Below are 57,671 nucleotides of genomic sequence, written 5' to 3' on the forward strand. Positions count from 1 at the left end.
CGAAGGTAAAAGATATTAAGGGTGAAATCTCTGCCTACGAGGAGGCACTGTGGCTGTTGAAATACCTGGGGGCATCGACACTGTATGAAGATAATGCCGAAAGGGACGGTTATAAGATCGTGGAATGGTCACTGGAAGCCCATATACGTGATACGAACCAGCTCGAGGATGCAAGAAATGCAATCGGAGAATTTTGCAGAAAGAGGGGGATTGACCCGGATAAGGCAGTGATATCTGATTTTTCGGCAGAAGATCTGACAAAGATAATTGTCGATGCGGTTGCGGGGGGAAAGCATTAGGATACCAGTAACTGTTCTGAATTCATGAATAGTTTTACGAATCATACATAAAAACAGGGGGCGCCTATGGCAGATATTTTAATTGTCGAGGATGACAAAAGCATCAATGAATTAATCAGGCGTACAATCGAAATGACAGGACACAGAGGGTTTTCCGCCTTTCAGGGGCGGGAAGCCCTGAGGTCCGTGGAGCAAAAAGCACCGGATCTGATTTTGCTGGATATGAATCTGCCGGATATGAGCGGCTTCGATTTATTGAAGCAGTTCAGGGAGATTCCGGTCATCTGCGTGACTGCAAGGGGCGAGATTTCCGACAGAGTAAAGGGGCTGAACGGCGGGGCCGAAGACTACATTGTAAAACCATTTGCAATGGAAGAACTTACGGCACGTATACATGCAGCATTGCGCCGTTCTCATAAGGAGCAGACACTGTACCGGATCGGGGATGTGGAAGTGGATACGGCGAAGGCTGTTGTTACGAAAAATGCAGAAACGGTAGAGTTGACTTCCCGTGAGTATGAACTGCTGAAGGTACTTCTTGACAACAGAAATATTGCGCTTTCCAGAGACAGGCTTCTGGATCTGGCATGGGGAATGGATTTTTACGGGGATGACAGAACTGTTGACGTCCATATCCGGCGCCTGCGCCAGAAACTGGGGCTGGAGAGGGAGATAAAAACGATATTTAAATATGGGTACCGATTGGAGATTTAAGATGCAGCTATGGAAAAAGAATTTTCTTGTTACATTTCTGTTTTTCCTGATTATGATAGAGGGAAGCCTGCTTGCCCTCCATGCTGTTCTGTACCGCAGTGAACTTAAGGACTGGATCAGCCGGGCTGTATCGGGGGAACAGGGCATCGCCTACATGCTGTCTGGCTATCAGGAAACTGACAGGGGAAAGCTGGAGGAAAAGATAGAAGATGCGGCCAAAAGATATCTGGCCACAGGGGTTAAAATCAGTGTGTCAATTGATGAAGAAAAGGTGGTTGACTATATTCCTTTAGATGCCGCAGACAGCGCCAGACTGCAGGTGGTTACCTGGCGAAGGACACCATATATCCTGATCCGGGACAGCATTGTAATGTCCGGTGGTGCAGTTCTGCACATCTCTTATATGGAAAGTATGGCTTCTTTCAATGATGCACAGAAGCAGCGTATCATACAGATAATGCTTCTTAGTGTCCTGATTGCAGCAGTCATAGGGATTATGCTGTACCTGACAATGAAGCGGATTAACCGGCCGGTTAGCCAGATTGCCCATGAACTGCGCACGCCGCTGACCGGAATTCAGGGATACGCAGAATATCTGATGATGGGGAATCTCAGCGAAGAAGATCGTTTTTTTGCTGCACAGCAGATTGTAGAGAGCTCGCTCAATATGGGGAATATCGTGGAGAAGCTTCTGATTATGGGTGGTATGAGGGAAGGACGCGTACAGATGCAGAAGGTAAGGCTTAAGGAACTGCTTGACCAGATAAAACTGCTGTACCCGGATCTGGAAGTGGACTGCCGGATAGAAACGGTACAGGGGGACCCGACTTTAATACGCTGTATGCTGGAAAATCTGGTACATAATGCGGTGAATGCAGGCGAACATGTAAAGCTTACGGCAGATAAACAGGATATCATCATCTGGAATGACGGAGAGCCAATCAGCGAAAAGAAGTTAAGGCAGATGAACCGGGTTAAGGGGTTCCGCCCGGAATATGCGGACAGGCATGGGTTTGGAATCGGGCTGTGCCATGAGATAGCAGGCGTGCATGGCTGGAGACTGGTCTACAGGTCCTCAAAGGAAGAGGGGACAACTACTTCGGTCATCCTGTGAGGGAAGGGAATCGTGGGAAATTTTTATCTGTCCTTGACATTAGGAGTGTTACAGGATAAACTAAATGTGGAATTAAATAAGACAGGGGTGCTGGTGCAAACCGGCTGAGAGTAAGGTAAACAGACCTTTAACCCGTATACCTGATCTGGATAATGCCAGCGTAGGAAAGTAGATATACAGAGTATACTTATAGAATAAAGAAGTTCTATAAGACATATGAAGCATGCGAACCTCGCCAGACATATCTGACGGGGTTTTCTTTTCGTTTTCAGGATACCTAATTCCAAGATGTGCCATAAGGTATGTCAGAAAAATTCAAAATCAGGAGGAAAAAAGTATGAATGCAAGTGTAGCAATCCAGACACTGCCGGAGGCGGCAAATGATGAGGAACTGATCCGTATCGTCGATGAGGTGATTGACTATATTAAAAGCACCGGCCTGAACTATTATGTAGGACCGTTTGAAACAGCAATCGAGGGAGATTATGATGAACTGATGGATATTGTAAAAGAGTGCCAGCATATTGCAATCCGCGCGGGCGCACCATCAGTAGCGGCTTATATCAAAGTATCCTACAAGCCGGAAGGAGACGTGCTTACTATTGAAAAGAAAGTCACAAAACATCATGCATAAAGCGGGCAGGAACTGGTCAGCCGGCTTCTGGCCGGCATTTGCCATTCTGGTGATTTTAGCCCTCTGGCAGACAGCCAGCGGGACCGGCCTGATCTCAAAGTTTATGCTGCCCTCACCGATAGATGTCGTGAAATCTTTTGTATCTGATTTCCCGGTACTGATGAGCAATGCGAAGGTAACGCTTATAGAAGCATTTGTAGGTCTTGCAATGGGTGTTTTGATCGGGTTCTTGATGGCCGTCTTAATGGACCGGTTTGAAAAGGTTTATCAGGCGTTTTATCCACTGATTGTCCTGACACAGACGGTTCCGACAGTGGCAATTGCACCGCTTTTAGTTTTGTGGTTCGGATATGAGATGCTGCCGAAGGTAATTCTGATTGTCATCGTGACGTTTTTTCCGATCACCGTCAGCCTGTTGGATGGATTCCGTGCGGCGGACAGGGATACGATCAATCTGATGCGTTCAATGGGGGCGTCGAAGATGCAGACATTCTGGTTTGTGAAGTTTCCGGGTTCCTTAAGCCAGTTCTTTGCAAGCCTCAGGATTTCTGCATCCTATGCAGTAGTCGGAGCGGTGATTTCTGAATGGCTGGGAGGATTTAACGGACTGGGAGTATATATGATCAGGGTAAAGAAAGGATTTTCGTTTGATAAGATGTTTGCAGTCATCTTTCTGATATCGGCAATCAGTCTTGTTCTGATGAAGCTGGTCAATTTGCTTCAGAAAAAATGCATGCCCTGGGAAGAAACAAAATAGAGGAGAAATGGTTTATGAAAAAGAGAATTTTAGCGGTTTTACTCGCTGCGGCGCTGACTGCCAGTATGGCCGGATGCAGCGGAAAATCGGAAGATACAAAGAAATCGGATCAGGATTCAGATAAAGACCTTACTAAGCTTACCTTTGTGCTTGACTGGACTCCGAATACGAATCACACGGGTATCTATGTGGCTCAGGAAAAAGGTTACTTTGCTGATGCAGGACTTGACGTGGAGATCGTGCAGCCTCCGGAGGACGGGGCGGAAGTTCTGGTTGCGTCAGGAAAAGCACAGTTCGGTGTTTCCTTTCAGGACAGCCTGATGCCTGCTTTTACCGGAGATGATGCACTTCCGGTCGAAGTCGTTGCGGCGGTTTTACAGCACAACACATCCGGAATTATTTCCCGCAAAGGGGAAGGTATGGACCGTCCAAAGGGATTGGAGGGCAAGAAATATGCCACATGGAATCTGGAACTGGAAAAGGCTACTCTGCAAAATGTTGTTGAAGCGGACGGCGGAGACTTCAGCAAAGTGGAACTGATTCCCAGCACCGTGACGGATGAGGTGTCAGCACTTCAGAGCAAGTCTGTGGATGCAATCTGGATTTTCTATGGATGGGCGGGGATTGCGACAGAAGTTGCAGGTCTGGATACCGACTATTTTGCATTTAAAGACATCAACAGTGCCTTTGATTTTTATACACCGGTCATCATTGGAAACCGTGAATGGATGAAAGAAAATGCGGATACAACGAAGGCATTTTTATCTGCGGCAAAGAAAGGCTATGAATTTGCAATCGAGAACCCGAAAGACGCCGCCGACATCCTGTGCAAGGCAGCGCCGGAGCTTGATCCTGACCTCGTACAGGCAAGTCAGGAATACATGAAAGACCAGTATAAAGCAGAAGTCAGCCAGTGGGGATATATTGAACCTGCAAGGTGGAATGCTTACTACAACTGGATCAATGAGAACGGCCTGTCCGAAGAGGAAATCCCTGAAAACACAGGTTTCAATAACGATTATCTGGAGTAGAAAATGGCAGAACTGATAGTAACAGATGTGACAATGTCCTATGAAGGGCAGAACATTATTGAGGATATTTCCATAGAACTGCATGAGAACGAGCTGGTCTGCCTGTTGGGAGCTAGCGGCGGAGGGAAGACGACCCTGTTTAATGTGATTTCCGGTCTGAATATACCGGATAAGGGGAGGATATTGCTTGACGGGCAGGATGTCACAGGACAGCCGGGCCATATCAGCTATATGCTGCAGAAGGACCTGCTGCTTCCCTACCGTACGATCGAAGATAATGCGGCACTGCCGCTTCTGATCAAAGGGGAGAAAAAGAAAGCGGCAAGAGAGAAAGTGAGCCCTTATTTTGAAGAATTCGGGCTGGAAGGAACGCAGAAGAAATATCCGCATCAGCTTTCAGGAGGAATGAGACAGAGGGCAGCTCTTCTTCGGACTTATATGTTTTCGAAAGATGTCGCCCTGCTTGATGAACCGTTCAGCGCACTGGATACTCTGACGAAAAGCGATATGCACAGGTGGTATCTGGATGTCATGGATAAGATCCGGATGTCCACATTGTTTATCACTCATGATATTGACGAGGCAGTCCTGCTGTCGGACCGGATCTATCTTCTGACAGGGGTCCCGGGAAAAATTACAGAAGAAATCATGATAAAGGAACCAAAACCCCGGAGGAGGGATTTCAATCTCTCGGAGGAATTTCTGGAATACAAACGGATGATTATAGAAAAATTGTAATGAAAAACAACAGGTAAATGAAAGCGAAAACAGAATGGACAGGGGACAGACCTGTCAGAAAAAGATACGCGCGGGTATCTGCCGGCAGAAAAGTCAGGCAGATACCCGCTATTTTTGTATTTACATTTGTATGACGTTTGTTTCGCTAGATGTCTGTTTTCGTTGGAAGACTTTTGTGTTTTAAAATTACAGGATTCTATGATATAATTAAAACTAATTAAATGAATTCTTTTATGAAAACGAACCGAATGAGAAAAGGAGTATGAAATATGAGTACAAAAGGCTATAAATGCCCGTGTTGTGGTGGAAACCTGGTGTTCAGCAGTGATACCCAGAAGCTTGAATGCCCTTCCTGTGGCAATAAAGTCAGTGTGAATGCAATCCGGCAATATGCAGAGATTGTAGAATCAACTGATGGCCGGGGAGATACATATGAATGGGAGGAGGGCTCCTCGGAAAACCCGATACAATGGAAGGTAAAAGAAGACGGTACGAAAGTCTATACCTGTCCTTCCTGCGGCGGAGAAGTGGAGGCTGATGAGACTACGGTATCTACAACCTGCCCATATTGTGACAGCCCTGTGATTCTTCCGGAACAGGTGTCAGGAGAGTTCAAGCCAGACCTGATTATCCCTTTTATGTTGGATGAGGGGGCCGCAAAAGAGGCGTATAAGAAGTTCTGTAAAGGGAAGAAGCTTTTACCTAAGGCTTTTCGCTCTGAGAATAGAATTAAAGAAATCAAAGGGATTTATGTCCCATTCTGGCTGTTCAGCTGTCAGGCAGAGGGGACAATGGTTTTTGATGCACAGAAAAGAAAAAAATGGAAAGATGATAGTTATGAATATACACGAAATGACTATTACCTGTTGTCAAGAGAAGGGGAGATGAGCTTCGAACACGTACCGGTAGACGGCTCCACTGAAATAGACGACGCATATATGGAATCCATAGAACCTTTTGATGCAGGAAAGGCAGTAAAGTTTCAGGAGGGGTATCTGTCAGGCTATGAAGCTATGAAATTTGACCTGTCTAAGGAAGCGTGCCGGGGCCGGGCTGAGGAAAGGATAAAAAGCACATTTGAAGATGCCCTGATGAAGTCTGTCAACAAAAAGGAATATAGTGCCATTACACAGAAAAGCTGCAGTATTACTTGCAGAAAAGGAAAAATAAAGTATGCATTGCTTCCGGTATGGCTGCTGAATATAAAGTACAAGGATCAGATATACCGTTTTGCAATAAATGGACAGACAGGGAAACTGGCAGGAGAACTCCCAGTTGATAAAGGCCTGTTCTGGAAATATGCACTGGGTGTGTTTGCGGGAAGCAGTGCAATTATATACATACTCATGATACTTTTCTTACTATAAGTGCCGGAACAGGAAATGCATCAGAAAATATGGAGACTATATATGATGGAAGAGGGACAGAAAATGAAAAGAATACGATTTTTTGCGGCAGCATTGATTTGCCTGTTTCTGGTAAATATAATACCGGTATCAGCCAGTGATGTAGTTGATCTGCCGAAAGTGATTGACAATGCGGAACTTCTAACGGATGAAGAAGAAGCAGAATTAACTGGGCTAATTAACACGATTGTTACACAATATCAGATAGATGTCGTACTGGTAACGGAAACTCAAAGGCAGGAGGCGGATGTCCAGGCCGAAGCTGATATGTTGTTTGACAGTAATGGGTACGGGATTGGGGAAAAGAAGGATGGAGTGCTGTTTTTAGTGGATATGGGCGCTGGTGAGTGGTCCATTTCAACGCATGGAGATGTGATTAATTTGTTATCTGACTATGACATGAATGCGTTGGGGCAAAATGCGGCACAGAGTTATTTTTCCAATGGACAGTTCGGTGCCGGATTTAAAAGCTATCTTGAAGCACTAACCCAAAAATTCGAAGAGAAATTGAATCCTCCAGCAGACAGTCAAAATGCAGTGGAGGGAAGTCCTGATACAGATGCAGGGAGACAAACTGCGGGCAATCAGCCGTCAAACAGCGGCTTGCCGGCAGACAAGCAGTCTAATGTGCAGGTGGAAGAGGCAGAGGCACCTAAAACACCTGCTGCTTACATAGTTCCTGCCCTTATATTAGGGCTGATTATATCCGCCGTCTATATGGTTGTGATGCGGCTAGGAATGAAGACGGCATATAAACAACAAAATGCCGATGTATACAGGCGTAAGGATGTTTCTGCGCAGATTCGCAGGAATGATGTGCTTTTAACGAGTGATGTAAAAAAAGTTCCTGTAAAACAACAGAGGCAGGAACCGCCAGAGAATTATAATCAGTCCCGGTATCAGGAACCGTCTGAACGTTATGATGAGAGAAGACGTAAAGAACCGCCGAGACGTCAGGAACCACCGAAACGCCAGAATACGTCAAAGTACAGTGAGACCCACACTACGGTCCATACGAGCAGGAACGGTGAAAAGCATGGGGGTGCGAGCGGTCGTTTTACTCAGGAGAAGCCAAAACAAAGCAAGGCTGATACAACGGTCCATACAAGCAGGAGCGGTGAAAAACATGGCGGAGGCAGCGGTAAGTTCTAAATCGGGGAGAATGCATACATAGAAGAAGTAAGAGTGTTCCGGTTTACGGGATATTCCGTGAACCGGAACCTAAAATTTGAATCAGGAGGCAGGAGGATATGGGATTATTAAAGGCAGGAATCGGAGCGGCGTCGGGTGTACTGGCAGACCAATGGAGGGAATATTTTTATTGCAGGTCTATGGAAGCGGGCGTTATTGTCACAAAGGGGGTAAAGCGCACATCCAAGAGGAGTTCCAATAAGTACGGAGAAGAAAATATTATCAGCAGTGGCTCGATTATAGCGGTCAATGAAGGACAGTGTATGATCATTGTGGATCAGGGTGAGATTGTTGCATTTTCTTCAGAACCCGGCGAATTTGTATGGGATAATTCTTCAGAACCCACTATTTTCTGGGGCGGCTTTGATCAGGGAGTCGCAGATACTTTCGAGAAATTCTTGAGCCGTTTCACGATGGGCGGGGATACCGGGAGTGACCAGAGGGTTTATTTTTTCAATACAAAGGAACTTTTAGGCAATAAATACGGTACTCCGAACCCGGTGCCGTTCAGGGTGACAGATCAGAATATAGGGCTGGATATGGACATTGCAATCCGTTGTTTCGGGGAATATTCGTTCCGCCTGAGTAATCCGATTCTGTTCTATAAAAATGTCTGCGGAAATGTGGAAAAAGAATTTACTGCAAAGGACATGGAAAGCCAGTTAAAAAGTGAACTGCTGAATGCCCTTCAGCCTGCTTTTGCACGGATTTCAGAGATGGGGATCCGCTACAGTGCGCTGCCCGGCCACACAATGGAACTTACAGATGCCCTGAAGGATATTCTTTCAGGTAAATGGAATGATACAAGAGGGATTGAAATGGTATCCATTGCGATCAGCAGTATCCGTGCATCTGAAAAAGACGAGGCATACATTAAGGAACTGCAGAGGTCTGCTGTATTCAGAGACCCGACTATGGCAGCCGCATATCTGACAGGCGCGCAGGGAGCCGCTATGCAGTCGGCAGCCGAGAACAAAGAAGCAGGGCCTGCTATGGCATTTATGGGGATGGGAATGGCCAATCAAATGGGTGGAATGAATTCCCAGAACCTTTACCAGATGGGAGAGCGGGAAAAAGAGAGCCGGCAGTATAACGGCCAGCAGCAGAACCGGCAGAATGAACAGCCTGCAGCAGACGGCTGGAACTGCAGCTGCGGAGCCATTGGGAATAAAGGAAAATTCTGTTCAGAGTGCGGAGCTCCAAAACCAGTACAGGAAACAGGGTGGAGCTGTAGCTGCGGAACAATAAACAAAGGAAAATTCTGCACGGAGTGCGGTGCAAAAAAGCCTGAGGGGGTTCCCCAGTACCGTTGTGATAAGTGTGGCTGGGAACCTGAGGATATGACGCACCCGCCTAAATTCTGCCCAGAATGCGGAGATCCGTTTGATGATGGAGATATTGTTTCAAAGTAAGGGTAAGAATCAAGAAAAAATCGGGACGCAACCGTCAGGCTGCATCAAAGTGTGCAGGCTTCTCATAAGCGGAAAAGAGCGGTGAGACAGCCTGCATATTTTATATTGCAAAGACTTTTTTATTTAAGCAGCACGGCATAAACATAATTATAATTAATTTCAACCGCAAGACGGTCTCCAGCATCTTCACTCAACTTATTCACAGAACCAAATATCCAGTTTTTTCTGGTCTGTTGTGAGAAATAACCTGGCACCATCTCAATATGAGTAAGTTCATCTAATGTGAGCTCACGCCCGTTTTCCGCATTAAAGGTTATGTTTCCTGTAAGTGTACAAAGATAATCGCCTAGTTTCTCATCTGGTACCTTTTGGTCTGTAATCTGATATAATTTTCTGTTCCAGACGAGCTGTCTGACATCATTTTTATTTATTTCCGGCAAATCACTTTCAGAGATGTCGGAGCCGGTTTGTTTTGTAAATACTATTTTAACATCCCCATCCTTTACATAGTCTGATAATACGGCCCGATGGAGGGCATGGTCCGCATCTACGATCAGACAGGTAGAATCTTCACGGTCTTTGTATTTATAAACATTTAAATAAGGAACATAATAGGCGGCGTGATTAGATTCATCAGCCAGACTTTTTAAGCTGCCAACGATATTCAAATCCATGTCCTTCATTTTAGTTATTCGGTAATCTTCGGTGACGGCAGCGTATTTCGAGATGAAGCCGATCCAGTCACCGCTGTTATTTTTATCGACAGTGTCGTTTAGTATCGTATAAGACTGTTCTTTATAAATGAACTTTGCAGCATCCTCCTGATCCAGATAACATTCCGCTTTTCCCTGTTCTTTCAGGATATGTGTTCTGGCTGAACATCCCGTTGTAAGCAGTGTTAGGGATAAGAGAGGCAGTAAAATAATAAGAATCCTTTTCATAAATATCCGTTTCATATGTATCTGTTCCTCCATTTGATATCATTTATTCTTAGCACAGACGTGGATTGAAAAGCACGGTGCTCTCTTTTATATTCCAAGTATAGGGTTTAATTATCAGGATTCTATCAGGATTCAAAAAACAAAAAGAAGCTGCTGCGGCAGCTTCTTATCTTTATCTTTCTTTCGTTTTTACGATGACTCCATTTTTAGTTCCAACGATGATTTTCTCGCATATCGGACTGAAAAATCCGGTTTCCAGAATGCCGGTTATTTCTTTCAGTTTATGTGCCATGATTCGATAATCCATATCAGCGTTTCCAGCCAGGTCAAGAATATAATTCCCATTGTCAGTGGTAAATATTTCGCCGTCCCGCGTTCGAAGCTCCGGGATAAATCCAAGGTCCTTTATTTCTTTTTCGGTAAAATGGTATCCGAAAGGCGCAGTTTCTACAGGAAGTGGGACGTGGCTTAAGTGGGGCATGAGTTTTCGCTCATCCATGATCCAGATGACCCGCTTTGCTCTGGTGGCAATCACCTTTTCGCGGAACAGGGCACCTCCGCCTCCTTTGACTGCCTGATATGCAGGATCTATCGCATCGACTCCGTCTATTGCCAGATCGATTTCTCTGACTTTTTCTATATCAACGAGTGGAACCCCATTTTGCCGGGCCAGATCTTCCGTGGCACGGGAGGTTGCCGTAGCATGGATCTGAAGGCCCGCGGCGGCCAGCTCGCCGAGATGCTGAACCAGATAGTAAACAGTGGAGCCGGTGCCCAGTCCGAGCATCATGCCGCTTCTGATTTCTTCCGCCGCCTTCAGGGCAGCGGCCTTCTTTAATTCTTCGGTCATTTTTTACCAGCCCCCTTTTCGTTTTTATTCCATCCACTGGTGCCCTGTGCGTGCCAGAAATTCATTGGACTCTTTCGGACCGTGTGTTCCCGGGGCATAGGGATAAACCTTTAGCCCTTTTTTTGTAAAAAGTTGTTTCAGCTGTTCGATATAATTCCAGCTGATTTCGATCTGATCCCACTGTGAGAACCATGAACGCTCGCTGTTTATGCATGCGGTGAGAAGCCGCTCATAAGCCTCCGGGGTGTTCAACTGATGTACAAGATCGCAGTTCTGGCAGAAATCCATTTTTGTCGGGATGATATCATCGGTATCGCCGGGGCGTTTGATATTGAACTGGAGGTAAACGCCTTCTGTCGGCTGGATTTTGATGATCAGGACATTTGGCTCCACTTCCGGCATAGAACGGCGAAAAACGATAGAAACTTCCATCTGCCGCGTGCCTGTCTTTTTCCCTGTCCGAATATAAAATGGCGTCCCTCTCCAGCGTTCATTGTCAATGTAGAGCCGCAGTCCGGCAAAGGTTTCTGTGTTGGAGTCAGGGGATACCAGAGGTTCTTCACGGTAACCTTCATACTGGCCCAGCACAAGTGTATCTCCGATGTCTGCCTGCCCCACAGGACTGAGGGATTTTAGTACTTCCACCTGTGCGGTATGCATATGGGTACTGTTGAATACTTCCGGCTGCTCCATTGCAACGATTGAGAGGATCTGGAAAAGGTGGTTCTGTACCATATCCTTCAGTGCGCCGCTGGCATCATAGTAACCGCCTCTTGTCTCCACACCCACGTCTTCCAGAGCAGAGATTTGCACGGACTCGATGTAGCGGGAATTCCAGATGTCGGTAAAGATCGGGTTGGTAAATCTTATTGCCTGAATATTGCGGACCATTTCTTTCCCCAGATAATGATCGATGCGGTAGATCTGCTCCGGGCCGAAATGACTCTCCAGTTCTTCGTTTAATTTTTTCGCGGCCTCAAGGTTTTCGCCGAACGGTTTTTCTATGATGACCTTCCCCTGACATGCCCCTTCCACCGTTTTTAGTCCGTCTGCAATCACGGAAAAGAATCTGGGGGCTACGGCAAGATAGAAGATATGTGAGCCGATGTCATCCTTTGAAAAATATTCATCAAGACGCCGGTAATCTTTCGGGTTCGACAAATCCATGCGGAAATAATCGATCTGACCGGAAAATGCGTTGAAGGTCTCTGCGGAATAAGGGAGTCTGGAAAATTTCTTTACCCAGTCATTTGCCAGAGCCCGGTAAGAGCCGCTGTCGTAATCCCTGCGTCCAATAATGACGATACGGCTGTTTTCCGGCAGCTTGCCCGTGTTGAACATGGTATAGAGGGCTGGCAGCAGTTTCCGGAAGGTCAGGTCTCCGGTCCCGCCGAAAATGGTGATATTTGTATGGATTTTCATAGTGATTCCCTCCATTCATGGTGAAATGCCCCATCCCTGTCTGTTCGTTCGAAGGTGTGGGCGCCGAAGCAGTCCCGCTGTGCCTGAATCAGGTTTGCACCGCTTGCTTTTGAGCGGAACTCATCCAGATAGGATACTGCATTTGCAAAAGCAGGAACCGGCAGGCCATTTAATATGGCCGTGGAAACGACACGCCGAAGACTGTTCTGGTTCTGATTGATCCGTGCGAGGAAGAATTTATCGAGGATCAGGTTTGGAAGTCCTTTGTCTCTATGGTATGCTTCCGTGATATCGTTTAAAAATGCAGCCTGAATGATACACCCCGCCCGGAAAATGGATGCGATCCTGCCGAGATCCAGATTCCATTCAAATTGTGCGGATGCATCCTTCATAAGGGCAAAGCCTTGGGCATAGGCAATGATTTTCCCAGAGTAGAGGGCTTCGCGCACCATCGAAGCAAACGCTTTTTTATCACCTGAATAAGGAATGTTTTCTGCATTTTGTGCCGGAAGGGTATCCGGGATCAGCCCAGAGGCTGCTTTTCTCTGTTCCAATTGATTTGACATTACGCGTGCGTTGCAGGCGGCCGTGATCATGGAGATGTCGACTCCCTGATGGAGGGATTCGATGCTTGCCCATCGCCCGGTCCCTTTTTGTTTTGCACTGTCCAGAATGTGGTCAATTAAGTACCCCGGGGCAAGATCATCTTTCTCACGGAAAATATCCGCGGTAATCTCGATCAGATAACTCTTCAGTTCGCCTTCGTTCCACTCATGGAATGTTGCAGCTAGTTCCTCATTTGTGAAACCTCCTGCGTATTTTAACATTAGATAAGCTTCTGCGATCAGCTGCATATCTGCATATTCAATCCCATTGTGGACCATTTTTACATAGTGGCCGGCACCTTTTGGACCAATGTAGGTACAGCATGGCTCGTTCATCGCCTTTGCTGCGATTGATTCCAGAATTGAGCTTACTTCCTCATAAGCCTCCCGGCTGCCTCCCGGCATGATGGACGGCCCGCGCCGTGCCCCTTCTTCACCGCCTGATACGCCGACACCGAGATAGCGGATGCCCTTTTCCTCAAGCTTTGCAAAGCGGCGGTTGGTATCCTCAAAGTAAGAATTTCCTCCGTCCATGACGATATCTCCGGCCTCCAGCAATGGGGTGAGCTGGTCAATCACGGCATCCACGGGCCGGCCGGCCTGAATCATCAGAAAGATTTTCCGCGGTTTCTTCAGGGCTGCAAGGAGGTCTTCCAGGCTGTAGAATGCCCCGAGATTTTCGTGGGGGTGTTCTTTCATCACCTGTTCCGTTACTTCCGGGCTGCGGTTATAGCCGGCTACTTTAAAACCATGATCTGCCATATTCAGTGCAAGGCTGCGTCCCATGACGGATAATCCGATTAATCCTATATCAAATGTCTGTTTCATATTCTATATTCTCCTTTTCAATTTGTTTTCTCGTTATAATGGTTCTGAACAGTTATGCCTCGTTTAATACAATGCTTACTGCTTCGGGGGCAGGAATTCTGGAACACTCGGGTCCGATCATCCCACTGTCCGGATCGACGGGGAAACAAACGAGTCCGCCTTCTGTGCGGTTTGCAGCCAGAAGGTACGCCCCGTTTTCTGTCAGTACAAAATCTCTCGGGTGAATCCCGCCGCTTCCGGTCTGCTGGATCAGCTGTACCTGACCTTCCTGAACCTGAAAAACAGAAATAATTTCTGTAAAACGGGTGGATACATACAGATGGCGCTCATCCGGTGAAAAACGGATTGCCGCGCTTGCAGGAGACTGTAAAGACTGCTTTGTCTGTTCCTGCGTCAAGAGAGGGGTTACAGAGAGCATCGTCATCCGGATTCCACTCTCAACACGATAAACGTACAGCTCGTTGCTTAATTCACTGACGACAAAAAGATACCGGTGCTCCTTCGAGAATATCCCGTGTCTTGGGCCGGTTCCCGACTGGAAAAATATACTTCCGGCAGGACAGTAGTCCCGGCTGCGGTCAAAAATCCGGATCTCATCCTTAAGGAGGCAGGGAACCAGCATATAATGTTCATGGAACAGAATCTGATGGCATCCCGCACCAGGGGCAATGTCAATTCTTTTGTACAAAATAAGGCCGCCGTCCGTTTTTTTATAGATCAGGACAATACCCTGATGATAATTGGCCGAATAAATAAAATCTCCGTCCTGAGTAACAAAGCAGGCTGTCGTTTCCTCTTCGTAAATCGCGCCTGCCAGAGAGGGCTCACCTCTCCCAATATCCAACAGACTCATCCCGGCCTCATCCCCTGACTTCACCGAGGCGGCCAGCAGATTGTTGTAAAGTGACAAATACTTACAGTCCGGCAGTCTGTAGAACAATTCCGGCCCAGAGAGAATCCCGGTGTCTTTATTAAGCGTAAAACGGTAAATTCCTTCACTCAGCGGTGAGGAATAAGTCCCCAGATAACCAGTAACCATATTTATATCAGAATGTTTCATGAAATCTCCTTTCTGGCATATATTGTAAACAAAAATATTACAGTTCTTAACTGTAATTATAGGTGTTACAGTTAAAACTGTCAAGTGTTATTTAGTAGAAAATTTCAAAGGGGTCTGACCCCTTTGAAAATGTGCACTTTCGCCTTAATTTCCTTTTTTCGTGAGAGTCTTCTTAATCTGTACTTTTATAAAATAGCTTTCCAAAAAATATAAGTTTCAATACCGTTTTATTCATGTATTTTCTTTTCTTGACTTTTTAATCTTACAGGCGTAAGATAATATAAATATTACAAATGTAAGAAATTGGGATTGTTTATGAAAAGAAAGGGGCAGACTGAATATGAAGAAAATGAGATATGTAATATCAGCATTATGCATTTCAATACTGCTTATCTCTATTTTAGTATATGCAGGCAGAATATCTGGAAGGACAAAAGGGGACAGGAATGAGAACACTGGCGGCTCTGAGTCTTCTGAGTCATATGTACAGGAAGAACCGGACGAATACGAACCGGAATTGATTACCATAAGCAGCGAGGAGGAAAAAAGAATAAGAGAACATATACTGGAAGCAGTGGAGCCATGCTGGAATATTTATGAACAGGCAGATAAAGGGAATGCAGATAATGTAGTTCTGCCGGACCAGATTATGGAAAAACTTGCCCGCCGTCTGGCAGATAATGGATATACAGTATCCTGCGGAGGAAACATTTGTAATATGCAGAATGAAGAATTGCTGGATGTGGTGTTAAAAAACGCTTCAGCCGGAGAAGAAGCCGAAGCAGAATTTTTCCACATTACAAAAAGTGGCGTTTTTGAATGGAGACGGCTTGAGTTCAAGAAAGGAGAGATGGTTATGACCTGTGCAGGTGCTGGCTGGTCCCGGGGGGAGGAACCTCAGAAACTCCGTATTTCTTATATGGAAAAACAAAAAGTTTATGACTGGCAGTACACAGAAAAAGGCTGGCTCATCATAGAAGCATCCAAGTCTAAAAACCACGAGATGGACATGCACAGCATGTTCCGGGTGCTTCCACTTCCGCAGGAATGCCGGGAATACTGCAGCAGATATATCGTGCCTGTAAGCTACATGGGGAACAACCTCTTCCTGACAGACTGGGATGAGGCAAGTATAGATAAAGTTGTATTTAATGACGTTTTTGAGTTTTTATATACAATGGAAACAGGAAAAAAGTATGAGGAACAGGAATATCCGGATGGTGTGCCAAAAGAACTGTATGAATCAATCATAACATCTTACTTCCCCATATCAGCATCTAAGCTAGAGCAATTTCCGGGATATTCAGAAGAAAAGCAGACCTACAGCTGGGAAGCAATGGGCTGTGGAACCGTCATTCCTCAGCCCCAGCCGTTTCCCGAAGTAGTAAAAGTCACAGAACAGGAAGACGGTACCGTAATCCTGACTGTTGATGCCGGATTACTGCAGGCAGGCACAGACCGTGCATTCACACACGAAGTCAGAATAAAGCCCGATGATGAAGGAAATATGCAGTATATTGGGAACCACGTACTGGAGTCAGAAGAGAATAAAATGCCGGGATATATGCCCCGAATGAGCTATCAATAACGCATTAGGACATTTGTTCAGGAAAAGATTTCCGTTAAGACAAAATCATTAATTTAAGAATATTCTGAAAACGGAGCGCAAAGGGGTCTGACCCCTTTGCGCTTTTTTGCGGTTTTTTCTGAAAAAAAGATTGTATCTTTTGCGTTAATTCGCTAAAATGTATGTAGTATCGATCCTTCGCGGCAGTTGCCAAGTGGGAATAAATATGAGAGAGAGGTTACTTTATGGATGGTTCAATGTTTATCGGAACATGGTGGTCGCTGGTACCGCCGCTGCTGGCCATTATTCTGGCTTTTGTTACTAAAGAAGTATACAGTTCCCTGTTTATTGGTGTTGCAGTGGGGGCGCTGCTGTATACGGGATTCCAGCCGTGGGATTCTTTTGTGGCATTCTTTGAGATCATGAAGAACAGCATGAATCTGAATATTTTGATTTTTGATGTGCTGCTCGGAATGATTATTGTACTGATGTCCAAATCGGGAGGGTCTGCCGCATATGGAAACTGGGCGGGCAGCAAGATTAAGACGAAGAAGAGTGCGCTTCTTGCAACGACGGGACTTGGTGTGCTGATTTTTGTGGATGATTATTTTAACTGCCTGACTGTTGGGTCTGTTATGAGGCCGGTTACTGACAGGTATAAGGTGTCCAGGGCGAAGCTTGCATATATTATTGATGCGACGGCGGCCCCGGTCTGTATCATCGCACCTATTTCCAGCTGGGCTGCAGCAGTAAATTCCTATGTGCCTGAAGATGCAGGCATTACAGGATTCCAGTTGTTTTTGAGGACAATTCCTTATAATCTGTATGCACTGCTTACTCTGGCGATGGTATTGTATATCATCATTACCGGTTTTGATTTCGGACTGATGAAGAAGCATGAAGATAATGCGGCAAGGGGAGATTTATTTACGACCGGTGCGGAAGAATTCGAGCAGATAAAAGAAGAGACATCTTCTTCCAAAGGCCGGGTGATCGACCTTGTCCTGCCAGTAGCTGTTTTGATTGTTTCAGCAATTGGTGCCATGATTTATACAGGGTTTCTTGGAGGCGCAACAGATATAGTGACAGCTTTTTCTGGCTGTGATGCCGAGACAAGCCTGATCTTTGCGACGATGATCACAATCCTGTTTATGCTTGTTTTATACCTTCCGAGAAAGGTCATTACATTCAAAGGCTTTATGAACAGTTTTGTAGAAGGGTTTAAACTGATGATACCTGCGGTAGCGATTCTGATCTTTGCATGGTCCCTGAAGGGAATGGGCGATGCACTTCAGATTGCCGACTTTGTAAGAGGAATTGTGGGTGCAAATGCATCTGCAAGTATTTTAATTCCGGCAATCATGTTTGCAGTTGCTATCTTCCTGGCTTTTTCAACAGGAACATCCTGGGGAACTTTTGCAATCCTCGTGCCGATTGTAGTAGCAATGTTCTCAGGCGGAGAGAATCTGGAAATGATGGTTATTGCAGTTTCAGCGGTACTGGCCGGAGCAGTCTGCGGCGATCATGTATCCCCGATATCTGATACGACGGTCATGTCATCGGCCGGAGCACAGAGCAATCATATCAACCATGTATCCACACAGATGCAGTATGCAGTCATAGTTGCTATCGTGTGTGTAGTCGGCTATATCATCGCCGGATTCGTGAAAGTATGGTGGATTACACTTGGCCTGAGCATGGCAATTCTCCTGATCGTGCTTACCTTTATGAGAAAATATACGGGGAATAAAACAGAAACGGTGAAAGCAGATGATTAAGATTGACGTACCTTACATAGACCAGAGTGTAAAATATCCGACCGGATGCGAGAGTGTATCGGCAGTCATGCTCCTTCAATATTTGGGCGTATCAGTTACAGTCGATGAGTTCATAGAAAAATATCTGGAACTGAGTGGATTTGAGGAAAAAAACGGAGAACTTTACGGTCCGAACCCATATGAATGCTTCTGCGGAAGTCCGTACGACGAAGAATCCTTCGGCTGTTATGCACCTGTTATATGCAGGGCGCTTCAGAAAGCGGCCGGGGATGACTATGAGATTATTGATGAGACAGGCACGCCGGTAAGGCAGCTTCTGGAAAACTATGTAGATCAGGGAATGCCTGTCATTTTCTGGGCATGCATCAACATGCGTGAACCAATCACAGGACCATGCTGGAAGCTACATGACTGTGATGAGACTTTCACGTGGATATCTAACGAGCACTGCATGCTTCTGGTCGGTTATGATGAGGAAGGATATTATTTCAACGATCCATATGAAAATAACGGAGTAATCCGCTATCCGAAAGACGTAGTGGAAGACCGGCATTCGGCACAGCATTCACAGGCCGTTGGGGTTAGAAGAAAGTAAATATCTGTGTATCTTTATTACTTGGACCCGCTAATCCGGGTCCACTTTTTTGATCCGAAGAAATTCGGACTTGTTTATTTTCTGAATATATCAACTGCATGGCTTGTAATGCCGGTTAAATCTTCGCGTTCGCAAGTAGCAAAATGGTATTTCAAAAATAGTTCAAAGTTGTAATTATCCATCATATCTAAAACTTCACGCATAAAAAGGGCACACCCGTCAGCCGCTACATAATGCAGGCGGGTAATGTCAAACGTGGACATTAGATAATCGATGTCCTCTTTCCGGACAAGTTCAAACAAATCCTTCGGTTTGGATCTTGCGGCAAACGTCACAGGGTCAAGCAGGCCATTTTCAATATATTCTGTAACACTGATATTTCCGCGTTTGAATCCTTCGTCTAGGAGACAGCCATCGGAAATAACATAAGCCGCAAAAACCACACCTCCCGGTTTAGTTACACGGATTGCTTCACGAAGTGCCTGTTGTTTATCTTCTGTATTATAAAGGTGATACAGAGGACCTAAGAGCAGGGTAATATCATATTTGTCATCCTGAAAAGCAGATAAATCCATTGCATTTCCCTGGGTGATAGTGATGTGTTCGTCTGGTCGTGTATTTTGACGGAAAATCTCAATATTATGTTCTACCAATTCAACGGCCTCAACGGCATATCCCTGTTGTGCCAGTGCGTGGGAATACCGGCCTGTTCCGGCGCCAATTTCAAGTATATGGCTGTCTGGTTCCAGATACATCTGTATGTAACGCATAGTAGTGAGAAACTCAACTGATCCATGTTTTGATAAAAGTCGTCCGTCCTCATCATAATGAGTATAAAAATCGATTAAATGCTGGTTTGCTTCCATATTGCACCTTTCCATAATTCGTTTTTGAATATCAAAATGATAAATCCCAATCAGGTTTTTCTTGTTTTATAAAAGCCGACAATGTATTTCCTACCATTTTCTCAGTATTGATTCTGTCCAGTGATATTTTTTTCGTTGCTGTTAAGACGGCTATGCCATGTGTATAAAGAAATAAATCCAGAAAAATGACTTTAGCCCGTTCAGGTTCTATCCCGGTCATTTTCGAGAAAATCCCGGCTTTATTTTCATTGCCAGCCTCCTTATAAAAATCTTTTGGGTCAGTCATGTCCAAATCCATATCGTTTATAAACAGAAGCTTAAATAAATGTGTTTCTTCCCGGGCAAAGGCAATGTATGAGAGGGGCAGGGTTAAATAAGGGCTGACAACTTCAGAATTTCTATAATGTGTGACGTACTGTTCGTAGTATTCATATGCAAAGACAAGAAATTCTTTTTTTAATTCATCCATGTTTTCATAACAAGTAAAAATCGGGCGGGTTGAACATTGTAATCTGCCGGCGATACTTCGGGCATTAACAGTTTCAAATCCAGATTCTCTTGTAAGGTCCAGAACCGTATTCATAATCATTTCTGCCGTTATTTTGGGTTTAGGCGGCATGCAGTCCACCTCCTTTTCAAAATCATAGTAAAACATATGTTGTATAACAATTGTTGCATATAAAAAGAACATTGTCAATAGTAATATTAAACGTAAATACAAAAAAGCAGGGCAGAATAGCTTTACGCCATACTGCCCTGCAAATTTTAAAATTTTATACCGGCCACGGGTCTGTCAGCATCCTTATTTTGTGTACCAGATGATAGTTCTAAAGAAGATGAATTCCATTTTCAAGTGCACAGTTTACAATATCCTCGGGCCATATGGAAGACTGGACCTCCCCTATATGTGCCTTTCTTAAATAGTACATACAGATTCTTGACTGTCCGATTCCGCCGCCCACTGTATAAGGCAGTTCCCCATTCAGCAGGGCCTTCTGGAACATCAGTTCCGCGCGGTCCTCGCATCCGGCAGCCTTCAGCTGTCTTCTGAGAGCATCCTCGTCAACCCTGATTCCCATAGATGTCAGTTCCAGTCCGATATCCAGAACCGGATAATACACGATGATATCCCCGTTTAATTCCCAGTCATCATAGTCAGGTGCACGTCCGTCATGCTTCTCTCCCGATGCCAGCGTCTTTCCGATCTGAGAAATAAAGACGGCTCCCTTTGCCTTGGCAACCCGGTGCTCCCGTTCCTTAGGAGTCAGATTCGGGAACATATCCTCCAGTTCCTGAGAGGTAATGAAGAAAATCTCATCAGGAAGCCACGGCTCGATATAATTATACCGTCTTGATATGTATTCCTCTGTCTCTTTCAGGGCACTGTAAACCTTGCGGACCGTATACTCCAGAGTCTCCATGTTCCGTTCTTCCTTAGAAATGATCTTCTCCCAGTCCCACTGGTCAACATAAAGAGAATGGATATTATCCGTATCCTCATCCCTGCGGATCGCACTCATGTCTGTATAGAGCCCTTCCCCTGAATGGAAATCATAATTCTTTAGTGCATAACGTTTCCACTTTGCCAGAGAATGTACAATCTCAGCCGGAGCATCATCCTGCTCACGTATTCCGAAAGACACCGGTCTTTCCGTCCCGTTCAGATTATCATTCATACCAGATTCCGGGCGTACAAAAAAGGGCGCCGAAACACGGGTTAAATGCAGTGACTTTGCAAGTGACCGCTCAAAATGGTCCTTGATCTCTTTAATCGCGACCTCCGTCTCACGGATTGTAAGAGGAGAGGAGTATCCCTGGGGGATCGTTAAATGTTCCATAATAAAAACTCCTTTATCTTTTCTAATCTAAATACAAGTATAGTGTGCTGTAAACTCAGATATTCCTATTCTACATTCTCAAAGTAAAGAAGTCAATGTTAAGGTTGAACAAGGTTTAGACTGGTGGGGGGGGAGACGCAAAATAAAGGGATAGCCGCCAGCCTCCCATCCGTCCACAAGACTAAAATTCTTTCGCAGATCTGTATTGAAAGAATGTGAAGTGTGCAGGAACTGGCTCCGGATTTGGCGAGGTGGCATATAAAGCAAGGAATGTCCCGGTGAAGTTCTGGTACTGCATTGCTTCTGTTGAGAGAAGCTGTGTCCTCCCGCTTCCCAAACGATATTCTTTACCATCAGACAGGACTGAGAAATGATATCCGGTTCTGGAGGCGAACATTTGTATTGTAAAAGTATCAGCATGCATTATCATTTTCTCACCGGTCCATTCGATGTCACCGACCTTCTTTCTTAAGAAACAGACTGTTTTCCCGTTTTCTGATGTGACAGCCACATCGTAATGATGTTCCGGTGTCTGGTAAACGGTAAATCCTGCTTCGTCTGATTCGCTTGGAGTAAATGTCATTCTAATTTCAACACTACAGTTAAAATGACGCTGCCGGATGCCTAGCCAGACGGGTGATTTCTCTTCGTTTAAGGTATTGGCAGTTCCAACGAGAATCACACCTTTTCCATTTGCGGCGGGAAAATGATAATTCTGCATGCGTGGATTGCGCAGGAAATTCCACTGCATGTCTAAGGTATCCGAAGAAAAATCATCTGTAAAATCTGGAATATCTTCCTGTACCACATTTGAAAAAACACCTTGCAGAGAGGTACTCTCACCAATACAGCCATTCTGATTCACAACCGGCCACTCCTCTTCATCCCATGTGACCGGTACCAGCATAGTTTCACGGCCAAGGTGGTGCAGTTTACCAAGAGAAGTCCGGAAGCCGTGTACGATCAGCCACCATGTACCGTCGTGAGCCTGAAACAGATCACCATGCCCCGTACCCTGAATACATCCACTTTGTATGATCTGGTAATTCTGTGACAGGACAGGGTTATGTGGACAGGGTTCATACGGTCCCCGTATATTGCGGGAGCGTGCAATTGAAACCTGATGTCCATATTCAGTCCCCCCTTCTGCAATCATCAGATAGTACCAGCCGTTGACCAGATAAGTATGAGGACCTTCGGGAAAGGTCCTGCCCGTTCCATGCCAGATGATCCTGAGTGGCTCTCTCAGTTTCCCAGTATCCAGATCTATGCAGGCCTGTCCGATTCCCTGTCCCTCTTTGTCCCATGCCACACAGCTAAAATACACAGAACCGTCTGCATCAAAAAATAGCGAGGGATCTACACCACCGATAGAATTTCCGAGGTGGTCTGTGATCCATACAGGCTCGCTGTACGGACCTTCTGGACGGGACGCAGTTACATAAAAGTGGTTCCCGTACTTTGAGCACCTGTTGGAAGTGATCATATAAAACTTGTGGTTAAACAAACGGAGTGTAGGGGCATAGATACCATCTGAGGTCACGGCATCCTCCAAAGATAGCTGGGAATCGCTGGCCAGACAATAGGAAATCTGTTTCCAGTTGATCAGGTCACAGCTGTGAAAAAGTGGGACGCCGGGATAATACTCAAAGCTGCTGAAAGCGGCATAGTAATGGCTGCCGTCCCGGCAGATGCTTGGATCGGAATAAAATCCTGGAATGACGGGGTTGGTGAAGGTATTTGGTATTGATGTATTTTTCATAATTGTCTCCTTTTATCTAGTGGGAATTACAGAGGGATTTTATTCAATATTATAACAACAAAGAAATGTTATAGCTAAAGATATTTTATTGAATACTTATGATTTTTTGACGATTGTTTTCAGTAAAATAAAAAATAGAAAAGCAGTAATTGAATCAGGAGCTAAAGTATGCTAGGATGAAATCATTACATTCAGAAGCAGATAATGAGGGAGATGATAGCATGACCGGAGAATTGCCGGAGGCTCTGAAGACATTCCGTCAGGAGTTTGATATCCGCGTATTTATAGACCGCAATAAAGGAGAATGGCATATGCCTATGGAATGGCATATCCAGCTTGAATTGTTCATCTGTATCAAAGGCCGGGGGAAATATTATATAGGAGATAAAGTGTATGCTTTTGAGAAAGGTGATATTTTTGTAATCAATGACAGTGAACTGCATAAGAGCGCAATATACGAGAATGAGTATTTTGACGCTTTCATCGTTATGTTTTCTGCGGAAAAAATGTTTAAGAACCAGATACCTTCGAGTGATTTGGATTTGCTGGATATATTTTACAGAAGGCCGGGCACCTTCAGCCATTTGTACAGGCCGGGGCCTGAAAAGCAGAAAGAATATCAGGGGATGTGCGATCTTATGCTGAAGGAGTATGAAGAAAGGCGGGAGGGGTACAAGGATGCCCTGCGTGCCCTGCTTACCTGGATGCTGCTGGAATTACACCGTGAATATTTCAGAAATGAACAGCAGAACGTGTGCTACACGGTGGGAGAAAAACTGAAGCATAAGAAGATTATATCTGAGGTACTGAATTATATTGAGCAGCATTACAGAGAAGATATGAATCTGGGTGAACTTGCAGAAATGCTCTATGTGAACCAGTCCTATCTGAGCAGAGAGTTTAAAAAAGATACGGGATATTCGATGATTAAATTTATTACGAATAAGAGAATACGAGAGGCAAGAAGTTTACTGTGTGATACAGATATGCTGATTACTGACATTGCAACTTCCGTCGGGTACAATAATATCACTCATTTTAATGCAATGTTCAAAAAGGAGATCGGAATAAGTCCAAAAGAGTTTAGAAAGCAAATGAATACAGCTAAGTAATAAAAAGAAGGCTATCGCATACGAAAAAGTTATTTGAGGTATGGATAGTTTTCTTTTTTTACATAACAACGTCAAAAATGATGAAAAATCCGGCAAAAGACTTAAAGGATATTTCAGGGAATCTTATTATACTGGGATTATCAGTTAAGCGGGAAGAGAGTCTCTATTCCAGAAGGGAGGAAAGCAGCATGATTATCAAAAAGAAAAGAAGGAGGCAGGAGTCTTGAAAACTGGGAAGATTAGAAATATGGGAAGATTTACGGTGACAAGAAAAAGACGCAGACTTCTTTTTGTATTAAGTATTCTGGTTCCGATCTGTATCTGGTTTTTTGTTTTTATGATACTGCCCATATTTTCAGTTGTATTTTACAGCTTTACGAATGCCAATATGGCTTTTAGTGACTGGAAATTTGTAGGCTTTGAACAGTACATAAAAATGTTCACTGAAGATACTTTGTTTCCGATCGCTGTGTGGAACACTGTAAAATCAGTCTTAATTATTGTTCCATTGACGGTAGTATTGTCCGTTACGCTGGCGTTAGGGATTAATTCCATTAAGAGTAAGCTGAATAAGTTTTTCACATTTGTCTATTTCCTGCCGTCTATTATTTCGATGGTGGCCATCTGTATGGTATGGAAATGGCTTTATCACCAGCAATACGGCATTATCAATGCAGTGTTGGGATTCTTCGGTTTCCTGCCGCAGCAGTTTCTTAACTCGGGCGGACAAGCCCTTTTCTGTCTGTGTGTCATTCAGGTATGGGCGCTGATCGGCTATTATGCAGTTATTCTGGTGGCAGCGATACGGGGGATAGATCTCTCCCTCTATGAAGCCGCAGAAGTAGACGGTGCAAACGGGTGGAGGAAAACATTCCATATTACGCTCCCTTTGATCCGGCAGAATGTTTTCTTTGTCTGCATTATGGCAACAACACAGGCATTCATGATTTTTACACCGGTAAAAGTACTGACGGACGGCATGCCCGGTACAAGCACTTATGTGCTGATGCTGCACATTATGAACAGAGGCATCAATAATAATGATATCGCTTATGCATCTGCGATGTCTCTGGTGCTGATGGGCATCATTCTTGTATTCAGTCTGTTCCAGCGTCTGATAACGAGAGAAAAGAAAGAATTGGCTTAAGGGGGAGAGAAATGACGAAAAAGGTGAAAAAACTAAAACTTGGAAAAATAATCGTGCTGCTCCTGCTGAGTCTGGGGGCGGTCACTATGATTTTCCCGTTTATCTGGATGCTTCTGTCCTCCCTGAAAGGGCAGATGGAACTTCTCAGAATGCCGCCTACATTCTGGCCGGAGCGCTTCAGATGGGAAAATTACAAAAAGGTCCTGGAAGCTATCCCGTTTTTTAAATATTTTGCAAACAGCCTTATTACCGCGCTGGTCAATACATTCGCCGGAATCATGACGAGTGCCCTCGCCGGGTATGTATTTGCAAAGTACAAATTTAAGGCAAAAGAATTCATATTCTGGGTGATGATTGCATGTATGATGATACCATATGACACGCTGATTATCCCTCTTTACAAAATAATGGTCAGGTTGCACTGGACAAATACATATCTGGTTCTGACAATTCCGTTTTTTGTAAATATTTTTGGTCTGTTTATGATGCGTCAGTTTATGGAATCCATACCGGATGACTATATAGAGGCGGCGGAAATCGATGGCTGCGGCCAGTATAAGACATTTTTCAAGGTGGTTCTTCCTATGGTAAAGCCGGCTGCGGCTGCTTTGTTCATCTTTATTTTCATGGGGAGCTACAACTCCTTTCTGTGGCCCTTGATCAACGTAAACAGCAGGGAGTTGTTTACGCTTCCAATAGGTATGGCATCACTGACTACGGACAAGAAGAGTGAATTCGAGCTTCTCATGGCAGCATCCACAATGGCGGTAGTGCCTGTATTTGGTGTATTCTGCGTGGCCCAGAAACATTTTGTGGCAGGACTGACAATGGGAGGTGTAAAAGGCTAAGGGGATTAAAAGCAAAGAAGTAATGTACAGAGGCAATTCAAAATGAAAGAGAGGAAAAGATCATGAAAAAGAGAGAAAGAGTAATTGCGATACTTATGGCAGCTGCACTGGCGGGTGGAAGTTTATCGGGATGCGGAGGAAAAGGTGACGATACGAAGGCGGATTCTTCAAAAGACAGGGATAAAATTGAAATATCCTTCTGGACGCAGGACTCCACAACATACATGGGATGGTTTAAAGAGGCAGTAGACAAGTTTAATGCACAGAGTGATACCGTAAAGGTAAATGCAGAGTATTTTCCTAATTTTTCGGATAAACTGACACAGGCTTTTGCGGCTGACCAACAGCCAGATGCGGCTTTTACATGGCAGAGTATTACACCTTGGGCAAAAGCCGGGAAACTGGCCCCGGTTTCAGGGGAATGCCTGACAAAGGAGGAGATGGAGAACCAGTTTTATGAAGGTGCATTGAAAAACAAAATATATGAGGATGAATATTATTGTGTCCCTGCTGAAATCAATGTAGAAAGCCCCAGCTTATTTGTTAATATGGACCTTTTAGAGAAGACGGGGAAGGAACTGCCGGCTTCCTGGGTGGAAAACAATGGCCCGGCTTCCTGGGAAGAGCTGGCTGAGTTCGCAAAAGAAGTCACGGTAAAAGAGGGGGATACGGTAACACAGTCGGGGCTCGCATATGCTTATTCATCATGGGAAGCGATGTTTGCCTCTCTGATCTGGCAGTATGGCGGTGATTATAGGGATGAGGAGAACAGTACGGTCCATTTCGATACAGAAGAAGGGAAGAAAGCGGCAGAATTCATGCTCAAATACTGCAAAGGTGAAGAAGCCGTATCCGACAGCGGTACATCCCGGTATGACCTATTTACACAGGGATCTGCAGTTATGTGTATAGGGGCCCCGTGGTATGCAAGCAGCTTCGATACAGATGCAGAAGGACTGAATTACCAGGTATTTAACATGCCGTCTTTCGTGGAAGGATCTGATCCCTACTGCGTTGCAACAGGCGGCTGGGGATATATAGTATCAGGCAAAACCGATGAAAAAGTGCAGAAAGCAGCATGGGAGTTTGTAAAATATATGACAACGACAGAGATGACCGAAAGCTGGGCTTTGGGTACGGGGGCATTGTCGGCAGATCAGAATGCATTCAAAGATCTGGAATACGATCCGGAGAAGGGATCTGTTGAAAAGTGTATAGCAATTACTCAGGATATCCTTCCTTACGGACAGGAAGATGGTGCCTACACGCTGGATGCATCTCAGTTATTATATACCATCTGCAGGCAGCAGCTGCGCCAGATGGTAGAAGACGGAGACATTGATGCAGCCCTTAAGACGATGGAAAAAGAAGGGAACGCAATGATTGAAACCAATTTGAACAGATAGAAGGGTACAGATAGAATCAGGGGTGAGAGAAGAGCAGGCGTTCCCCTTAGGCGGGGCCTGTTATGAAAAGAGTCTTCTCCTCCCCGCAGCTTGGGAGGTTATTGACTATGAAAATGGCATTAATTGGCGGGGGCGGGGTCAGGACAGTATTTTTTTGCCAGTCTCTAGCCAAATACGCGGAAAAAGCAGGAATTGAGGAACTGCGCCTGATGGATACGGATGAGGAAAAGCTCCAGATTTTCGGAAATATAGCCAGATATGCTGTCAGGAAAACCAGTTCTTTAAATATAATCCTGACAGATTCCATCGAGGAGGCAGTGGCGGATGCGGACTATGTTGTGACGGCAATCCGGGTTGGCGGTGATGAGGGCCGTGTCAGGGATGAAAGGACTGCCTTGGATCTTGGTGTCATAGGGCAGGAGACAACCGGGGCAGGCGGATTTTCCTATGCAGTCAGGACAATTCCGGTTATGAAAGAGTATATGCGGATTATAAAAGAAAAAAGTAACTATGCGACAGTGTTTAATTTTACGAATCCGGCAGGATTGGTTACACAGGCCCTTTACGACGCGGGATATGATAATGTGATAGGGATCTGTGATAATGCGGCCGGGGTAAAAATTGAACTGGCAAAGTCACTCCATGTGAATGCCGGTGATTTGTTCATCCGCCTGTACGGACTCAATCACCTGACCTGGGCGGACCAGATTAAATTATACGGGACAGATATTTTTGAAGACCTGATGAAAAATGAAGATTTCATACAGCATTACCATGATTTTTTGTATTATGACAGGGACTTAATACGCCATCTGAATGCACTGCCTAATGGTTATCTTTATTACTATTATCATCGGGAACGTGCGCTTCATAATATCCTCAATGCACCGATGACGCGAGGCGAGACGATCCTCAGACTGAATAGAGAGATGCTGGAGCGTCTGCGTATGGTAAATGTGGTAAAAAATCCGGAAAAGGCTTACCAGGTTTATGAGGAGGCAATGAATGCCCGGAATCAAGCATATATGTCGGTGGAGCTGGGCGGGAAGTCTGTGAAAAAAGTGCCTCTGAATCTTGAAAAACTGGGGATTAAAGGGATTCATCCGGGTTTGGAAGAGGTTGAAGTGCTCGAGGGTTATGCGGGGGTTGCCCTGAACTACATCGAAGCCCAGAAAAATAATCATCCGATAGACCTTGCAGTCAATGTCCCTAATAAAGGCGCGATTGATTTTATGAAGGATGATGATATCGTGGAGATTACCTGCCAGGTAGACGCAGGCGGCGTAAGGCCGGTAAAAATCATGGATGTGCCCGAAGCAAACCGAATCATGATGCAGCAAGTAAAGCTATATGAGAGACGGACTGTACAGGCGGTACAGGAAAAATCACTCGAACTGGCTTATATGGCACTTATGGAACATCCTTTGGTAGGTTCTTATTCACTGGCAAAGCAGCTGGTGAAAGCGTATCAGAAGGTACATAAAGAGTATTTGGGAGACTGGAAGTAAAAACTTGAGAGAGTTACTGTTCATGATTTAGGACAGATATGGGTGAAATAATGAGAGAAAAATATGATTTAGTAGTATTCGGCGATATTTGCTGTGACTTGATATTTTCCGGTATAGAAAGTCTTCCTAGTCCGGGGGAAGAAGTATGGGCAGACCAGATGAAAGTTACAGTCGGGGGAGCTTTTAATGTGGCGGCAGCAGCGTCCAGACTGAATCTGAAAACAGGGATTCCCTGCATATACGGGACAGATATTATGAGCAGCTTCATTCATGAGGCCGCACTGGAAGAAGGTGTCGATACCAGGCTTTTCCTGCATATCCCGCAGCCTTATCTGCAGGCTTCTGTTGTCCTGAATTTTGGAAATGACAGATCGTTTGTGTCTTATGCTGCCAAAGAAAAGGAGCATGAACTGGAACAGCATATTGAGAATATTGCCGATGAGGTCCCGATGGAAGTTGCGGTATTTAGTATGACAGATAAGGAGAATTATCTGGATCTTATGAAAAAACTCCGTCGACATGGAACAAAAGTAATTCTGGACTGCAGTTGGGACGAAAGGCTTCTGACCTCGGAGATTTTATTAAAGCAGATAGAAAACTGTGATTATTTCCTGCCAAACCTAATGGAAGCAAGGCGGATTACCGGTGAGCCCGAGCCCGAGGCTGTGATTAAAAAACTGTCCGGGCATACGGCAAACACAGTAGTGAAGCTCGGCTGCGACGGTGTGATTGCAGCCGGCGGAGGCAGGATGTTAAGGTATCCTTCCGTTGATCTGGGAAAGGTAGTGGACACAACGGGTGCAGGAGATAATTTCGCCGCAGGGTTTGCATACGGTCTGGTTCAGAAGAAATCCCTGGAGGAATGTATCCTTTACGGGCAGCTCTGTGGTTCTAAATCCACGGTGGCATTGGGAGGGTTTACAGCATCTCTCTATGAAAGTGAACTGATGGATCTGGTCCATAAAAAAGCCATTTGACATGCAAGGAGGAGGGAATTCGTGTGAAAGCTTTAAATACTGTTGACAAAGTTTACACATGGCTGAAACATGGCTGTTACCAGAGAAGCCTCCATTTTCACAATACGCCCTTAAACCGGAGGGGGCTATATGATAAGCATCTCGAATTTGTGAAGGAGCATTATGAGGTTTGGACCCCGAAAGACGCCCTTGCGTACCTGAAGACAGGTTTACGCGGGAAAAAACCATCTGTCATAATCGGTGCGTTTGACGGGTATCGGAATAATTATGAGGTACTTTTCAGGCTGTTGGAGGAAAAAGGGATGCATGGCTGGTTTCTTTTGGTGACAGATTTTATCAATACCCCAGCGGCAGAACAGGAACAAGTGCTCACCCCATACCGCATGCAGTGGGTGCCGGATGAATATACGGATAAAAGATATGCCATGAACTGGGAAGAGGCGGCCCAAATCAGTGTGAATCATACCATCGTAAACCATACATCGAGACACTATCTTTTACAAGGGGAGATAAGTGAAGAAGAACTGCAGTATGAAATACGGCATTCAGATCAGATGATAAAAGAAAAGACCGGGATAAAACCAGAAATATTCAGCTGGCTGGGCGGTGGGTGGATGGAGAAAAACCCCCGTGCGGCCCAAATCCTTCGGGAAAATGGCTACCATTTCCTGTTGGGATACCGGCTGGAATATTTTGATGAAACAGATACTTCCAGTGATAAATGGGAGAAGGCAGTTCCTGAACACATAGGATTACAGGAACTGGATCGTGAAGTCCGTCATTATGAGCAGGCAGTTTCAAACATTGGCTGGTATAGCGCAGTGCCTGCGATCCTCCCCTTTTACCAAACGGGACATCTGGTTACGGATGGGGAAAGAGAAGAAGATATGGCAATCGCATCGCATTTTGCGGCAGTTGCGGAGTATCTTAACAGGGAACGGTCAATGGAGGAAGAGATGGCTGTAAACAAGGCGCTGGAAGTAATTTCATTCGGAGAGTTTAGCGAACAAGGGTTTGACTTGTGAGCGGGCGGGGGGACGCGAAATAAAGGGACAGCCGCCAGCCTCCTGAGTGTACATATGCCGTTTCGATATGCGGACACGGGCCTAAGAAATTCTAGGAAGCCGCCAGCCGGCAAAGCGGGGCAGGGTCTGACACATCACGGGAAATCTGGTGATTTCCCGCGCTGGGTCAGACGATTTTGTGATTCGGTGATCACAAAATCACCCCGCTTTGCCGGCTGCCACCTTCCAAGAACTTCTAAGGCCCGCTTTAGCACTTCGAAACGGCATATGTACACTCAGGAGGCTTGCAGCCGTCCCTTCATTTCGCTGGTCCATCCGCAAGTCTGAATTTGCACTTGAAAAATGTAAAAAAGAGGATTATAATATTTTCAGAACATAGTTCTATAATACCGAACAACAAAAGAGCGATAATGACAGAGGAGGTATCACCTATATGAGACTTATTACATACAGGGCCGCGGGAGCGCCTGAGGACAGGCTGGGGCTTCTTGATTCCAAGGGGGAGTGGGTTGCTCCGCAGGAGGTCCTGAACCTGCCGTATTCTGACATGAATGAACTGATTGTATCTATGACAGAAGAGGAGAGGCAGCAGTTAAGCCGGCGGGCGGAGGACGAAAGTTTATTTATTGTGCCGGCAGATGAGATTGTCCTGCGTGCGCCCATTCCATATCCAAAGCAGGATGTCATCTGTCTCGGCGTGAATTATCTGGAGCATGCCAGAGAGGCAGCCAGATTTGAGAAGGACTCTTTTGACATTCAGTCCTCTTATCCGGTTTATTTTTCAAAAAGGGTGAACGAGGCAGCCGGACACCGGCAGGGCATTCCTGCATATGAGGATATTGTTGACAGTCTGGATTACGAGGCAGAGCTGGCAGTCATCATTGGGAAAGATGCCAGAAATGTAAGAGAGGAAGATGCACTGGACTATATTTTCGGCTATACAATTCTGAATGACATGAGTGCAAGAAACCTGCAGACCAGACACACACAGTGGTACTTCGGAAAAAGCCTGGATGGTTTTACCCCTATGGGCCCAGCTATTGTGACAAAGGATGAGATTATGTATCCGCCGAAATTAAAGATCCAGACTCTGGTTAACGGGGAACTGAGGCAGTCTAGCAGCACGGACCTGCTCATCTTTGATATCGGTTATGTGATTCATGAACTGAGTCAGGGTATGACTCTGAAAGCTGGGACGATTATTTCCACGGGAACACCAAAGGGAGTCGGGATGGGATTCACACCGCCCAGATTTTTACATAAAGGGGACGTCATTGAGTGTAAGATTGAAAAACTGGGAACGCTTGTGAATCAGATAGATTAGTGCTCCATCCAGTAAGTATCATTACTCACTGGATGGAACACTAGAGCGATCAATAGAAAGGAGTCACGGATGAAACAGGGAGTGACAATACAGTCTGTGGAACGGGCTTTGAAGATTCTGGAATACCTTTCAGGAGGCGTTTCGGAAATTGGCATTACAGATATAGCATCCTACATGGGACTCGGGAAAAGTACCATTTACGGTCTTGTGAATACGCTTGTCCAGGAGGGGTATCTGGAACAGAACCCGGACAATAAGCGGTACCGGCTGGGGCTTAAGTTATTTGAACTTGGCTGCATTGTGCAGGAACGTATGGATATCCGGGAGATTGCAAGACCATATTTAAAGGAGTTGTCAGAGCATTTTAAAATGACGGTGCACATGGGACTTTATAAAGACGAGGAAGTCGTTTATATCGACAAAATGGACGCCCCTGATACAAGGGTCGTGTATTCACAGGTGGGAAAACGGGCGCCGATGTACTGCACGGGCATCGGCAAGGCAGTGCTGGCAGAACTAAAGCCGGAGGATATAGGAAGGATTCTGGACAGCCAGAAGCTCGAAGCTCTTACGCCGAACACCATGACAGACAAGGAAGAGATACGAAAGGAGCTGGAATGTATCAGAAAGAAGGGATATTCCACGGATAATGAAGAGGTAGAGCTCGGATTGAAATGTGTGGCAGCCGCGATCCATGATTATCAGGGGAAACCTGTGGCAGCTATCAGTATTTCGAGTTCAGCGGTAAAGATGACGGAAGAGAAAGCAGCAGAGGCAGCTGAAGAAATCAAGAAGGCAACACGTGCGATATCCGGAAAGCTGGGATACCGCGGATAGAATGTATGGAAAATATCAGAGTCTGTATCCAGTCAGGCTCTTTTATATAAGCAAAAACAAGAACGGTGTTCGGCAATAACGAACAATGAAAAGAAAGGAGAACTTTATGATACTCACAGTTACACTGAATACCTCAATTGACAAGCGGTATCTGGTGGAAAAAATGAATGCCGGCCAGGTAAACCGGGTCAGCAGCTGCCGGTACAGTGCAGGCGGAAAAGGGCTGAATGTTTCAAGGGCAGCGGTTATTGCAGGAGAAAGCGTAATTGCCACGGGATTTGCAGGAGGGCATAATGGGGCCCTTCTCGAGGAACTGGCAGAAAAAGATGGCATCCGTACGGAATTTGTCCATGTAGGGGGAGAGACGCGAAGCTGCATTAACATCATGGATGCAGAAACCGGTATCCAGACAGAATTTTTAGAAGCCGGGGAAGCTGTCCCACAGGAAAAGATTGCAGAGTTAGAGCAGCGGTACAGGGATCTTCTCGCCCAGGCAGAAGTGGTTACTATATCGGGAAGCACACCTAAAGGCATGGATGACGAGATTTATGTCAGACTGATACAGGCAGCACGGGACTGTGGTATCCCGGTCCTGCTGGATACAAGCGGCAAACTGCTTCAAAAAAGCATCTGTGCAAGGCCAGCCCTGATTAAGCCAAATCAGGATGAGATCAGACAGCTTACAGGAAAGGGGGAATTATCGGAAGAAGAATTAAAAGAAACAGCGCTTTACCTGAGAAGGAAAGGAATTACCTATGTGGTTGTCTCACTCGGGAAAAAAGGCTCGCTTATGGCAGCGCCATCCGGGATCTATAAGGCGGCAGTTCCTAAAGTTGAAGTTAAAAATACGGTAGGGTGCGGTGATTCCATGCTTGCAGGATTTGCCATTGGAATAAAGAACCGTTTCGAAGATGAAAAGCTCCTGCGGTATGCCAGTGCCATAGCGGCGGCAAATGCCATGCAGGAGAAGACCGGCTTTTTTGAAAAAAAGGATTTTGAAGAAATTTATGAAAAAATTCAGATTACGTCCATCAGGAACGTAGCCAGATAAGGAAAGGGAAAGACATGGAGAAAGTAAAAGTTGCGATTATCGGACCGGGGAATATCGGTTCCGACTTAATGTACAAAGTTATGAGAAGCAGGAATCTGGAGATGTCCTGCATGGTAGGAATCGTTGAATCTGAGGGAATCAAAAGGGCAAAGCGGCTCGGATTTGAGACTACGACCAAGGGGATAGAGACAATCTTAGACAGAGATGACATTAAGATTGTGTTTGATGCGACGGGTGCTAAGGCACATAAAATGCACGCGCCGCTGCTTAAGGCGGCGGGCAAGGTTGCCATCGATATGACCCCGGCGGCGGTGGGACCATATGTTGTGCCATGTGTGAATCTGGAAAGCCTGTCAGATGAGATGAATCTTAACATGGTAACCTGCGGGGGGCAGGCGACAGTCCCGATTGCATATGCAATCAACCGTGTGGCAGACAGCGAATACACAGAGATCATATCCTGTATTTCCTCCAAAAGCGCAGGTCCCGGTACCCGTGCCAATATCGATGAATTTACAGAAACGACGGCAAAGGCACTGGAAACAGTCGGAGGAGCAGACAAAGGCAAGGCAATTATTATCCTGAATCCGGCAGAACCGCCGCTCATGATGACAAACACAATCCATTCGATTGTAAAGAACCCGGATGAAAAGGCAATTACCGGGTCCGTAAACAAGATGGTGAAGGAAATACAAAAATACGTGCCGGGATATAAGCTCAGGACCCCTCCGATCATGGACGGGAACAGAGTGACTGTCATTGTAGAGGTAGAAGGTGCGGGAGACTTCCTTCCGAAATATTCAGGAAATCTGGATATCATCAATTCAGCCGCCATTGAGGCAGCAGAAAAAATAGCAGAAGAAAGGTTTTTACAAGGAGGAAACAGGCATGAAAAGTAGAATACATTTCATTGACACGACGATGCGTGACGGAAGCCATGCGATGAGCCACAGCTTTACGAAAGAACAGGTGAGCCTGATTGCGCAGGGGCTGGATGATGCAGGTGCAGATATCATCGAAGTGAGTCACGGGGACGGAATCGCAGGCTCCTCGATCAATTACGGGTTTTCTAAAACAAGGGACATTGAACTGATTGAAGCCGCATCCAAGGTGGTAAAACGGGCAAAACTGGGCGCGCTCCTGATCCCCGGAATCGGGACGATATCAGATTTGCAGGAGGCTTATGATCATGGTGTGCGTGCGGTCAGGATTGCAACCCATGTCACAGAGGCAGACGTTTCCCTGCAGCATATAAAAGCGGCAAAGGACAGAGGCATGTTTACGGCCGGCTTCCTGATGATGGTACATATGGCAGAGCCGGAGAAGATTCTGGAACAGGCGAGGATATTCGAGGATGCAGGAGTCGACTATGTCAATCTGGCAGACTCGGCCGGACACCTCCTGCCGGATGATGTGCGCCGGCGGGTCAGCCTGCTGTCAGAAAAGCTCAGTATCCCGGTTGGGTTCCATGCGCATAATAACTTAGGGCTTGCCGTTGCGAATTCGCTTGCGGCGGCAGAAGAGGGGGCGTCATATATTGACGGCACCTTAAGAGGGCTCGGCGCAGGAGCCGGCAACTGTCAGATTGAAGTGCTGTCCGCAGTGCTGGAGCGTATGGAATGTGCGACCGGGATTGATCTGGATAAGATTCTTAAGGTGGCGGAAGAAGCCGTGGAACCCATTATGCCCAGGGCGCAGGTCATCGACACTGCATCCCTTATGCTGGGATACGCAGGGGTATATTCCAGCTTCCTGCTCCATGCCAGACGTGCTGCAGAAAAGTTTGATTTGAATATAAAAGATATTCTGGTTGAATTAGGAAGGCGCGGCATGGTAGGCGGTCAGGAAGATATGATTGTGGATGTGGCGTACCAGCTTTCCCGTTCACAACATAAGGCCGATTAAAGAGCCCGGTGCCGGTATGCCTTGCGGTAAGCTGAAGGAGACATACCGGTATATTCTTTAAAAATCCGGTTAAAGTGCGGAATCTGGTTGAAACCGCAGGAAATGGCAATATCTATAATCAGTTCATCCGTATCTTCCAACAGTTGTTTCGCATTGTCAATCCGGACCTGGTTGATGAAGGCAGACAGGCACATTCCAGTGTCTGCCTTGAAAATACGGCTTAAATAACTGGGATTCGCATATACATAAGCCGCCAGATATGAAAGTGGCAGCGGATCGGCGTAATTTTGCCGGATGAGGTGCTTGACTTGTGCGATCATGACTTCACGGGTGGAAAAACTTTTCGTGAACAGCTGACTCTCGGGTTTCAGCACAAAGCCTGTCTGGGCAAAGTACAGTATGAGGGCAAGGAAGGTATGCCGGTAAATCATAGGGGATACTGGGAGCGTGTCCTGTAAAATCTGGCTGCACAGTTTGAGCAGCGCCCGTATGGCGTCATAATTCTTGCGTGGGAGAGAGAAATGCTGAAAGGTTATCCGCCCGCTGAAAAACTGTTTCAGGAGCTGCTGGCCCTTATCCGCGGCCCCTGAAGTATCTACATCATCCATAGAAAACGAAAAAAGCGTAAACCGGCATGGCTTGCCCTCCCCATAAGACAAGGTGATATCTTCCGCATCATACAGCAGGAAGCAGTCCCGGTGCTGGAAATCCGAAATCAGGTTTTGGTGCAGGTAACTGCCGCTTCCCTGTTCAGCCAGCGCGATGCACCATGTGGAGGGTAAGGCCTTCAGCTTATAGGTATCGGTAAATTCAATGGTCCCGAAGGGATTGTTTTCTTTTGTAGTAATCATAGTATTCTCCTATCAGTCAGATTATAACTTCACAGTCCGTTTCTAAACTCCGGCGCATCTGTTTTGCTTTTAAACAGATGCGTTAAAATTATGATTAATAATACAAAGAAAAATATAAAATTATGCAACATTAACTATAGAAAGTAAAAATAAGTGAAAAACTGGTAAATATATATTAAGAATAAAACATAACATAATGCTAGTATGAAAATATGAAAAAGAAAGATCCATAGGAGGACGAAAGATGAAAAAAAGAGTGATTGCATTACTATTGGCAGCAGCGATGACAACCTCATTACTGGCAGGATGCGGAGGCAGTAAGGACTGGGAGGACGGTGACGGGAAGATCGACGGTGACCTGACCTTCTGGACACAGGACACGGAAGCATGGAAGTCTTATTTTGGACCGGCAATTGAGGCCTTCCAGAAAGAATATCCGGATGTAAATATTCAGGTGGAATATTTCCCGGAGTTCTCCGACAAGCTTAACCAGGCGTTTTCAGCGGGTGAGCAGGCCGACGTCATGCAGACCTGGCAGAGCATTACAGACTGGGCAAAGGCAGGCGTCATTGATGAGATCCCGGATGATGTCATGACAAAAGAGTATATGGAGGAGAACTATTACGAGAGTGCACTGATCAATAAGCAGGTTGAAGGTAAGTACTACTGTATCCCGTCAGAGATCAATGCAGAGTCCCCAAGCTTATACGTCAATATGGACATCTTAAAGGAAGAGGGTGTGGAGCTTCCGCAGAGCTGGATAGACAACAACGGACCGTCAAGCTTTGACGAACTGCTGGAAATAGCAGAGAAGCTGACCCAGAAGGATGAGAACGGACAGGTGGTCCGCTCAGGACTGGCATATGTGTATGCACAGTGGGAAGCAAATTTCCTTTCTTTAATCATGCAGTATGGCGGAGATTATAAGGATGAGGCAAATAATAAAGTGAAGTTCCAGACTCCGGAGGCGAAGAAGGCAGCGGAGACACTGCTCAAATATACACAGGGACCGGATGCAGTCAGCGATGAAGGGACTCCGCGTTATGAATCATTTGTCCAGGGGACTGCGGCAATGTGTGTAGGTGCACCGTGGTATTCAGGCAGTTTTGCAATAGACATACCGGATGTCAACTGGCAGGTATTCAATATGCCGGCATGGGTAGAAGGAGCGGACCCTGTCAGCATCGGTACCGGCGGATGGGGATATATCGTATCCGATAAGTGTGAAAATAAAGAAGCGGCATGGGAATTTGTAAAATTCATGACCACGGCAGAACAGACAGGGGACTGGGCTTATAAGACAGGCTGCCTTCCGGCCAGGGTTGATTCTTTGACAGACCTTCAGTATGACCCAAATGTAGGTTCAGTTGATAAGGCAATTACAATTGCACAGGATGTTCTTCCATATGCAGTCGAAGAAGGTGCATACATGGGCACACCTTCCACACTGACTTATACAATCGTAAGAGAAAAGTTAAGACAGCTGCTGGTTGACGGAGATATTGATGCTGCATTGAAGGGAATGGAAGAAGAAGGCAACGCAATGATAGAAGAAAACCTGAACAGGTAAAAGGAGAAAGACACATCGGTGATTTATGAAGAAAAAGATAGATTTGTTACAGGGAAATGTAAGTGAAACATTTTTACAGTATCTGATTCCAAGTGTATCGGCTACCATGATGATATCCTTCAACTACTTTATCGATACCTTGTGTATCGGTCAGAAGCTGGGAGAGCAGGGCCTTGCGGCCCTGAATCTCTCCTGGCCGGTGACGACAGTCCTGTATTCCGTCGGACTGCTTCTCGGAACCGGGGGAGGAGCCATGTTTTCCGCATATGTGGCAAATGGAAAGAAGGAAAAAGCAAAAAGTGTTTTTACAGAAGCCGCAGTCACGCTGCTGCTCATTGCGGCAGCCATAACGATTCTGGGAATGGTGTTTTTAAAACCTATCGTCACAGTGCTTGGAGGCGCGGGAGAGCTAAGGCAGGGCGTAACGGATTATGTAAAATGGGTACTGATCTTTTCCGTCTCTTACATGGGGGAATGTTTCTTTACCAGTTTTCTGCGCAATGACAATGCACCTAAGCTGGCAATGGCAGGGACATTATTATCCTGCTCCCTGAATATCATTTTAGATATTGTATTTATCTATGTACTGGACGGTGGTATGGCAGGGGCTTCTCTTGCTACTTCACTTGCTGTTACATCGACTGTAGTCTTAGGGATCTTCTCAACCTTCCGAAAGAAGTCCAATCTGAAAGTCAGTTTTACAGATGCCAGCGTGCGGGATGTCCTCTGTATCATGAAGGTAGGCATGTCCACCTTCCTGACAGAAATCGACGGAGGTATTGTAACATTCGTTTACAACACCGTGCTGATCAGGATTGCAGGAAGTGCCGCAACAACAGTGATCGCTGTCTATGGGATCGTGGTGAATATCAACACGATTGTACTGGCGGCGATCAACGGTATTTCGAATGCAATGCAGCCGCTTGTGAGTGCAAACAGCGGTGCGGGGAAGTTCTCACGGGCAAAACGATTCACACATCTTGCAGTAAAGTGGGCATTTGGAATGTCCGTTGTGTTTGTGGCAGTGATTGAATGGCAGGCAGAAGTTTTTGTAAAGATTTTCCTGGAGCCGGATGCGGCATTTCTTGTACAGGCGGCAGGAGCCATAAGAATCGTAGCAGTTTCTTACCTGTTGGCGGCTGTTAACATGATACTGATATCTTACTTCCAATCCATACAGGCTTCAAAAGAAGCAATCTATTTTTCGTTTATGCGTACACTTTTCCTTCCGGTTATCTTTGTAATCGGGGGAGCCTTCTACCTGAACGTGAAGGGAGTATGGATGGCCTCCCTTTTCATAGAAGGGACGACGGTGGTGGTCATGCTTTTTGCATACCGCCGTTATCAGAAAAAACGTATGGAAGAGAATCTGGGACAGCTCAATTTCTATGAATTTACTGAAGAAGTGGATGGAATAGAAGAGCTGATTGAACAGCTCGGGGCCGACAATCTGGAGAATTACCGCAGGGTGCTTGCATACTGCGGAAGCAGAAACCGTGATGAGGAAGGGATTCCCATGATTATCGGACTGGATGACCTGACAGCGCCGGATCAGGAGGCATTTGAAGTATCTGCGCAGGAGGACGAACTGAGTTTTTATCAGGCAGTCGGCGCACTGCTGTTCACAGACCTTCTTGACCAGCAGATGGTAAAAGAGGGAGGAACCGGAAGAGGGGCGATCATTCCGGCTATGGAAGCAGCGGCAGAACGGTTTTTCCAGTACAAAAAGCCGGCAGGCGCAGAAACGGGCGGCAGTATCTCATATACCGAAGCACTAGGAAGAATGGAGAGGGAGCATGAGCAGCAATTTTGATATACATACTTTTGCAAAGACGGTTGCAAAGGATAAACGGACCTTTGAAATGTTCCGTTATCTGGTAAATAACGCATATATCCGGGTCGTAAATTACCACAACACGAATGAACGGGATGCGAAAAGGCTGGAGCATGAGATTCAATACTTCAGCGAACATTTTGTACCGGTAAAGTTAAGTGACCTGGATACCTTTTTTGAAACAAGAAAATGGCCGTATGATAAGCCGGGACTGATTCCCGCCATATTTGAGGGATACCGCAGCCATTACGATATTATGAAGCCCATTCTGGATAAATACCATTTCACAGGATGGTTCTACATCCCCGGATTTTTCCCGGATGTAGCCAGGGAAGACCAGCTTGGATTTTGTAAAAACCACCACCTGAGGACAACCGGGCAGTATATGTATGAGGATGGGAGAATCGCTTTAAGCTGGGAAGAAATCAGAGAATTATCGAAAAACCATGAGATCTGCTGTCACACCGGCAGCCATTTTGAGATAACGAAGAAAACTTCAGATGAGGATATGCACAGGGAGATCGTGGAGGCAAAGCGCCGTATGGAAAGCAAGATACAGAAACCGGTGGATGTCTTCTGCTGGCTGGCAGGCGAGGAGTATAACTACAATATCCGGGCGCATAAGCATCTGGAGGAAGCCGGATATAAATATGTACTCAGCAATTTGAAAATCGAAAAAATCAGGTAATCGGGTGCCTGGATATATATACCATATTGAAGGAGGACGCGGATGAAAAACATTCAGGACATGTTTAAGGAGATTGAAAGACAGGGGATGGAACCCTATAAGGCCCTTATGAAATACTGTGACAGCCGGGTGACAGCGGATGAGGGGATTCCGGCTGTGATTGGTTTGGATGACCTGACTGCATCGTGGAACACCACTTATAAAGGAGCACGGCAGGATGAAGAGTTCCGCTTTCTGATGGCGGCAGGCGCGATGGTTTTTGCCAGCCTGTACGAGCAGAAGAGTGCGGAAGAACTGGGGGAATATCCGGGAATTGCGCCGGCCATGAGCGCGATGGCGGAGATGTTCTTCCATGCCGGCGAAGACGGCAGGATAGTCCCTTACCGGGAAGTGGTGAAGCAATTTGTAGTGAATCAGGATGGGCAGGAGGGAGGAAAACCAGATGGAGAACTTTAAAATGGAAGAATTTCTGCAGACAATCTCAAAAGATAAGAGATGCCTTGAAATGTTCCGCTATCTGATAAACAGCTCTTACATACGTGTTGTCAATTACCACAACACCAATCCCGTCAACGCTGAGAGGTTTGAGGCAGAGATTAAGTATTACAGCGAACATTTCGTACCGGTAACTTTAAAAGATCTGGACCGGTTTTTCGAAACAAGAAAATGGCCGTACGAAAAGCCAGGATTGATTCCGGCAATCTTTGAAGGTTTCCGCAATCACTACGATGTGATGCTGCCGATTCTGGACAAATATCATTTTACCGGGTGGTTCTATTTCCCAAGCTTCTTTATGGATATCCCGCTGGAAGAACAGCTGCCTTTCAGCGAGGCGCATGAGCTGAATATTACGGATGAGAGTCTGTATCCGGATAAAAGAATTGCGATGAACTGGGATGAGGTCAGGGAGATCGCCTCCCGGCATGAGGTTTGCTGCCATACCGGGAACCATTTCCAGATTACGAAAGAAACGCCGGATGAGGATATGTACAGGGAGATCGTAATTGCCAAGCGGCATTTAGAAGAAAAGACCGGCCGGGAGGTTGAAGTGTTCTGCTGGCTGTACGGCGAGGAATACAACTACAACAAAAAAGCCCATAAATATCTGAAAGAGGCGGGATACAAGTATGTAGTGAGCAACCTGAAGATGGAGAAGATCAGGTAGGAGGAAGAAACGTGAGAAGAAGTGAATCAATCTTAAAACGTCCGGATTTCAGCTTTAACAGGGGCGTATACAAATCAATGGGATTTTCTGATAAGGATCTGGAAAAACCGATTATCGGAATTGCTAATACATGGAGCGAGCTTGTACCGGGAAGTTATAACCTGAGGGCAGTTGCAGACAGTGTAAAACGGGGAATCTACGCCGCAGGAGGTACTCCGGTTGAATTTGGGGTTATCGGGGCGTGTGACGGCACAGCCCAGGGGAACGAAGGGATGCGTTTTATCCTCCCTTCCCGTGACCTGATTGCTAATGATGTGGAAGTGATGGTACAGGCGCACCAGCTGGATGGAATTGTACTGCTTGGCTCCTGTGATAAGATCGTTCCGGGACTCCTCATGGCAGCTGCAAGACTGAAACTTCCGGCAATCCTGCTTCCGGGCGGGCCGATGCAGGGGGGCCCCGTTTTTGACGAAAGGGCATCCGATCTCACAACGCTTTCCGAGGGCTGCGGGATGGTCAGGGCCGGGAAACTTGAGGAAGAAGAACTGTACCGCATGGAAAATACATGTGGACCGGGCTGCGGGTCCTGTTCCTTCTACGGGACGGCTAATACTATGTGTGCTCTCTCAGAGGGACTAGGAATCACACTCCCGTATGGGGCACTGATACCGGCGGTTTATGCGGACCGGACCAGAATTGCATTCGAGACAGGGGAGAAAATTGTAGACCTTGTGCTTCAGGACATTACGGCGGACCAGATCATCAATGAAAAGTCTCTGGAAAATGCAATCCGGTTATTAAATGCAACGGGCGGTTCCACCAACGGAGTGCTCCATCTCCTTGCTGTAGCAAGAGAGGCAGGCATCGATAGTAAGGTGATGACGGAGAAGTTCAAAGAGATCGGCATGACAACACCGCTGGTCGCAAAAGTCAACCCGTCATCTAAATATAATATGGAAGATTTCCACAATTCAGGCGGTATCCCACAGGTTATGAAGGAGCTGGAACCTCTTTTAAATCTGGATGTCATGACAGTGACAGGGAAAACAGTCGGGGATAACCTGAAAAACCACAGGGAAGGCAGGGTGAACAGGGAGATTATCAGGACACTTGAGGAACCGTTCAGTAAGTTCGGCGGAATTGCGATCCTGGAAGGAAACCTGTCACCAGAGGGCTGCATCACAAAACCCTCCGCTATCAAACCGCAGATGCATGTATTTACGGGTACGGCAAGAGTCTTTGACAGTGAAGAGACTGCAGAGGAAGCGATTCTGGGAGGGGAAATCCAGCCGGGCAATGTAGTCGTTATACGCTACGAGGGTCCCAAAGGCGGGCCGGGAATGCGTGAGATGTATAAGGCAATGAAGTACCTTTATGGCATGGGGCTTGCAGAATCCACGGCACTGATCACAGACGGAAGATTTTCCGGTACGAATAACGGATGCTTTGTCGGGCATATATCACCGGAGGCGGCAGAAGGCGGACCCATCGCCTTTATACAGGACGGCGATGAAATTACGGTAGATATCCCCGCCCAGCGTATTACACTTCACGTCACGGATGAGACACTTAAGGAGCGGAAGGCAGGGTTTATCCCGCCGAAGCCGAAATATACATCGGGATATCTGGGATTGTATTCAAAGCTGGCGGCTTCAGCGAGCCGCGGAGCCGTCGTGGAACTGACAGATTAATATCCACGGGGCATAGAAAGGAGTAAGGCATGTCATTTGACTATAGAGGAAAAACAGTTGGTGTAACAGGGGCCGCAAGTGTAAAGGGAATAGGATTTGCCATTGCAAAGAAGTTTCTGGAAAGCGGTGCCAATGTATTTATCTGTGATTTAAAAGAAGACGCTTTGCAGGAAGCAGAACGGGAACTGAAACAGTACGGCAATGTAAAGTCTTATGTGATGGATGTATCCAGAGAGGAATCCGTGAAGGAAGGGTTCAGGCTTGCATTGGAAGATTTCGGCTATATTGATATTTTCGTAAGTAATGCGGGAATCTATCCGCAGGCATTCGTCTGTGATATGGAGGCAGGCCAGTGGGATACGGTGATGAATGTCAATCTGAAATCCGTATTCCTATGTGCAAGAGAATGCAGCAGGTGCATGAAGGAAAAGGGCGGCGTTCTGATCAATGCGGCATCCTATGCGGCACTGCTGGGGTCAGCAGGAAGCGGTGCATATGCGGCAAGCAAGGCAGCAGTTTACAGCCTGACGAAATCATTGGCGGCAGAACTGGCACCGGCCGGAATCAGAGTAAACGGGTTTATTCCCGGCGTCATTGAGACTGGAATGACGAGAGGTGTGATTGACAGCAAAAAAGATGAACTGGAGGGTGCAATCGCCCTTCATAAATTAGGAAAGCCGGAGGATGTGGCGAATGCAGTATCATTCCTGGCATCGGAAGAGGCTTCCTACCTGACAGGGACATTCATCGAAATCAGCGGGGGCAAACTCTGTGTGCAGAACCCGGATTTTGCATGGAAACAGACGGACCTGGCTAAATAATACAGCGCGTATACGGAGGGCTTAAAACATTGGAAAGACTTCATATTGATATCAATGCATTGGAATCGATGCACCGCTTTGGGGATATCCTTGCGGATGCCATTGAAAGCATCAAAAGCGACAAGGCTGAATTTCAGGTAATCCGGGATGCAAAAGACTGTATCGGGCGGCACTGGTACGGACTGAGGTGCAGGGTTACATGCAGACGTTCGGGAATTGGATTCTACCTGCATATCGGGCTGATCTATTTCCCGTCTACCCGGCCGGGTCTGATGATAGAGCTGGATGAGCAGAATAACCGTCACAGCTATGGCAGTGTATTGGAAAACATAACCGAACGCCCGGAATTCGAAATCAACCGGGCGGAACCGGAGTATTTTAAACTGTTTATGCCTGACAGTGTTTTCGCAGATATGTCCGGCAGGCCAAGAGGGGAACAGGCAGTGATTCTTCGAAGGTTTGTAGCAGGCGGTGCAGAAGCAATCGTAGATGCCGCATACGAAAAGGGGTTCCGGCTTGATTACCGGAATATGGCAGATTCACTGAATCTGGTGAATGCTTTTGATCAGGCACTGAATGAAGTGGAAAGCCACATCAGCAGTGTGAGAGTAAATTATGCAGATAAAGATAACTTCGGACAGTATGCAGAAGGGTTCCGGTACTATCTGGAAAATGACAAAGGATTATCGCTCTATGCCTATTTTGGAGCCATATACAGTTATAAGAAGCAGCCGGCCGGTATCTTTGCGGAGATTGACAAGTTCAGCAACCAGAAAGAATTCGACAGGGTGTATCACAACATGGAGGCATCCCCGGTGTATGAGCTGGGAGTCGGGGAACCGGGCTTCATAAAGCTCTTTATGAAGGCAGAAATGGCAGAAGCGGTCAACCGGGCGGAATATAAAGAGCAGATGGAACTTTTGAAGAATTTTTTAAAGACATGTAACGAGGCGTTTGTAACAGCATGGGAAAGAGGAGGTAACAAATAATGGCCAAGAGAAAGAAAATTGTACTGATAGGTGCGGGAAGCGCCGTATTTACAAAGGGGCTGATCGCAGATTTTATCCAGTCTGAATTCGGGGAATGGGAGATTGCCCTCTGCGATATTAACCCGCAGATACTGGAATCCATAACGAGGCTTGCGAAGAAGATGGTGGAGCAGAAAAAGTCCGATATTATCATCAGTTCATCCACAGACAGGACAGACCTGTTGCCGGGAGCCGATTTTGTCGTGACGACGATCGCGGTCGGAGGCAGGCGTGCATGGGAACAGGATGTTAAGATTCCGAGAAAATATAACATTTACCAGCCGGTAGGCGATTCCATTATGCCGGGGGGAATCTCCAGGGCACAGAGGATGATTCCTGTGATGGTTGAGATTGCAAAAGACATTGAGCGGCTCTGCCCGGATGCATATTTCTTCAACTACTCCAACCCGATGACCGCTATCGTGACTGCGGTAAGAAGGGCAACAAATGTGAAGATAATCGGGCTTTGCCACGGTGTTATCTACGGGGAAAAATATCTGGCGAAAATGCTCGGTGTGGATGTAAAGAGGCTGACTACAATCGGTGCAGGCTTAAACCATCTGACATGGCTGTACGATATCCGTGTGGACGGGAAAGACGTGCATCAGGAACTGTTGGATGTCGTGGAGAGGCAGAAGGAAGAACACGAAAAGAACCCACATGTGCGCAATTTCTTCAATCCACTTCTGGAAGACAAGGAAATACCGAACCATATGGACAATCCGCTTTCATGGGAATTCTTCGAACGCTACGGGGCGATTCCGGCAGTTGTGGACCGCCATGCGGTTGAATTCTTCCCGGAGCGTTTCCCGGAAGGAAAATACTATGGTGCAACTCTCGGCATCGATGCATTTCCTATTGACGATGTGATTGCAAGAGGCGAGGGAATCTATAAAGCAATGCTGGAGCAGGGAGAGACGGAAGGTGAAGTAGAAGCCGAATTGTTCCAGCGTGCCGATGGGGAACACGAACAGCTTGCGGAAATCATTAAATCCTTACTGCTGGATGAACGGAAGGTATTCTCCGTGAATATTCCAAATGAGGGCGCCGTTGCCGGTATTCCTGACGATGCCGTACTGGAGATTCCGGGTGTTGCCACTGCAAGGGGATTCTCCTCCATGCATGTGAACGGATTCGAGGGACCAGTCAAGGATATTATCATCAAGCGGCTTGCATCCGTGGACCTTACAGTGGAAGCAGCATTAACGGGGGACAGGCAGCTCTGGGCCGACGCTATGATGCTCGACGGTGCTGTGACCGATTATGAGACAGCAGAAAATCTGGTCAATGACTTTATAAAAGAACATAAAGACTATCTGCCGCAGTACAAATAGATTTAAAACGCCTGATATCAAGCAGAAAATTTAAGAGGGACACCTTATGAACAAAAAAGTATTGATTATCTCCTTTTCCTTCGAACAGGAGGAAGAAGCATTTCGCGTGCTGGAAGATGCAGGACTGGAACCGGTCCTGCTGGCGGAAAAAGACAGGATCGGGTATACACAGGAAGACCTTCTGGACTACTGGGATACCCTAGAGGAAAAACCGGACGGGATTCTGATGGGGGCGGATATTCCATTAGGGAAAGAATTCGCTGAGAAGGCAGAAGGGCTGGAAGCAATCTCACTGAACTGTGCGGGTGCAGACCACCTCGATCTTCCGGCATTTGAAAAGAAAGGTATCAGAATCTGCAATGTACCGAGACAGAACTTCAATGCGGTGGCAGATCTGGTCTGGGGACTGATTCTGGCAGTTATGCGCCGGATTCCTGAGGCCGACAGGAATATCCGCAGAGGGAAATGGTGTGACGGGGTTGCAAGAGGGTATGCCGTATCCGGGAAAACCCTCGGAATCATCAGCTTCGGGGCAATCGGACAGGCAGTGGCAAAGAGGGCGGCGGGATTTGACATGAGGGTGCTTGTAAACAGCACAAGCCAGAATCCTGAGTCAGCCGAAAAATATGGCGCGGTTTATGTGGACAGGGATACCCTGTTTCAGGAGGCCGACATTCTTGTTCCGGCAAGCCCGCTGACACCGGAGACATACCATATTATTAACGCGGATGCGATCGGCAGGATGAAGAAAGACGCTGTCATTGTGAACGCGGCAAGGGGCGGGATCATTGACACGCAGGCACTGTACGAAGCGTTGAAAAACCGGCGCATTGCAGGAGCGGCACTGGATGTTTTCGAAGAAGAGCCGCTGTATGAGAGTGCATTCTTTCAACTTGACAATGTGGTGCTGACACCCCATATAGGAGGGCTGGCAGACAGGGAAATCCATAACGTAGCCATGCAGGCGGCCTGTCACATGGCAGAATTGTTAAAGTAACGGTCAGTTACCATGAAACAACAGAAACAAAAATGACTGGGAGAAAATAAAAATGAAGAATGAATTGTTTGGAAAACCACTCACTTATTATGAAGAGAACCACTGTATCCATACCGTCACTGAGATTGTACAGCAGCCGGAAGCATGGCGCCGGCTGGCAGATACACTGATGCAGAGAAAAGACGAAATCTCAGCGTTTATGGATCAGGTCATGTCCGTTCCAAATTTACGGATCGTGACAACGGGCGCAGGATCATCCGCATTTGTAGGAGAGACATTTTTATACATGTTAGCGGGAGAGATGGGAATCCGTACAGAGAACGTACATACAACGGATATCATCAGCGCACCGGATGAGACGCTGTTTGACACCCCGACACTCCTGATTTCCTATGCACGGTCAGGTGAAAGCCCGGAGAGTATTGCCGCCATACGTTTTGCACAGAAACGGGTAAAAAATCTGTACAATATCGTGATCGTATGCGATAAAAACAGCAGCCTTGCCAGATGCGGGTATGAGACAAAACAGTCCCTGGTCCTTGACCTGCCAAAGGAAACCTGTGATAAGGGTTTTGCAATGACAAGCTCTGTAAGCTGTATGAGCATTGCGACATGGTGTCTGTTCCATTATAAAGAGATGGAAACATATACGGGATATGTAACTGTTCTGGCAGAGGCGGTGGAGGCGCAGATTGACAGACTGGCTGACAAGGCGGGCGCGATTGCAGAAAATGACTACCGCAGACTGATCTGGCTGGGAACAGGTGCGCTGAAGGGACTGGCCAGGGAAGCATCCATCAAGTCTATGGAGCTCTCAGACGGCTATGTACATGCAGGATATGATGCACCGACCGGTTTCCGCCACGGGCCAAAAACGGTTATTAATGAAGAGACCCTTACGATACATTTCATATCAAACAAAGAGTACAGCAGAAAGTATGATGTAGATCTGGCAAACGAGATCATCAGGGAGAAACAGAAGAATCTGGTGGTTATTATAAAACCGGATTTTGTTAAAGAAGAGATTAAAGGGGAAGACTACGAAGTGGTCTATCAGATTCCAAAAGAACTTCCGGAAGATTCCGAGATGGGGGCATATATATTCTCACTTGTATTCACCCAGCTGCTTTCGATGAAAAAATCACTGGACAAGGGATATACGACCGACAATCCGTGTCCAAAGGGCGATGTCAACAGGGTCGTACAGGGAATCACGATATATGAGATATAAAAACTGGTTCCCGTGTTTCCGAAAGGGATATACAAAATAATTAAAAAAGGATGATAAATTATGGCAGGCGGGAACGTAATCAGAAAAGACATACCTGTTGCACTTTACTACCAGCTGAAAGAAGAAATCAGAAGAAAAATACTGGCAAACGAATGGGCGGAGGGAAGCAGGATTCCCTCTGAGGCGGAAATTGCAAAAATGTTTGACGTAAGCAATATTACCGTGCGTAAAGCGATAGATGAACTGCAGAATGAGAAATATCTCGTGAAAAAGAGAGGCAGGGGAACATTTGTATTAAACCGCTCTATCGGACAGAAACTGCATAAGTTCTATTCTTTCAGTGAAGAGCTGACAACAATGGGTATCAAAGAAACTGCAAAATTAATTGTGTTTCAGGAGATTATTCCGGAGGCCTTTATCAGAGAACCACTTCAGATAGGGGCAGAAGAAAAAGTATTCTGGATTAAGCGGATACGATATATGGATAATAAGGTATACGCCATTGAGCATTCATACATCCCGGTAAAATTCGTACCTGAGCTGACCGGGGAATTAGTAGATAAAAACGGGCTGTATAAGACCCTGCGTATGTTCCACGTATTTCCGGAGCGGGCAATTGAAACCTTCTCAGCGGTAAACATTTCCAGGGAAGATGCAAGAGACATGAATGTGATGGTAAATGATGCGGCGATTAACCTGAGCCGTGTGACATACAGCGGCGCGGACATCATTGAATACTGCCAGAGTATCGTGAACGGAGAAGTATTCCACTATACGGTTGAATTAAAATAGAACGGAATAGATGCTATAAGCAAGGAGGACTTTTATGGGAAAGTTAATAGGCACGAAACGGAACCGGGGACGGAGCATATTCCTGTTTTGTGTGTTGGTACCCACCTTTATTTGGTTTTTGATATTTTTCATAATCCCCTTTTTTTCTGTGATTATGTATAGTTTTACAAACGCACATATGGCCTATCCCACCTATAAATTCGTGGGATTTGACCAGTACATAAAGGCATTCACAAAGGACCCTACATTTCTTATTTCGCTGAAAAACACGGTCGTAACGGCTTTGGTTATTGTGCCTTCGACGGTCATTCTGGCGATCCTGCTGGCAGCGGGCTTAAATGCGTTGGGAAATAGGCTCAGGCAGATTTTTACATTTATTTATTTCCTGCCGTCTGTCATTTCTGCGGTTGCAATCAGTCTTGTATGGAACTGGCTGTACAATAAAAACTACGGCTTGTTTAATGCGATTCTGGATGCACTGGGAATGAAGACGCAGCCATTCCTGACATCGGCCAGCCAGGCGCTTATCTGTCTGTGTATTGTACAGATCTGGTCTATTTTCGGCTATTATGCGGTCATCCTGCTGGCAGCGATAAGGGGCATTGACAAGAGCTACTATGAGGCGGCGGAGGTTGACGGGGCAGGCCCTTTGGCCAAGTTTTTCAGGATTACGCTCCCGCTGATTAAGAATAACATTTTATTTGTATGCGTTATGACAACAACGGTCGCATTCATGTTCTTTGCACCGGTCCAGATACTGACGAAGGGGACCCCGGGAACGAGTACGATGGTAATGCTGCTGCACATTATGAATAAAGGTATCAAGAACAGCGACATCGGTTATGCATCTGCCATGTCCATAATTCTGATGCTGATTATCCTGTTCTTCAGTATGATCCAGTGGATCATTACAAGAGAACGGAAAGAGAAAGCAAAGCATTATAAGGGACAGGGGGTATAGGCGATGAAAAAGAAGAAACATTCTATCGGATTTTATATTGGTGTTGTAATTATGACTGCCGGAGCTGTCTTTATGATTCTCCCATTATACTGGATGCTGATTTCAGCATTCAAGGGACAGTCTGAATTACTGCAGATGCCTCCGACGATGTATCCGCACAAATGGGTAATGACGAATTACCAGAGGGTACTGGACAGCATACCGTTTATCCGCTATTATCTCAACAGTCTTGGGACGAGTATCTTAAATACAGTGGTTGGTGTGCTGACCAGCGGGCTGATCGGGTATACGTTTGCGAAATACCGGTTCAAGGGAAGAAACTTCGTATTTATGTGTATTCTGGCATTCATGATGGTGCCTTACGATACGCTGATGATTCCACTGTATAAACTGATGGCGGGAATGAAACTGACAAACAGTTATTTCGTGCTGACCGTACCTTACTTTGTGAATATTTTTGGAATCTTCCTGATGCGGCAGTTCTTCCTCGATCTGCCGGATGCCTATCTGGAGGCAGCAGAGATGGACGGCTGCGGGCATTTCAAACGGTTTTTCAGGATTGCGCTTCCAATGGCAAAGTCTATGATGTCGGCACTGTTTATCTACCTGTTTATGGCGAGTTACAATTCTTACCTGTGGCCGTTGATTTCTGTCAGCAAACGTGATTTGTTCACACTGACGGTAGGTATCGGTTCCTTCTATAGTGACAGGGGGACACAGACAGACCTGATCATGGCGACATCCGTCATGATGATTGTACCGATTGTTATTGTCTTCAGCCTGGCACAGAAGAACTTTGTAGAAGGTTTAACTGTCGGCGGCGTGAAAGGGTAGGAGGAAAAAACATGCCATTAATTACAACGAAAGAAATGCTGTTAAAGGCCCAGAGGGAGCATTATGCTGTCGGGGCATTTAATGTGGAAAACATGGAAATGGTACAGGCGGTTATCGCGGCTGCCAAAGCACTGGATGCGCCTGTCATCATGCAGACCACCCCATCTACACTGAGGTATGCCTCACCGGAATATTTTTATGCGAATGCTGCCTGTGCGGCAGAAGAAGCAGGAGTGTGTGCAGCGCTTCATTTAGACCACGGCTCCGATTACGCCCTGGCGGTCAGGACGGTTCATGCAGGATATACATCGGTTATGATAGACGGCTCGCAGAAGCCCTTTGAGGAGAATGTCAAGATAACGGCCGAAGTAGTCAGGATGTGCAGCAGTGTGGGAATACCTGTTGAGGCGGAGCTGGGAAAAGTAGGAGGGAAAGAAGACGATCTGGACGGAGGCAGCGGCGATGCCTATACAGATCCCATGCAGGCAGAAGCGTTCACAGAGAGAACCGGGATCTCTTCCCTTGCGGTTGCCATCGGGACCGCGCATGGTTTCTATAAAGGGGAGCCAAAGCTGGATTTTGGACGGCTTCAGGAGATTCGGGAGAAAGTATCTGTCCCACTGGTACTCCACGGTGCATCCGGTGTGCCTGATGAGGCAGTAAGAGAGAGTATTAGGCTTGGAATCTGCAAAGTCAATTTCGCTACAGAGCTGCGCGTGGTTTTCACGGATGGGATAAAAGAAGTGTTGGAAAAGCATCCCGGTACGATTGACCCGAAAAAGCTGGGAGCTGCGGGCAGAGAGAAGGTCACTGCCCTTGTCATGGAGAAAATGAAGGTATGCGGGTGGGATAAATAAACATAGAAGTGGAGGTTTCCAAAATCACGGAAACCTCCACTTCTGCCAATCCCCTTATCTTATTTCGGCCTTACCGATAGTTTCTGTATCAAACCTTCTTCGTTTGTATACCGTATTGTTGCAATCGCCATTACCATATACCCGGAGTAGTTCGCCACAAACTTCGCGTGTCTTTCATCAATAATCTCTGCCTCAGAGATACAGAATTTCCCGAATGTAAATTTATTTCTGAAAAACATATTGATCGCTTCTTTTCCGTAAACATGGTACTCCGGCTGGGAGGTCCCATTCGGGCAGTGGTCGACGAGGGTCCCGTCACAGTCAAACAGCTCGGCAAGTCCTTCATAGTCTCTGTTTTCCATAGTCTCGATATATTTCTGAATGATATTCATAGCGGCTCCTCCTAATAAACTTTCTCAGAATTCAGTAATGCATCGGTCCCGCCGTCCACGAACAGGATGTTTCCATTGATGCCGGCGGCATATTTGGATGTGAGGAACACGATGGCCCCGGCGATCTCTTCGGCCTCCATAAGTGCTTCCTGTCCGAAGCGTGCAGGAATTGGAAGCGCATTGAGTGCATCGCGGGCGCCTCCCTGGAGGGCGGCAGTCATAGGTGTCTGTACGTTTCCGGGAGCGACTGCGTTGACACGCACACCACGGGCTGCCCAGGAGGAAGAAATCCTGCGGACCCAGCGGGCGAGTGCATACTTGGTTGCTACATAGATACTGTTGCCGACGGTTAAATCTTTCTGGTCCCATTTGCTGATGAGATTGAGAATCATCTGCTCATTGCCTGAATTATTCAGCAGGTCCACAAGGTCCATCCGGCCGGCGCCCTGCGAGATGGTATTGGAAGAGGTCACTACACAACAGCCCTTTTTCTTGCGGAGCAGACCGGACACGCCCTTTGCAATTTCAATGGTTCCAAAATAATTCAGGGAAACGATGAGCTGCAGATTCCCGACAGCCCCGGATACGCCGGCATTGCAAATCATACCGTCCAGCCCTTCCGGACATTTCTGATGGAGTTCTTCAATAGCTTCCCTGCGTCCCTCGGGCGAAGCCAGATTCGCGGATATGTCGCCGCCTTTCAGGTCAATATTAATGACCTCGTGTCCGGCTTCTTTCAGAAGTTTTACCGTCTGGCCCCCGATTCCGCCGGAACCTCCCGTAATTGCATATATTCCCATAGTGTTGTTCCTCCTTTACAGTTCTGATAATACTCATTATAATAGAAATTGACATGATTAAAATGATCAGTTTGCTAATAAAAAATAAGATCAGTTGGAGGCTCAGATGGTAACCTGCGAGATTGAAAAACGGGGAAAGATGCCGATCTATGAATATTTGTACCATTGTATCAGGGAAGATATACTGAAGGGGGAACTGAAGGCAGAGGAGAAGCTGCCGTCTAAACGCATGCTGGCATCCCGGCTCGGGATCAGTGTCGTGACTGTTGAAAATGCCTATGCACAGCTGATGCTGGAGGGGTATATCTACTCTGTAGAGTGCAGCGGATATTATGTCAGCAGGCTGAAAGCACAGGGCATACAGGAACAAGCAGCACCAGTCCGATTATATAGGGAAGATACGGACAGTCCTTATTACGCAGACCTGCGGTGTAACCGTATAGGCATGCAGCATTTTCCATTTTCTATCTGGGCTAAACTAATGAGAGAAGTCATCACGGCAAGGGACGAGAAACTTTTAAAAGCAGTTCCGTGCAGAGGGGTGCTGGAGCTGCGGCAGGCCATCGCGGAAAACCTGCGCAGGTTCAGGGGGATGCATGTATCTCCGTCCCAGATCATCATAGGGGCGGGGACGGAATTTTTATACCAGCAGCTTTTCCAGATATTAGGTGCGGGAAGGTGCTACGGGCTGGAGGAAATCGGCTACTCTTATACATATGAATTGTTTGAGAGAAATCAGGTGAACTGGAGGCAGGTCGGCATGGATGAAAAGGGAATATCGGTCAGTTCCCTGAAGGAAAGCGGCTGTGATGTCCTGCATGCCACCCCGGAGCACCATTTTCCGACCGGTATCGTTACACCCGTGGGGCGCAGGCAGGAGGTGCTGAACTGGGCCGCGGAAACGGGCGGCTACATCATAGAAGATAACTTTGACAGTGAGTTCCGCTATGTAAACAAGCAGAGCCCGGCCCTGTATGCAATGGACAAATCCGGCCGTGTGATCTACCTCAATACATTTTCAAAGAGCATCGTGCCGTCCATCCGCATCAGTTACATGGTGCTTCCCGAAAATCTGATGATAAAATACGTTGAGAAGATGTGCTATTCTTCCTGTACCGTGTCCTGCTTTGAACAGCATACGCTGGCCCGCTTTATTTCAGAAGAATATTTCGGGCGCCATCTGAACCGGATGCGCAGCTTTTACAGGAAACTTAAGACGAGGCTGATTCAGGAAATTGAAAATTCCTCTTTGAAAGATATCGCAAAAATTCAGGAGGCAGAGGCAGGAACCTATTTCCTCTTAATACTGGATACCGTCCTGACAGATGAGGAACTGGTAGCAAGGGCAAGGCAGCAGGGGATAGACCTGGCCTGTTTTTCCGAGTACTGCAGGAATCCGCAGAAAACCCGGGAACACATTCTGATCATTAACTATTCCGGAATCCGTATGGAGGCGATCAGTGAAACAATCCGCCGGCTTGAGCGGGCCGTCAGACCGGCGGTGATTTGAAATTCTATTTAAAAAGTGCCTGTATCCTCTTTTCTGCCTGCCTCAGTGCATCCTGAACAGTGAGTTCTTTCCGGTAGGCTTTCTGACAGACATCCTGCAGGATCGTCTCGATTTCGTATGGGGGAATGATCCGTTCTGCACTCTGATAAGGATAGATTCTGTTGCGTGCTTTCTCGAAACATTTTGTATTCAGTTTCATCCACGGGTAAAGTCTTAGTATCTCCTGGTTCTCGTAAGGGTGGAGGACGGTAGACTGCCCGTTTAGCGTAGTCATATAGTAACTTGTCTGCTTCTGGCAGATCCACTTAAAATAGTTCGCGATCAGTTCGGTATGGCGGGTAGTCCTGCTGATACCCATATGCCATCCTACATTGGCAGGCGTCTGTCCCGGGACCATGCTGTAATCAATCTTGGTGATAATATCTCCGTGCAGGCAGTCGTTGATGAGAGTACCATATTCGGTGAAGGACAAAAGCATGGCAGTCCGTCCGCTCCCGAAGTCGTAAAAACTGGAATTGATGGAGGTATCTGAGATGCCGTTTTCCGTATACATAGCCGTATCAAGCAGGCTCTGCAGCGCCTTGACATTCTGCGGGGTATCCAGCTTCAGCCGCCCGGAACTGTCGAAGAGCCCGCCGCCAAAGCTCCAGAGCCGGATCTGCAGTTCCAGCGCAAACTCTTCATTGACACTGCCGATGATCGAAGTTCCGTACAGTGTCGGAGAGTATGGATTATATTTTTTTGTGAAAAACTGGGCGATCCCGTTGAATTCCTTCCATGTCTTTGGCGGACGTAAGGGCATGTTATAGAGCGATTCAAACTGGTGCTGTATCGTGGGCTGCTCGAACAAATCCTTCCGGTAAAAAAGAATATGGGAGCCTCCTACGATCGGAAAACCGTAAAAACGTCCCTTATAGCAGGCATTCGCAAGATTTTTCGGGACCAGATGTTTGCTGAACAGCTCATTCGAGGTCATCAGTTCGGTAATATCTGTAAGTACATCCAGATTGGCAAGGTAAGTGAGCCATGATACATCAAACATATAGATATCATATCTGCCCTTTTCCCGTTTACTGTCAGATACAATCGTTTCAATTAGTTCTCTGTAGCTTACAAAGTCAAATTCAATCTTTACCTCGTGCTGCCGCTCGAATTCCCGCGATACCGCATGCAGTGACAGGATTGTCGGCATGGATGTGGCGATGATGCGCAGCGTCCGTTTCGGCGTTCTGACAGAATGATATGGGACAGGCGCCTTCGGGATATTCAGGTGGCTTCCGATGACATTGTCCTTGAACAGCATAAATTCTTTCTCGAAAAATGCAGGTTCATGCAGGTTCTTCATCAGGACATCAATACTGCGGATTCCCATTGTGTGTGCTGTACGTGAGGTATGGATCAGGTTGGGGAGATAATTGGACTCGTTCCAGGATTCCTCCCCCAGAGTGATAATACAGGTGTCTTTCGGCACTTTTATGGAACAGAGGTTAAAGGCCTCTATGATTCCTTTGGCAAGCGGATAGGAAGAGGTTATGATCGCCTGGGGCGGCTCCTCCACGATATTGAACATGGCCTTGCGGAACGCGGACTCTGTCGTAAAACGCGTCTCTATCATCTGATTCATAGAAAAATCCAGACCGAGATCATCGTGCGCATCACTGAATCCCCGCAGGCATTCCCTTTCTGTAAAAAACTCACTGTGTCCGATCATGAGCTTAATATTCGTGTATCCGTTTTCGATCAGCTTCTTCGTCAGATAATAGCAGG

The 57,671-nt window shown here is 46.4% G+C and carries 55 protein-coding genes and 1 riboswitch (2 of these 56 cut by a window edge); of the genes, 42 read left to right on the top strand and 13 right to left on the bottom strand.

The window, feature by feature from the left end:
- From ABIN22_RS07030 to ABIN22_RS07075, 10 genes are all read left to right on the top strand, one after another.
- Positions 1 to 299 carry the 3' end of a hypothetical protein gene (locus tag ABIN22_RS07030; protein WP_346907571.1) on the top strand. Its footprint begins 679 nt before the window's first position, so 299 of the gene's 978 nt are visible here — the last part of the coding sequence; its start codon lies off the left edge, out of view; its stop codon occupies positions 297 to 299.
- Between the two features lie 66 nt (positions 300 to 365).
- Positions 366 to 1,013 (top strand): response regulator transcription factor, encoded by a 648-nt coding sequence (locus tag ABIN22_RS07035; protein ID WP_346907573.1) that lies wholly within the window; start codon positions 366 to 368, stop codon positions 1,011 to 1,013.
- Between the two features lies 1 nt (position 1,014).
- The gene (locus tag ABIN22_RS07040) at positions 1,015 to 2,127 is read left to right on the top strand and encodes a sensor histidine kinase (RefSeq protein ID WP_346907575.1); all 1,113 of its coding nucleotides are present in this window, start codon (positions 1,015 to 1,017) and stop codon (positions 2,125 to 2,127) included.
- Between the two features lie 73 nt (positions 2,128 to 2,200).
- Positions 2,201 to 2,312, top strand: a riboswitch (TPP riboswitch).
- A gap of 152 nt (positions 2,313 to 2,464) precedes the next feature.
- Entirely contained in the window at positions 2,465 to 2,761 is a 297-nt protein-coding gene (locus ABIN22_RS07045) for a thiamine-binding protein (protein ID WP_109731653.1), read from the top strand.
- The gene (locus ABIN22_RS07050; protein WP_430517197.1) at positions 2,730 to 3,518 is read left to right on the top strand and encodes an ABC transporter permease; all 789 of its coding nucleotides are present in this window, start codon (positions 2,730 to 2,732) and stop codon (positions 3,516 to 3,518) included. Before ABIN22_RS07045 ends, ABIN22_RS07050 begins: the two co-directional genes overlap by 32 nt.
- Positions 3,519 to 3,532: 14 nt before the next feature.
- Positions 3,533 to 4,549 (top strand): ABC transporter substrate-binding protein, encoded by a 1,017-nt coding sequence (locus ABIN22_RS07055; RefSeq protein WP_346907580.1) that lies wholly within the window; start codon positions 3,533 to 3,535, stop codon positions 4,547 to 4,549.
- 3 nt (positions 4,550 to 4,552) lie between these two features.
- Complete coding sequence (locus ABIN22_RS07060) at positions 4,553 to 5,287, top strand: ABC transporter ATP-binding protein (protein WP_346907582.1); 735 nt, start codon at positions 4,553 to 4,555, stop codon at positions 5,285 to 5,287.
- Between the two features lie 269 nt (positions 5,288 to 5,556).
- Positions 5,557 to 6,654: a TFIIB-type zinc ribbon-containing protein gene (locus ABIN22_RS07065; protein WP_118620720.1), complete on the top strand. Its 1,098-nt coding sequence runs from the start codon at positions 5,557 to 5,559 to the stop codon at positions 6,652 to 6,654.
- A gap of 63 nt (positions 6,655 to 6,717) precedes the next feature.
- Positions 6,718 to 7,845 (top strand): TPM domain-containing protein, encoded by a 1,128-nt coding sequence (locus ABIN22_RS07070; RefSeq protein WP_182440703.1) that lies wholly within the window; start codon positions 6,718 to 6,720, stop codon positions 7,843 to 7,845.
- Between the two features lie 98 nt (positions 7,846 to 7,943).
- A complete protein-coding gene (locus tag ABIN22_RS07075) occupies positions 7,944 to 9,296 on the top strand; it encodes an SPFH domain-containing protein (protein ID WP_346907584.1) in 1,353 nt (450 codons plus the stop codon).
- A 119-nt stretch (positions 9,297 to 9,415) separates the two neighbouring features.
- Here ABIN22_RS07075 and ABIN22_RS07080 read toward each other — a convergent pair whose 3' ends face one another.
- From ABIN22_RS07080 to ABIN22_RS07100, 5 genes are all read right to left on the bottom strand, one after another.
- Positions 9,416 to 10,237: a NisI/SpaI family lantibiotic immunity lipoprotein gene (locus tag ABIN22_RS07080; protein WP_346907586.1), complete on the bottom strand. Its 822-nt coding sequence runs from the start codon at positions 10,235 to 10,237 to the stop codon at positions 9,416 to 9,418.
- A 172-nt stretch (positions 10,238 to 10,409) separates the two neighbouring features.
- Entirely contained in the window at positions 10,410 to 11,087 is a 678-nt protein-coding gene (rpiA, locus tag ABIN22_RS07085; protein WP_346907588.1) for a ribose-5-phosphate isomerase RpiA, read from the bottom strand.
- A 24-nt stretch (positions 11,088 to 11,111) separates the two neighbouring features.
- Complete coding sequence (zwf, locus tag ABIN22_RS07090) at positions 11,112 to 12,509, bottom strand: glucose-6-phosphate dehydrogenase (protein WP_346907590.1); 1,398 nt, start codon at positions 12,507 to 12,509, stop codon at positions 11,112 to 11,114.
- On the bottom strand, positions 12,506 to 13,942 hold the full coding sequence (gene gnd / locus ABIN22_RS07095; protein ID WP_346907592.1) for an NADP-dependent phosphogluconate dehydrogenase: 1,437 nt from the start codon (positions 13,940 to 13,942) through the stop codon (positions 12,506 to 12,508). The genes zwf and gnd overlap by 4 nt, the downstream gene beginning before the upstream one ends.
- A 52-nt stretch (positions 13,943 to 13,994) precedes the next feature.
- Positions 13,995 to 15,002, bottom strand: a complete 1,008-nt coding sequence (locus ABIN22_RS07100) for a beta-propeller fold lactonase family protein (protein WP_346907594.1) — start codon at positions 15,000 to 15,002, stop codon at positions 13,995 to 13,997.
- Positions 15,003 to 15,342: 340 nt separating this feature from the next.
- Between ABIN22_RS07100 and ABIN22_RS07105 the strand changes: the two genes are divergently transcribed.
- From ABIN22_RS07105 to ABIN22_RS07115, 3 genes are all read left to right on the top strand, one after another.
- A complete protein-coding gene (locus ABIN22_RS07105) occupies positions 15,343 to 16,590 on the top strand; it encodes a DUF6070 family protein (protein WP_346907596.1) in 1,248 nt (415 codons plus the stop codon).
- A gap of 224 nt (positions 16,591 to 16,814) precedes the next feature.
- Positions 16,815 to 18,347, top strand: a complete 1,533-nt coding sequence (locus ABIN22_RS07110; protein WP_346907598.1) for a Na+/H+ antiporter NhaC family protein — start codon at positions 16,815 to 16,817, stop codon at positions 18,345 to 18,347.
- Complete coding sequence (locus ABIN22_RS07115; RefSeq protein WP_109731951.1) at positions 18,340 to 18,942, top strand: C39 family peptidase; 603 nt, start codon at positions 18,340 to 18,342, stop codon at positions 18,940 to 18,942. Before ABIN22_RS07110 ends, ABIN22_RS07115 begins: the two co-directional genes overlap by 8 nt.
- 74 nt (positions 18,943 to 19,016) lie before the next feature.
- Here ABIN22_RS07115 and ABIN22_RS07120 read toward each other — a convergent pair whose 3' ends face one another.
- From ABIN22_RS07120 to ABIN22_RS07135, 4 genes are all read right to left on the bottom strand, one after another.
- Positions 19,017 to 19,808 carry a class I SAM-dependent methyltransferase gene (locus ABIN22_RS07120; RefSeq protein ID WP_346908165.1) on the bottom strand — a complete coding sequence of 264 codons (792 nt, stop codon included), beginning with the start codon at positions 19,806 to 19,808 and terminating at the stop codon, positions 19,017 to 19,019.
- A gap of 31 nt (positions 19,809 to 19,839) precedes the next feature.
- Entirely contained in the window at positions 19,840 to 20,427 is a 588-nt protein-coding gene (locus ABIN22_RS07125; RefSeq protein WP_346908167.1) for a TetR/AcrR family transcriptional regulator, read from the bottom strand.
- Positions 20,428 to 20,635: 208 nt separating this feature from the next.
- On the bottom strand, positions 20,636 to 21,646 hold the full coding sequence (gene asnA / locus ABIN22_RS07130; protein WP_346907600.1) for an aspartate--ammonia ligase: 1,011 nt from the start codon (positions 21,644 to 21,646) through the stop codon (positions 20,636 to 20,638).
- 181 nt (positions 21,647 to 21,827) lie between these two features.
- Positions 21,828 to 23,408 (bottom strand): glycoside hydrolase family 43 protein, encoded by a 1,581-nt coding sequence (locus tag ABIN22_RS07135; protein ID WP_346907602.1) that lies wholly within the window; start codon positions 23,406 to 23,408, stop codon positions 21,828 to 21,830.
- 176 nt (positions 23,409 to 23,584) lie between these two features.
- Here ABIN22_RS07135 and ABIN22_RS07140 point away from each other — a divergent pair, with 176 nt between their 5' ends.
- The 13 genes from ABIN22_RS07140 to dmpG all read left to right on the top strand — a co-directional run bounded on the left by ABIN22_RS07140 (position 23,585) and on the right by dmpG (position 36,548).
- Complete coding sequence (locus ABIN22_RS07140) at positions 23,585 to 24,520, top strand: AraC family transcriptional regulator (protein WP_118620709.1); 936 nt, start codon at positions 23,585 to 23,587, stop codon at positions 24,518 to 24,520.
- A gap of 77 nt (positions 24,521 to 24,597) precedes the next feature.
- Positions 24,598 to 24,747, top strand: a complete 150-nt coding sequence (locus ABIN22_RS07145; protein WP_346907604.1) for a hypothetical protein — start codon at positions 24,598 to 24,600, stop codon at positions 24,745 to 24,747.
- A complete protein-coding gene (locus tag ABIN22_RS07150; protein ID WP_118620708.1) occupies positions 24,744 to 25,667 on the top strand; it encodes a carbohydrate ABC transporter permease in 924 nt (307 codons plus the stop codon). Before ABIN22_RS07145 ends, ABIN22_RS07150 begins: the two co-directional genes overlap by 4 nt.
- Positions 25,668 to 25,678: 11 nt before the next feature.
- Entirely contained in the window at positions 25,679 to 26,515 is an 837-nt protein-coding gene (locus ABIN22_RS07155; RefSeq protein ID WP_118620707.1) for a carbohydrate ABC transporter permease, read from the top strand.
- A 62-nt stretch (positions 26,516 to 26,577) separates the two neighbouring features.
- Entirely contained in the window at positions 26,578 to 27,921 is a 1,344-nt protein-coding gene (locus ABIN22_RS07160; RefSeq protein WP_118620706.1) for an extracellular solute-binding protein, read from the top strand.
- Positions 27,922 to 28,028: 107 nt separating this feature from the next.
- Complete coding sequence (locus ABIN22_RS07165) at positions 28,029 to 29,429, top strand: family 4 glycosyl hydrolase (RefSeq protein WP_346907607.1); 1,401 nt, start codon at positions 28,029 to 28,031, stop codon at positions 29,427 to 29,429.
- A gap of 38 nt (positions 29,430 to 29,467) precedes the next feature.
- Positions 29,468 to 30,406 (top strand): carbohydrate kinase family protein, encoded by a 939-nt coding sequence (locus ABIN22_RS07170; RefSeq protein WP_346907609.1) that lies wholly within the window; start codon positions 29,468 to 29,470, stop codon positions 30,404 to 30,406.
- Positions 30,407 to 30,429: 23 nt separating this feature from the next.
- Complete coding sequence (locus ABIN22_RS07175; RefSeq protein ID WP_182440699.1) at positions 30,430 to 31,431, top strand: polysaccharide deacetylase family protein; 1,002 nt, start codon at positions 30,430 to 30,432, stop codon at positions 31,429 to 31,431.
- Positions 31,432 to 31,864: 433 nt separating this feature from the next.
- Positions 31,865 to 32,755 carry a fumarylacetoacetate hydrolase family protein gene (locus ABIN22_RS07180; protein WP_346907611.1) on the top strand — a complete coding sequence of 297 codons (891 nt, stop codon included), beginning with the start codon at positions 31,865 to 31,867 and terminating at the stop codon, positions 32,753 to 32,755.
- 69 nt (positions 32,756 to 32,824) lie between these two features.
- Positions 32,825 to 33,592, top strand: coding sequence for an IclR family transcriptional regulator (locus ABIN22_RS07185; protein ID WP_118620701.1), 768 nt, complete (start codon positions 32,825 to 32,827; stop codon positions 33,590 to 33,592).
- A 106-nt stretch (positions 33,593 to 33,698) separates the two neighbouring features.
- Positions 33,699 to 34,643, top strand: coding sequence for a 1-phosphofructokinase (pfkB, locus tag ABIN22_RS07190; protein ID WP_346907614.1), 945 nt, complete (start codon positions 33,699 to 33,701; stop codon positions 34,641 to 34,643).
- Between the two features lie 14 nt (positions 34,644 to 34,657).
- Positions 34,658 to 35,542: an acetaldehyde dehydrogenase (acetylating) gene (locus ABIN22_RS07195; RefSeq protein WP_346907616.1), complete on the top strand. Its 885-nt coding sequence runs from the start codon at positions 34,658 to 34,660 to the stop codon at positions 35,540 to 35,542.
- The gene (gene dmpG / locus ABIN22_RS07200; RefSeq protein ID WP_118620698.1) at positions 35,532 to 36,548 is read left to right on the top strand and encodes a 4-hydroxy-2-oxovalerate aldolase; all 1,017 of its coding nucleotides are present in this window, start codon (positions 35,532 to 35,534) and stop codon (positions 36,546 to 36,548) included. Before ABIN22_RS07195 ends, dmpG begins: the two co-directional genes overlap by 11 nt.
- Here the strand turns inward: dmpG and ABIN22_RS07205 are convergent.
- Positions 36,545 to 37,399, bottom strand: coding sequence for a helix-turn-helix domain-containing protein (locus ABIN22_RS07205; protein WP_346907618.1), 855 nt, complete (start codon positions 37,397 to 37,399; stop codon positions 36,545 to 36,547). The two genes, dmpG and ABIN22_RS07205, sit on opposite strands and share 4 nt — an antisense overlap.
- Before the next feature lie 244 nt (positions 37,400 to 37,643).
- Here ABIN22_RS07205 and ABIN22_RS07210 point away from each other — a divergent pair, with 244 nt between their 5' ends.
- The 15 genes from ABIN22_RS07210 to ABIN22_RS07280 are packed head-to-tail and all read left to right on the top strand — an operon-like array spanning position 37,644 to position 53,202.
- Positions 37,644 to 38,969 (top strand): ABC transporter substrate-binding protein, encoded by a 1,326-nt coding sequence (locus tag ABIN22_RS07210; protein ID WP_118620696.1) that lies wholly within the window; start codon positions 37,644 to 37,646, stop codon positions 38,967 to 38,969.
- Between the two features lie 25 nt (positions 38,970 to 38,994).
- Positions 38,995 to 40,782: an MATE family efflux transporter gene (locus ABIN22_RS07215; protein WP_118620695.1), complete on the top strand. Its 1,788-nt coding sequence runs from the start codon at positions 38,995 to 38,997 to the stop codon at positions 40,780 to 40,782.
- Complete coding sequence (locus ABIN22_RS07220) at positions 40,766 to 41,491, top strand: polysaccharide deacetylase family protein (protein ID WP_118620694.1); 726 nt, start codon at positions 40,766 to 40,768, stop codon at positions 41,489 to 41,491. The genes ABIN22_RS07215 and ABIN22_RS07220 overlap by 17 nt, the downstream gene beginning before the upstream one ends.
- 42 nt (positions 41,492 to 41,533) lie before the next feature.
- Positions 41,534 to 41,947 carry a hypothetical protein gene (locus ABIN22_RS07225; RefSeq protein ID WP_118620693.1) on the top strand — a complete coding sequence of 138 codons (414 nt, stop codon included), beginning with the start codon at positions 41,534 to 41,536 and terminating at the stop codon, positions 41,945 to 41,947.
- Positions 41,934 to 42,656, top strand: coding sequence for a polysaccharide deacetylase family protein (locus tag ABIN22_RS07230; RefSeq protein WP_346907621.1), 723 nt, complete (start codon positions 41,934 to 41,936; stop codon positions 42,654 to 42,656). The genes ABIN22_RS07225 and ABIN22_RS07230 overlap by 14 nt, the downstream gene beginning before the upstream one ends.
- Positions 42,657 to 42,667: 11 nt before the next feature.
- The gene (gene ilvD / locus ABIN22_RS07235; protein ID WP_346907623.1) at positions 42,668 to 44,347 is read left to right on the top strand and encodes a dihydroxy-acid dehydratase; all 1,680 of its coding nucleotides are present in this window, start codon (positions 42,668 to 42,670) and stop codon (positions 44,345 to 44,347) included.
- Between the two features lie 29 nt (positions 44,348 to 44,376).
- The gene (locus ABIN22_RS07240) at positions 44,377 to 45,168 is read left to right on the top strand and encodes an SDR family NAD(P)-dependent oxidoreductase (RefSeq protein WP_109731967.1); all 792 of its coding nucleotides are present in this window, start codon (positions 44,377 to 44,379) and stop codon (positions 45,166 to 45,168) included.
- 29 nt (positions 45,169 to 45,197) lie between these two features.
- Complete coding sequence (locus ABIN22_RS07245; RefSeq protein ID WP_346907625.1) at positions 45,198 to 46,157, top strand: hypothetical protein; 960 nt, start codon at positions 45,198 to 45,200, stop codon at positions 46,155 to 46,157.
- Positions 46,157 to 47,530, top strand: coding sequence for a family 4 glycosyl hydrolase (locus ABIN22_RS07250; protein WP_346907627.1), 1,374 nt, complete (start codon positions 46,157 to 46,159; stop codon positions 47,528 to 47,530). Before ABIN22_RS07245 ends, ABIN22_RS07250 begins: the two co-directional genes overlap by 1 nt.
- Before the next feature lie 46 nt (positions 47,531 to 47,576).
- Entirely contained in the window at positions 47,577 to 48,527 is a 951-nt protein-coding gene (locus ABIN22_RS07255) for a phosphoglycerate dehydrogenase (RefSeq protein ID WP_346907629.1), read from the top strand.
- A 52-nt stretch (positions 48,528 to 48,579) separates the two neighbouring features.
- A complete protein-coding gene (locus tag ABIN22_RS07260; protein WP_346907631.1) occupies positions 48,580 to 49,758 on the top strand; it encodes an SIS domain-containing protein in 1,179 nt (392 codons plus the stop codon).
- A gap of 60 nt (positions 49,759 to 49,818) precedes the next feature.
- Positions 49,819 to 50,550 carry a GntR family transcriptional regulator gene (locus tag ABIN22_RS07265; protein ID WP_346907633.1) on the top strand — a complete coding sequence of 244 codons (732 nt, stop codon included), beginning with the start codon at positions 49,819 to 49,821 and terminating at the stop codon, positions 50,548 to 50,550.
- 34 nt (positions 50,551 to 50,584) lie between these two features.
- Positions 50,585 to 51,511, top strand: a complete 927-nt coding sequence (locus tag ABIN22_RS07270; protein WP_346907635.1) for a carbohydrate ABC transporter permease — start codon at positions 50,585 to 50,587, stop codon at positions 51,509 to 51,511.
- Between the two features lie 3 nt (positions 51,512 to 51,514).
- Positions 51,515 to 52,345 carry a carbohydrate ABC transporter permease gene (locus ABIN22_RS07275; protein ID WP_346907637.1) on the top strand — a complete coding sequence of 277 codons (831 nt, stop codon included), beginning with the start codon at positions 51,515 to 51,517 and terminating at the stop codon, positions 52,343 to 52,345.
- 11 nt (positions 52,346 to 52,356) lie between these two features.
- Positions 52,357 to 53,202 carry a class II fructose-bisphosphate aldolase gene (locus tag ABIN22_RS07280; protein WP_346907639.1) on the top strand — a complete coding sequence of 282 codons (846 nt, stop codon included), beginning with the start codon at positions 52,357 to 52,359 and terminating at the stop codon, positions 53,200 to 53,202.
- Between the two features lie 59 nt (positions 53,203 to 53,261).
- On the opposite strand, the gene ABIN22_RS07285 is transcribed toward ABIN22_RS07280, so the two are convergent.
- The gene (locus ABIN22_RS07285; protein ID WP_346907641.1) at positions 53,262 to 53,594 is read right to left on the bottom strand and encodes a nuclear transport factor 2 family protein; all 333 of its coding nucleotides are present in this window, start codon (positions 53,592 to 53,594) and stop codon (positions 53,262 to 53,264) included.
- Between the two features lie 11 nt (positions 53,595 to 53,605).
- On the bottom strand, positions 53,606 to 54,394 hold the full coding sequence (locus ABIN22_RS07290) for an SDR family oxidoreductase (RefSeq protein WP_346907643.1): 789 nt from the start codon (positions 54,392 to 54,394) through the stop codon (positions 53,606 to 53,608).
- 106 nt (positions 54,395 to 54,500) lie between these two features.
- Between ABIN22_RS07290 and pdxR the strand changes: the two genes are divergently transcribed.
- Positions 54,501 to 55,904 carry a MocR-like pyridoxine biosynthesis transcription factor PdxR gene (gene pdxR, locus ABIN22_RS07295; RefSeq protein ID WP_346907645.1) on the top strand — a complete coding sequence of 468 codons (1,404 nt, stop codon included), beginning with the start codon at positions 54,501 to 54,503 and terminating at the stop codon, positions 55,902 to 55,904.
- A gap of 4 nt (positions 55,905 to 55,908) precedes the next feature.
- On the opposite strand, the gene ABIN22_RS07300 is transcribed toward pdxR, so the two are convergent.
- On the bottom strand, positions 55,909 to 57,671 hold the 3' portion of the coding sequence (locus ABIN22_RS07300) for an extracellular solute-binding protein (protein WP_346907647.1). It continues 493 nt past the right edge of the window; 1,763 of the gene's 2,256 nt are visible here — the last part of the coding sequence; its start codon lies off the right edge, out of view — the gene reads right to left on this strand; its stop codon occupies positions 55,909 to 55,911.

This window comes from Faecalicatena orotica (assembly GCF_905197545.1).
Lineage (GTDB): Bacteria > Bacillota > Clostridia > Lachnospirales > Lachnospiraceae > Faecalicatena_A > Faecalicatena_A orotica.

Excerpts from the sequence above, each read along its gene's own strand:
- ABIN22_RS07035 (WP_346907573.1), top strand. The coding sequence starts at position 366 with ATGGCAGATATTTTAATTGTCGAGGATGACAAAAGCATCAATGAATTA.
- ABIN22_RS07040 (WP_346907575.1), top strand. The coding sequence starts at position 1,015 with ATGCAGCTATGGAAAAAGAATTTTCTTGTTACATTTCTGTTTTTCCTG.
- ABIN22_RS07045 (WP_109731653.1), top strand. The coding sequence starts at position 2,465 with ATGAATGCAAGTGTAGCAATCCAGACACTGCCGGAGGCGGCAAATGAT.
- ABIN22_RS07055 (WP_346907580.1), top strand. The coding sequence starts at position 3,533 with ATGAAAAAGAGAATTTTAGCGGTTTTACTCGCTGCGGCGCTGACTGCC.
- ABIN22_RS07060 (WP_346907582.1), top strand. The coding sequence starts at position 4,553 with ATGGCAGAACTGATAGTAACAGATGTGACAATGTCCTATGAAGGGCAG.
- ABIN22_RS07065 (WP_118620720.1), top strand. The coding sequence starts at position 5,557 with ATGAGTACAAAAGGCTATAAATGCCCGTGTTGTGGTGGAAACCTGGTG.
- ABIN22_RS07070 (WP_182440703.1), top strand. The coding sequence starts at position 6,718 with ATGAAAAGAATACGATTTTTTGCGGCAGCATTGATTTGCCTGTTTCTG.
- ABIN22_RS07075 (WP_346907584.1), top strand. The coding sequence starts at position 7,944 with ATGGGATTATTAAAGGCAGGAATCGGAGCGGCGTCGGGTGTACTGGCA.
- ABIN22_RS07080 (WP_346907586.1), bottom strand. The coding sequence starts at position 10,237 with ATGAAAAGGATTCTTATTATTTTACTGCCTCTCTTATCCCTAACACTG.
- rpiA (WP_346907588.1), bottom strand. The coding sequence starts at position 11,087 with ATGACCGAAGAATTAAAGAAGGCCGCTGCCCTGAAGGCGGCGGAAGAA.
- zwf (WP_346907590.1), bottom strand. The coding sequence starts at position 12,509 with ATGAAAATCCATACAAATATCACCATTTTCGGCGGGACCGGAGACCTG.
- gnd (WP_346907592.1), bottom strand. The coding sequence starts at position 13,942 with ATGAAACAGACATTTGATATAGGATTAATCGGATTATCCGTCATGGGA.
- ABIN22_RS07100 (WP_346907594.1), bottom strand. The coding sequence starts at position 15,002 with ATGAAACATTCTGATATAAATATGGTTACTGGTTATCTGGGGACTTAT.
- ABIN22_RS07105 (WP_346907596.1), top strand. The coding sequence starts at position 15,343 with ATGAAGAAAATGAGATATGTAATATCAGCATTATGCATTTCAATACTG.
- ABIN22_RS07110 (WP_346907598.1), top strand. The coding sequence starts at position 16,815 with ATGGATGGTTCAATGTTTATCGGAACATGGTGGTCGCTGGTACCGCCG.
- ABIN22_RS07115 (WP_109731951.1), top strand. The coding sequence starts at position 18,340 with ATGATTAAGATTGACGTACCTTACATAGACCAGAGTGTAAAATATCCG.
- ABIN22_RS07120 (WP_346908165.1), bottom strand. The coding sequence starts at position 19,808 with ATGGAAGCAAACCAGCATTTAATCGATTTTTATACTCATTATGATGAG.
- ABIN22_RS07125 (WP_346908167.1), bottom strand. The coding sequence starts at position 20,427 with ATGCCGCCTAAACCCAAAATAACGGCAGAAATGATTATGAATACGGTT.
- asnA (WP_346907600.1), bottom strand. The coding sequence starts at position 21,646 with ATGGAACATTTAACGATCCCCCAGGGATACTCCTCTCCTCTTACAATC.
- ABIN22_RS07135 (WP_346907602.1), bottom strand. The coding sequence starts at position 23,408 with ATGAAAAATACATCAATACCAAATACCTTCACCAACCCCGTCATTCCA.
- ABIN22_RS07140 (WP_118620709.1), top strand. The coding sequence starts at position 23,585 with ATGAAATCATTACATTCAGAAGCAGATAATGAGGGAGATGATAGCATG.
- ABIN22_RS07145 (WP_346907604.1), top strand. The coding sequence starts at position 24,598 with ATGATGAAAAATCCGGCAAAAGACTTAAAGGATATTTCAGGGAATCTT.
- ABIN22_RS07155 (WP_118620707.1), top strand. The coding sequence starts at position 25,679 with ATGACGAAAAAGGTGAAAAAACTAAAACTTGGAAAAATAATCGTGCTG.
- ABIN22_RS07160 (WP_118620706.1), top strand. The coding sequence starts at position 26,578 with ATGAAAAAGAGAGAAAGAGTAATTGCGATACTTATGGCAGCTGCACTG.
- ABIN22_RS07165 (WP_346907607.1), top strand. The coding sequence starts at position 28,029 with ATGAAAATGGCATTAATTGGCGGGGGCGGGGTCAGGACAGTATTTTTT.
- ABIN22_RS07170 (WP_346907609.1), top strand. The coding sequence starts at position 29,468 with ATGGGTGAAATAATGAGAGAAAAATATGATTTAGTAGTATTCGGCGAT.
- ABIN22_RS07180 (WP_346907611.1), top strand. The coding sequence starts at position 31,865 with ATGAGACTTATTACATACAGGGCCGCGGGAGCGCCTGAGGACAGGCTG.
- ABIN22_RS07185 (WP_118620701.1), top strand. The coding sequence starts at position 32,825 with ATGAAACAGGGAGTGACAATACAGTCTGTGGAACGGGCTTTGAAGATT.
- pfkB (WP_346907614.1), top strand. The coding sequence starts at position 33,699 with ATGATACTCACAGTTACACTGAATACCTCAATTGACAAGCGGTATCTG.
- ABIN22_RS07195 (WP_346907616.1), top strand. The coding sequence starts at position 34,658 with ATGGAGAAAGTAAAAGTTGCGATTATCGGACCGGGGAATATCGGTTCC.
- dmpG (WP_118620698.1), top strand. The coding sequence starts at position 35,532 with ATGAAAAGTAGAATACATTTCATTGACACGACGATGCGTGACGGAAGC.
- ABIN22_RS07205 (WP_346907618.1), bottom strand. The coding sequence starts at position 37,399 with ATGATTACTACAAAAGAAAACAATCCCTTCGGGACCATTGAATTTACC.
- ABIN22_RS07210 (WP_118620696.1), top strand. The coding sequence starts at position 37,644 with ATGAAAAAAAGAGTGATTGCATTACTATTGGCAGCAGCGATGACAACC.
- ABIN22_RS07215 (WP_118620695.1), top strand. The coding sequence starts at position 38,995 with ATGAAGAAAAAGATAGATTTGTTACAGGGAAATGTAAGTGAAACATTT.
- ABIN22_RS07220 (WP_118620694.1), top strand. The coding sequence starts at position 40,766 with ATGAGCAGCAATTTTGATATACATACTTTTGCAAAGACGGTTGCAAAG.
- ABIN22_RS07225 (WP_118620693.1), top strand. The coding sequence starts at position 41,534 with ATGAAAAACATTCAGGACATGTTTAAGGAGATTGAAAGACAGGGGATG.
- ABIN22_RS07230 (WP_346907621.1), top strand. The coding sequence starts at position 41,934 with ATGGAGAACTTTAAAATGGAAGAATTTCTGCAGACAATCTCAAAAGAT.
- ABIN22_RS07240 (WP_109731967.1), top strand. The coding sequence starts at position 44,377 with ATGTCATTTGACTATAGAGGAAAAACAGTTGGTGTAACAGGGGCCGCA.
- ABIN22_RS07250 (WP_346907627.1), top strand. The coding sequence starts at position 46,157 with ATGGCCAAGAGAAAGAAAATTGTACTGATAGGTGCGGGAAGCGCCGTA.
- ABIN22_RS07255 (WP_346907629.1), top strand. The coding sequence starts at position 47,577 with ATGAACAAAAAAGTATTGATTATCTCCTTTTCCTTCGAACAGGAGGAA.
- ABIN22_RS07260 (WP_346907631.1), top strand. The coding sequence starts at position 48,580 with ATGAAGAATGAATTGTTTGGAAAACCACTCACTTATTATGAAGAGAAC.
- ABIN22_RS07265 (WP_346907633.1), top strand. The coding sequence starts at position 49,819 with ATGGCAGGCGGGAACGTAATCAGAAAAGACATACCTGTTGCACTTTAC.
- ABIN22_RS07270 (WP_346907635.1), top strand. The coding sequence starts at position 50,585 with ATGGGAAAGTTAATAGGCACGAAACGGAACCGGGGACGGAGCATATTC.
- ABIN22_RS07275 (WP_346907637.1), top strand. The coding sequence starts at position 51,515 with ATGAAAAAGAAGAAACATTCTATCGGATTTTATATTGGTGTTGTAATT.
- ABIN22_RS07280 (WP_346907639.1), top strand. The coding sequence starts at position 52,357 with ATGCCATTAATTACAACGAAAGAAATGCTGTTAAAGGCCCAGAGGGAG.
- ABIN22_RS07285 (WP_346907641.1), bottom strand. The coding sequence starts at position 53,594 with ATGAATATCATTCAGAAATATATCGAGACTATGGAAAACAGAGACTAT.
- ABIN22_RS07290 (WP_346907643.1), bottom strand. The coding sequence starts at position 54,394 with ATGGGAATATATGCAATTACGGGAGGTTCCGGCGGAATCGGGGGCCAG.
- pdxR (WP_346907645.1), top strand. The coding sequence starts at position 54,501 with ATGGTAACCTGCGAGATTGAAAAACGGGGAAAGATGCCGATCTATGAA.